Origin of the sequence: Cryobacterium sp. Y57, from assembly GCF_002929505.1 — a bacterium.
In the GTDB taxonomy this organism is placed as follows: domain Bacteria; phylum Actinomycetota; class Actinomycetes; order Actinomycetales; family Microbacteriaceae; genus Cryobacterium.
In genome coordinates, this window is record NZ_PJJL01000070.1 from 224,968 (window position 1) to 269,376 (window position 44,409).

Below are 44,409 nucleotides of genomic sequence, written 5' to 3' on the forward strand. Positions count from 1 at the left end.
ACCGAATGACTGCCCGACCTGGTCGAAGCGTATGGTGCTCACGCTACCGGCCGGCGACCCTTCGCGATCAGACCCGGGTAGGCCTTGTGCACCTGACGGGCGACCAGAACGGTCGCGATGACCTTGATCAGGTCTCCGGGTATGAACGCGAGGTTCAGGCCGATCGTGGTCACGAGCGGCAGGCCGAGGTTGAGGGCCATGACGGGAATACCAACCAGGTAGACGGCGACGATGCCGCCGAAGATCGTGGCGCCGAGGGCGGGCCAGAACGGGTATTTCGGCAGCAGGCGGGCGGTGAGGTATCCGGTGACGAAGGCACCGAGCAGCCAGCCGTACAGGTAGCCGGCGGCCGGACTGACTGTGAAGACGCCGATGCCGCCGCGAGCGCCGGCGAGCAAGGGGAGACCCACCGCTGTCAGAACGAGAAACAGCAGCACGGCGAGGGTTCCCTTGCGCGGGCCGAGAATCGCCCCGGCGAGCATCACGCCGAGGGTCTGCATGGTGATCGGTACCGGCCCGATGTTGAGGGGGCCCGGCAGGCCGAGCGCTGCGATGAGGGCGGCGAAGATAGCGATCTGGGCAAGATCACGGGCGGGCATAATGCGCCTTGTCGGGGCGCTCGAACGTGCGGTATCGGTCATGGTTTCAAATCTAGAATTCGGCGCCCACCCGGCGCTGAAGAATATCTACAACAAAACACCGCGAACTGTAGAGGTCGTGATCGGGATCACGAGCCAGCCGCCTCAATCGCATCCGCTGCCCGTACCAGGGCCAGGTGTGAGAGCGCTTGCGGGGTGTTGCCCATCTGGTGGCCGCTGGTCACGTCATACTCCTCGGAGAGCAGCCCGACATCGTTCACGAAGCCGAGCAACCGATCCATGAGCGCATTGGCGTCGTCACGTCGTCCCGACTTGGCGTATTGCTCGACCAGCCAGAAGGAACAAGCCAGAAACGGATGCTCACCCGGCGGCAGTCCGTCCACCGCGGCGTGGGTGCGGTAACGCAGCAGCAGCCCATCTCGCATGAGGTCTGCCTCGATCGCAGCCACGGTGCCGAGCATGCGTGGATCGGTAGGCGCACAAAAGCCGACCTGGGGGAGTACGAGGAGTGAGGCATCCACTTCGGTGCTGCCGTAGTACTGCACATAGCTATTTCGAGCCGCGTCAAAAGCGCGAGTCTCGATATCGGTGCGCACCTCGTCGCGCAGGGTCCCCCAACGGTCGAGCGGGCCGTCGAGGCCGTACTCTTCGATGCCGCGCACAGCGCGGTCGAAGGCGGCCCAGACCATTACCCGCGAATGCGTGAATTCGCGGGCTTGGCCGCGTACTTCCCAGATGCCCTGGTCGGCGCGGCGCCAGTTCTTCTCGAGAAAGCTCATGAGGGCGCGCTGCAACGGCCAAGAGAACTCGTTCTCGCGCACACCCGCAGCGCGGGCTGCGTGCAGGGCCACCATGACTTCGCCGATCACGTCGGACTGGAACTGGTCGACCGCGCCGTTACCCGCGCGCGCGGGGGAGGAACCTTTGTAGCCGGGTAGGGCGGTCAGCTCGTGCTCGGGCAGGTAGCGCTCGCCGGAGAGCCCGTACATGATCTGCACGTCGCCCGGGTCGCCGGCAATGGCGCGAAGCAGCCAGGCCCGCCAGCCGTCGGCCTCCACCTCGTAGCCGTGGCTGAGTAAAACCTCGAGCGTGAGCGAGGCGTCGCGGAGCCAGACATAGCGATAGTCCCAGTTGCGGGTGCCCCCGATCTGCTCAGGCAGCGAGGTAGTCGCGGCCGCCACAATGCCGCCGGTTCGCTCATGCGTCAGCGCACGCAGCACGAGTAGGGAACGAACCACCTGGGCCCGTAAAGGGCCCTCATGGCTGCAACACGACGCCCATTTCTGCCACCAGGCGCAGGTCGCGGCATGGGCGGCATCGATGTCGATGGCGGGTGGAGTATCGCGGTGTGAGGGATACCAGGTCAGATGGGCGTCGACCGTGTCGCCAGCGGTGACATCGAAATGGGACACGTGGCGGTGGTCGGAGGCGCGCAGGGCAGGGCCGCGCACCACGATGGCGTCGGGCCCGGCGATCGCCACGAGGCCGCGCACCGACTCGCCCTTGAGCTGGCGCACCCATGGGATCGTCGTGGCATAGCCAAAGCGGATGCGCAGATCCTGGGTCATGTGCACCGTGCCGTTGATGCCGCGCACCCGGCGCACCAGATCGGCCCGGCCGTTACCGTGCGGCATGAAGTCGAGTACCTCGACCTGGCCCGTTTTCGTGGTCCACACCGTCAACAGCACGAAGGTGTCACCCTGATAGCTGCGGGTGGCGGTGGCTTCTGCGTCGGCCGGTGCCAGCAGCCACCGGCCGTGGTTCTCGTTACCGAGTAGGGCTCCGAACATCGCAGCGGAATCGTAGCGTGGCAGGCAGAGCCAGTCGATGCTGCCGTCCCGACCGACAAGAGCCGCCGAATGGCAATCGCCGATGAGCGCGTAGTCCTCGATATTGAGTGCCATCAGGCCATCCTGTCAGTTACAGGGTGAGAATTCACCGACGATCTGGCATCATCGGTTGTGGCCGATGCGGTTAGACGACGAGGCGGGCCGACGCGAGCGTTGCGGAGGCCTTGTCAATCCAGGCGGCGGAGGCCGCAGCCAGGTCGTCGTCGCTCAGTTCAATCGACGTGGACTCGGCGAGTAGGGCGTCCACCGAGGCAGTGTTGGCCAGGGCAGCCCTGATTGGTGCAGCGTCCTGTGCGGGGACTTGGATCGCGGCCGCTTCGCTCCAGGTCGTGATTGGCGCGGGGGACCAGGTCAGAGCGGTCGGCTCCCCGCTGCTCTCGCCACGCAGAGCGGATTGCTGGGTGGTGATCGCGTCGGTCAGCTCGGTCGCGATCTCCCTGGCTTTCAACCCGTGAAAAATGACCTCAGTGTCGTGCGCGCTGCGCGCCACCAGCGTCCAGGCGCCGTGCTCACCGACCAAGGCCGCGAGCTTGTCGTGCAGCAGTTCGAAAATTTCTTCGTCGCGCAGAACCGGGATGGAGGCGACGCTCAGCGCAGCACTTGCGGCCAAACGTCGGCGTCGACGACCGAACATGACAAGCCCCTTTCCGGTGCACGTGTGCAGCTGAAATAAGCCGCTCTATATTTTGGGTGAAAAGTCATCAATTCACCGGGGGACACGCCGCCGAACACGCCGATTGGGAGCTGAGTTCAGCTCTCAACCTGACGTTTATTCGCGTCTTCGATGACTGTGCCGATGGCGACGGCGGCGCTCAGGCCCCAGCCGAGCCACAGCATCACGAGGCGCCAGTCCCGCGGGCCGTGCCGCGTAGCTTGGACGGTGTTCCAACCACCGGCGATAACGCCGATCATTGCGCTGCTGAATAAGAATTTTCGCATGTGTTCCTCCGGCATCAGGTTACCCGGGAATAGGCGTGGTCCGACTGGTAACCTTAGAGCTGCAACAAAGGTGTGCACCTCCGGTGTGCCCGGAACGGATGATCCATTACAACTTCAGCCGAGCCCACACGGTCACTGGTCGACCCGCCCGCCGTAGCATCCGCGCCTGCCCCCGCCGGCACGTACACTTTCGTCGTCGTCTCCAACCGGCTGCCGGTGGATTACGAAGAGGCCGAGGATGGCGCCGTCACCTGGCGTACCTCGCCCGGCGGGCTGGTCACCGCGCTTGAACCGCTGATGCGTTCCTCGCATGGAGCCTGGGTCGGCTGGCCGGGTGTCGCCGCCCGCGATTTTGAACCGTTCGAAAATGACGGGATCTCGCTCGTGCCGGTGCGGCTCGATGAAGCCGACATCGAGGATTACTACGAGGGTTTCTCCAACGACACGCTCTGGCCGCTCTATCACGACGTTATCGCTCCGCCGAGCTTTCACCGCGAAACGTGGGAAGCGTACATCACCGTCAACCGCCGATTCGCAGCGGCTGCTGCTGCAGTCGCTGCCCCGGGCGCAACGGTCTGGGTGCACGACTACCAGCTGCAGCTTGTGCCGCGCATGCTGCGCGAAGCCCGCCCCGACCTCGTCATCGGTTTCTTCAATCACATTCCCTTTCCGCCATATGGAATATATGCGCAGTTGCCGTGGCGCAAACAGATTTTGCACGGGTTGCTCGGCGCGGACGTGATCGGCTTCCAGCGCAGTGCCGACGCCGGTAACTTCTCCCAGGCGGTACGTCGTCTTTACGGCTACCCCACCCGCGGCGTCGTCATCGACGTGCCGACCAGTGAGAGCGGCCACAATGGAGACTTCCGCCGCGTCGTCGCCAAACACTTTCCCATCTCGATCGACTCGGCCGGCTACGAAGAACTAGCCCGGCGCCCCGACATTCAAGCCCGGGCTCGCCAAATTCGCGAAGACCTCGGCAATCCCAAAACACTGATGCTCGGCGTCGACCGGCTCGATTACACCAAGGGCATCGGCCACCGCATCAAGGCCTTCGGTGAGCTGCTCGCCGACGGCCGGTTGAGCGTTGAAGACGTCACCCTGGTGCAGGTTGCCAGCCCGTCACGCGAACGCGTCAGTACCTATATGGCCCTGCGCGACGAGATCGAGCTCGCCGTCGGCCGGCTCAACGGCGATTTCTCCACTATCAGTCACACTGCCATCAGCTACCACCACCACAGTTATCCGCGCGAAGAGATGGTCGCGATGTACCTCGCCGCCGATGTCATGCTCGTCACCGCCTTGCGCGACGGCATGAACCTGGTCGCCAAAGAGTATGTGGCCGCGCGCTTCGACGTTGACGGAGTGCTTGTGTTGAGCGAGTTCGCCGGCGCCGCCGATGAACTCAAACAGGCGATTCTCATCAATCCGCACGACATTGACGGTACTAAGGATGCCATCGTGCGGGCGATCGAGATGCCACAACGGGAGCGGACGCGCCGCATGCGGTCGTTGCGACGCAAAGTCGCCGAAAACGATGTCGCCGTCTGGTCGGCTTCCTTTTTAAGAGCGCTTACCGGCGCCGCCGCCGTGCCCGCCGGAATTTCCGACGACCTCGACCTGGCCCTGCAGGGCATTGCCAGCGCCGAGAACCTGCTCATCGCCCTCGACTTCGACGGCACCCTGGCGCCCCATGTCGACCATCCCGAAGACGCCCGTGCCATCGCCGGCAACCGGGAAGCCGTGCAGGCCCTGCTTGACCTGCCGGGCGTGCGAGTCGCGCTCGTCTCCGGACGGGCCCTGGTGAGCCTGCAACACGTCGCCCAGCCGCAGAGTTCGGTGCTGCTCACCGGCTCGCACGGCATCGAGGTGCAGCTGGACACTCCCGGGATCGAGCTCAACCTGCTTTCCACCGAGCTCGAGCAACTCGATACCCTCGCCCGAGTGCTCGAGAGCATCTCCGGCGGGATCGCCGGCACCACAATCGAGCGCAAACCCGCTGGCCTGGCCCTGCACACTCGCCTCGCAACCGAGGAAGACGGCGAGAGGGCCGAACGCCAGGCGCGCGAGCAACTGGGCGATCAGCTGCCCGGGCTGACCGTTCGAGAAGGTAAGAACGTGCTCGAATTCTCGGTGCGGTCGAGCACCAAGGGCGACGCCCTGAAGAAGCTGCGCGACTACACCGGTGCCGACCGCGTGTTCTACGCCGGTGACGACGTGACCGACGAGGATGCCTTCGGGGTTTTGCGGGACGACGACCTTGGGCTCAAAATCGGGCAGGGTGCCACTCTCGCGAGTTACCGGGTGCGCAGCCCGCACGAGGTAACCCAGGTGCTGGTGCGTATCGCGGAGCTCCGCGCTGCCCAGGCGCGTTGACCCGGCTCGGCAAGGTTCTAGACTCGGAAGCATGCCTGAGATCGATGTGAAACCCCGTAGCCGCGACGTGACCGATGGAATCGAGGCCACCACATCTCGTGGAATGCTCCGTGCAGTCGGTATGGGCGATGCGGACTGGGACAAGCCCCAGATCGGTATTGCGAGCTCGTGGAACGAGATCACACCGTGCAACCTGTCGCTCGACCGCCTCGCGCAGGCGGCGAAGGAGGGCGTGCACTCCGGCGGCGGCTACCCGCTGCAATTCGGTACCATCTCGGTCTCCGACGGCATATCGATGGGTCACGAAGGTATGCATTTCTCCCTCGTCTCCCGGGAAGTCATCGCTGACTCGGTCGAGGTCGTCATGCAGGCCGAACGGCTCGATGGCAGCGTGCTGCTCGCCGGCTGCGACAAGTCGCTGCCAGGCATGCTCATGGCCGCCGCTCGACTCGACCTTGCGAGCGTGTTCCTCTACGCCGGATCGATTGCGCCGGGCTGGGTCAAACTCTCCGACGGCACCGAAAAAGACATCACCATCATCGACTCGTTTGAAGCGGTCGGCGCGGTCAAGGCCGGCCGGATGAGCGAAGCGGATGCCAAGCGCATCGAGTGTGCGTTTGCTCCCGGCGAGGGTGCCTGTGGTGGCATGTATACCGCGAACACCATGGCCAGCGTCGCGGAAGCCCTCGGAATGAGCCTGCCCGGCTCGGCGAGCCCGGCATCCGCTGACCGTCGCCGTGACTATTTCGCCCGACGCTCGGGCGAAGCCGTCGTCAACATGCTGCGCCTTGGCATCACCGCCCGCGACATTCTCACCCGCAAGGCGTTTGAGAACGCCATTGCCGTGGCCATGGCCTTCGGTGGCTCGACCAACGTCGTGCTGCACCTGCTCGCCATCGCGCGTGAGGCCGAGGTCGAGCTCACCCTCGACGACTTCAACCGTATCGGCGACCAGGTTCCGCACATTGGCGACCTGAAGCCCTTCGGCAAGTACGTCATGAACGACGTCGACCGCCAGGGCGGCGTTCCCGTCGTCATGCGCGCGCTGCTGGAGGCCGGCCTCATTCACGGTGATGCTCTCACCGTGACCGGCAAGACCGTGGCCGAGAACCTCGCCGAGATCGACCCGCCCGACCTCGATGGGGAGGTGTTGCGAACGCTCGACAACCCCATTCACAAGAGCGGTGGCATCACCATCCTCAAGGGCACTTTTGCCCCCGAGGGTGCCGTCGTGAAGACCGCTGGATTCGACGCCGCCGTCTTCGAGGGACCGGCACGGGTCTTCGAGCGAGAACGTGCGGCGATGGATGCCCTGACCGAAGGCAAGATCTACGAGGGTGACGTTGTCATCATCCGCTATGAAGGCCCCAAGGGCGGGCCGGGAATGCGCGAGATGCTCTCGATCACTGCCGCCATCAAGGGCGCAGGGCTCGGCTCCGATGTACTACTATTAACGGACGGTCGATTCTCAGGCGGCACAACCGGACTGTGCATCGGCCACATAGCACCCGAAGCGGTGGACGCAGGTCCAATCGCCTTCGTGCGCGATGGGGATCTGATACGGGTCGATATCGCAGCTCGCACGCTTGACCTACTGGTCGCACCTGCTGAGTTGGCCGCCCGCCGAGAAGGCTGGGCGCCGCTTCCCCCGCGTTATACCCGTGGCGTCCTCGCCAAGTACGCCAAGCTCGTGCACTCAGCCGCCGAAGGCGCCATCACTGGGTGATCTCGCGCACGGGTAAGCCCAAACCCATCGATTCGAAGTAGGGACTCAACGACCATGACCACGGAAACCACTCCCGTGCCTTCAGCTCCGGCGTCTGCCGAGCCGGAGATGCTCACCGGCTCGGGTGCAATCATTCGCACTCTCGAGCTGCTCGGCGTCACCGACGTCTTCGGCATCCCCGGAGGCGCCGTCATTCCGCTCTACGACGAGCTCATGACGCAGACCAAGATTCGTCATATTCTGGTCCGCCACGAACAGGGTGCCGGCCACGCGGCTGAGGGCTACGCCTCTGCGACCGGGCGCGTCGGCGTCGCAATCGCCACCAGCGGCCCGGGTGCGACCAACCTCGTCACCGCCATAGCAGACGCCTACATGGACTCGGTGCCGTTGCTCGCGATCACCGGCCAGGTATTCTCCACTTCGATGGGAACGGACGCCTTCCAGGAAGCCGACATCATCGGTATCACCATGCCGATCACCAAGCATTCCTTTCTCGCTCGCCGCGCCGAAGAGATTCCGGCCGCGATCGCGTCGGCGTACCACATCGCTTCCACCGGCCGGCCAGGCCCGGTGCTCGTTGACATCACCAAGGATGCCCAGCAGAACCTGGCGCCGTTCATCTGGCCGCCCAAGCTCGACCTGCCCGGCTACCGGCCGATCGTCAAGGCCCATGGTAAGCAGGTGCAGGCGGCAGCGCAGCTGCTGCTGGCTGCGAAGAAGCCCGTGCTATACGTGGGCGGCGGTGTTATTCGCGCCCACGCATCCGCTGAACTGCTGGCCCTGGCCGAGGCGACCGGTGCGCCCGTCGTGACCACGCTCATGGCCCGCGGAGCCTTTCCCGACTCGCACCCCCAGCACCTCGGTATGCCGGGCATGCACGGCACGGTTCCGGCCGTTCTCGCGCTGCAGGAGAGCGACCTCATCATTTCGCTCGGAGCTCGTTTCGACGACCGGGTGACCGGAAAAATCAGCGAATTCGCCCCGAGCGCGAAGATCGTGCACGTTGACGTCGACCCGGCTGAGATTTCCAAGATTCGCTTCGCCGACGTACCCATCGTCGGTGACGCCAAGGACGTCATCGCCGATCTGATCATCGCCTGGGCGGAAGTTCTCCAGGGCGGCGCGTCCGACACGGCCGAGTGGTGGACCTACCTGCACGGACTGAAGGACGAGTTTCCGCTCGGTTTCACCGAGCCGACCGATGGGCTGCTCGCTCCGCAGTATGTGATCCAGCGCATCGGTGAACTCACCGGACCCGAGGCGGTCTATGCGGCCGGCGTCGGCCAGCACCAGATGTGGGCGGCGCAGTTCATCAAGTACGAACGCCCGAACTCGTGGCTCAACTCCGGTGGCGCCGGCACCATGGGCTACTCCGTTCCGGCCGCCATGGGCGCCAAGGTGGCCGAGCCTGACCGGGTCGTCTGGTCGATCGACGGCGACGGGTGCTTCCAGATGACCAATCAAGAACTCGCCACCTGCACGATCAACAAGATCCCGATCAAGGTCGCGATCATCAACAACTCCTCGCTCGGCATGGTGCGCCAGTGGCAGTCGCTGTTCTACGACGGACGGCACTCGTTTACCGATCTCAATACCGGTCACGGTACGGCCATGGTTCCCGACTTCGTCAAGATGGCGGATGCCTATGGCGCGCTCGGAATTCGGGTCACCAGCAAAGATCAAGTGGATGACGCCATCAAACTGGCCCTCGCCACCAACGACCGCCCGGTCGTGATCGACTTCATCGTGAGCCCCGGCGCCATGGTCTGGCCGATGGTTCCGCAGGGAGTCAGCAACAGTTTCGTTCAATACGCCAAAGACCACGCACCAACCTGGGGAGACGAATAACCGTGACGAGCCACGTTCTGAGTCTGCTTGTCGAAGACAAGCCCGGCCTGCTCACGCGCGTCGCCGGCCTGTTCGCGCGTCGCGGGTTCAACATTGAAAGCCTCGCCGTGGGCCACAGCGAGATCCCCAGCCTGTCCCGCATCACAATCCGGGTCGATGTCGACGACGTACCGCTCGAGCAGGTGACCAAACAGCTCAACAAGCTCATCAACGTCATCAAGATCGTCGAGCTCGACGTGTCGCAGTCGGTGCAGCGCGAACACCTGCTGATCAAGGTCAAGGTCGACGCCACGACCCGCTCGCAGGTGCTCGAAGCGGTCAACCTGTTCCGGGCCCGCGTCGTCGACGTGGCCACCGACGCCGTCGTGATCGAAGTCACCGGCGACAACGGCAAGACCCAGGCGCTGCTGCGGGTGCTCGAACCGTTCGGCATTCGGGAACTTGCCCAGTCGGGTCTGCTGGCCATCGGCCGCGGATCGAAGTCGATCACCGAGCGCGTCTTCAGAAACTAACGTTTTCAGTTTTCCAACCATCAATTCATGAGGAGAGAAACATATTGTCTGAGATTTTCTACGACAAAGACGCCGACCTGACGATCATCCAGGGCAAGAAGGTGGCCGTCATCGGCTACGGCTCGCAGGGTCACGCCCATGCGCAGAACCTGCGCGACTCCGGAGTTGAGGTCAAGATCGGCCTGAAAGAAGGCTCCAAGAGCACGGCCAAGGCCGAAGAAGCCGGCTTCACCGTACTGTCCACAGCGGATGCCGCGGCCTGGGCCGACGTCATCGTCATCCTCGCTCCCGACCAAGTGCAGCGTCACCTGTATAAGGACGACGTGCTGCCGAACCTCGCCGCCGGCAAGGTCCTCGTCTTTGGACACGGCTTCAACATCCGCTTCGGCTACATCACCGCTCCGGACGGCGTCGACGTCGTCATGGTCGCTCCCAAGGGACCCGGCCACACCGTGCGCCGCGAATTCGAAGCCGGCCGTGGCGTTCCCGTGATCGTCGCCGTTGAGAAGGACGCCTCGGGTAACGCGTGGCCGATCACGCTCAGCTATGCCAAGGCGATCGGTGGCCTGCGTGCCGCCGGCATCAAGACCACCTTCACCGAAGAGACCGAAACCGACCTGTTCGGTGAGCAGGCCGTGCTCTGCGGTGGTACCTCGCAGCTGATCCAGTACGGCTTCGAGGTTCTCACCGAGGCCGGCTACCAGCCGCAGGTCGCCTACTTCGAGGTGCTGCACGAGCTCAAGCTCATCGTCGACCTCATGTGGGAGGGCGGCATCGCCAAGCAGCGTTGGAGCGTCTCCGACACCGCGGAGTACGGCGACTACGTCTCGGGTCCGCGCGTGATCGACCCGAGTGTCAAGGAGAACATGAAGGCCGTTCTCGCCGACATCCAGAGCGGGGCGTTCGCCGAGCGCTTCATCGCCGACCAGGACAACGGCGGAGTCGAGTTCCTCGCCCTGCGCAAGAAGGGCGAAGAACACCCGATCGAAGCCACCGGCCGCAGCCTGCGCAAGCTCTTCGCGTGGAACGCATCGACCGACGACGACTACACCGATGGATCGGTCTCGCGCTAAGCATCCGCTGCAGGCGATTCGCTTGACCGGAGGGGCCCTCGTTCGCGAGGGTCCCTCCGGTGCTGTACCTGAAAGACCGGTGAGTATGGCTGTCAACGGCATGAGCGCACGCGCCCTAGGTGTCTGGCGGCGCCGCAGCGCGACGGCCGCCATGGCCGGCGTGCTGCTCTACGTTCTCGTCGACGTGGTGCTGCAGTTTCTGCCGCCGCACTACAGCGCGATCAGCGGCGCCGAGAGCAATCTCGCTGTCGGTCCCTACGGCTGGGTGATGAACCTCAATTTTCTGGGCCGGGCGGTCACGTCGGGTGCCGCCGTCGGAGCACTTTTCGCTACGGCCCGCACGAATCATCCGGGCGCCCGAGTGCCCTCGCCTCGCCTCCTGAGTGCGGGCCTGGCACTGTTTGCGCTCGGCGGCGTCTGCTCGGGTGTGCTCGCCTTCTTCCCGACCGATGTGGTGACTGCGGAAAACGACGTAGCTGCGGTCGCGGCCGATCACGGCGTGGTGGCCGTGACAACGGCCGGTACCGTCCACCTCGTCGTGGCCACTGTGGGCTTTGTCGTCGCCCTGGTGGCGCTGGTGCTGCTCACCGCCTGGCTCTATCAGAGCGGACAGCTGCCCGCGGCCCGGGGCCTGGCCCTCGCCTTCACCACCCTCGCCATGCTGGGCCTGCTCTTTCTCGGGCTCAGTCTCACTGTGCAGCCCGCGCTGTTGGGGCTCGCCGAGCGTGTCTGTCTCCTCGGCATCCTGGGCTGGACATATTCGGTTGCCGCCGGCATCCGGCGTCTCCATCTGCCCAGCACGGAAAAAACCCGCGACCGACGATGAGTCGTGCCGGCGATCGTGGTACACGATCACCGCACGTTCGCGCTGCTGAGCGCGCGGAAACGGCAGTACGAGCCCCGACAGCCCGCTTCGGCTGAACCACGACACTCCATCGGCGTCGAACGGCGCTCCCTGACCCAACACGTAGACTTTCATCACGTTGGAGGCGAGAACATCGCTTTTTTTCAGGTCCTGTGCCCGGATGCACAGCTGTGCCGCAGCGTGGGGGCGTCTGTCAGCAGATGTGCCACGCGCTGGGGGGCCATCCGCTTCACTCGCGTAAGGTCGGCACTACCATGACCTCAGGCAAATCCACCGACGACGACAAGCTGGTCGCACCAGCAGCGCCCGGCGATGGTCCACTACCCAAGTGGAAGATCGTCGGCCCCGGCCTCGTCGTGGCCGCCACCGGTGTGGGAGCGGCCGATATGGTCGCTACCCTCGTGGCCGGCTCGCGCTACGGCTACGCCCTGCTCTGGGCGGTTATTCTCGGCGTGATCCTCAAGATCGTGCTGGTCGAGGGTGCCGGCCGATACACCCTCGCCACCGGCAAGACCATCTTTGAGGGCTGGCGGTCCCTCGGCACATGGACCACCTGGTATTTCGGGCCATACATCATATTGTGGGGCTTCGTCTACGGGGCTACGGCCATGTCCTCGGCCGCCCTGCCCCTCGCGGCACTGTTCCCGGCCTTTCCGTTGCCGGTCTGGGCCGTTCTCATGGGCCTCGCCGGTCTCACCATGGTCTGGTTCGGCCGCTACGCCTTCTTCGAGAAGATCACCGCCGTGCTCGTGGGCATCATGTTCATCACGGTCGTCGGTCTCGCCGTCATCGCCGTGCCCAACGTTCCCGCCATGCTCGCCGGCCTCGTGCCGATCATTCCCGAGGGCGGCGTGCTCTACACCCTCGCCCTGGCCGGCGGTGTCGGCGGTACCATCACCCTTGCCGCTTACGGTTACTGGCTGCGCGAAAAAGGCTGGTCCACGCCGCGCTGGATGAAAGTCATGCGCATCGACAACCGCATGGCCTACGTCATGACCGGCCTCTTCGTCGTCGCCATGCTCGTCGTCGGCGCCGAGGTGGTCGCCGCTGCCGGCATCACCCTGAGCGCGGGAGACAAGGGATTGCTCGACCTCTCCACGGTGCTCAACGAGAAGTACGGCGTCGTCGTCGGAACCGGGTTTTTGGTGGGCTTTTGGGCGGCATCCTTCTCATCGATCATCGGTGTGTGGAACGGTGTGAGCCTCATGTTCGCCGACTTCTGGGGCAACATGCGCGGCAAGAAGTCTGGCCACCCCGACACCCTCGTCGGTGGCAAGTACTTCAAGTTCTACCTGTTGTGGCTCACCTTTCCTCCCATGATCCTGTTCCTGCTCGGCTCACCGATCGGTCTCATTCTGGCCTATGGCGTGCTCGGCGCACTGTTCATGCCGTTTCTCGCCGTCACCCTCCTGGGACTGTTGAACGGCAAGCGCGTCCCACGGGATTGGCGCAATAAGTGGTTCACGAATGTGGCGCTCGGAATCTGCGCGCTGCTGTTCATCGTGCTCGGAGTGCAGCAGCTGATCACGGCCCTTGCTCCGCTGTTCGGCTAGGTGGCAACCGGATACTCTGTAGGAATGAACGCCACACGCGACGACGATGCGCTGAACTGGGCCGGTGACGATGATCCAACCCTGGCGACGGGAGACAACGGCAAGGCAGCGCCGAACACGACCGCCCTGCCCGAGGGGTGGACCCTCCCGCACCAGACGGTTTCGGCCAACCGACCGGGCGCAACCGGCCAGACGACGGATGCCGACACCACTGCAGCTGACACCGCCGCAGCCGACATCACTGCAGCTGACATCACTGCAGCCGACACCACTGCAGCCGACATCACTGCAGCCGACACCGCCGCAGCCGACATCACTGCAGCCGACACCGCCGCAGCTGACGGCGCGGCAGCCGACACCGCCGCAGCTGACGGCGCGGCACTGAGCTCCGCCGCTCTGGTCGGCATGGGTGTCCTGGCCGGCATGTACCTGCTGTATACGATCGGCTGGTTCATCGGTGTCGCGCGCATCGAAAATTCCGTCACCGACCCGGTCACCGAATTCATGTTCTCGCTCGGTGCCTGGCTGGCGGTAGGCGCGCCACTCGCGTGGTTCGGTGCGACCTATTGGCTCACCATGAGCCGACCGCGTGCCCGGCTGATCTGGCTGCTGATCGGCGTCATCGTGCTCGCCCCCTTGCCCTTCATCAGCGGTTCGGGAGCGGGCTCATGAGCGTCGCAGATGGCAATGTCTCGGACGACACCACCGCCACCCGTCGACAGCCACCACGGTGGGCGTTGCTGAGCATTGCAATATTCTTCGGATTGTTCTATGCCTACGACGTGTGGGAAGCCGTCGGCAACCTGGTCGGACTGAACCTGCAGGCGCAGGCACTGGCCACCCAGCTGAGCGGCTTCGGCTGGGCCGTGCTCATCTTCGGGGTGTTCCTGCCGGTGCTGGTCTACGCCCTCGCTTACTGGCTCGGACGCAACCGGGCATTCGGAGTGCAGGCCCTGACCCTTCTCGTGGGGCTGTGTGCGGTGGCCGCCGTAACGCTCGACATTGCCGCTGTGTTCAGCCTGGGCCGATTGATCGTCTAGCTAGAGCACCGAGACAATAATGACGGCCATCAATACGAGCTGGGCGATGAGCCGGGGAACCACGGGAATCGCCACCCGCCCAAACCGCTTCGGGTGTCGCGCAGCATAGGCATTGGCCGGAAATACCGCCGCCAGAAACAGCGCGAGCGCCACGGCTGCGACCACCATGGTCGGTGGATAAAGCAATCCCAGCCCGCCAGCGATCTCGCAGACCCCGGTGAACAACACCAGGTTGACCGGGTTGGCCAGACCGCTCCGCCGCAGCCGCGGCGGAATCATCGCCGCCATCGTGCGCTGCACCGCTGGCCGAAAATGAATGATCCCGGCGCCAATGAAAACCAGAGCCAGAAGCACGCGCAGAACCAGTTGGAGACCGTCTATTACGTCGCTGCTCATTCGTCTATTGTGCAGCCGGTAGGGTTGGAATTCGAGTAGCGCCCCTTGTCGCGCCACCGACACATGCAATCTAAGGATCCGATTTTATTGTCGAAGCCCGTCGTCCTGATCGCCGAAGAACTTTCCCCCGCCACCGTCGATGCCCTCGGGCCCGACTTTGACATTCACCACGTCGACGGCACGGATCGCTCCGCCCTGTTCGCTGAGCTCGCCACGGCGCAGGCCGTCCTGGTGCGGTCCGCCACCAAAATGGATGCCGAAGCCATCAAGGCCGCGCCGCTGTTGAAGGTCATCGCCCGTGCAGGCGTTGGCCTGGACAACGTCGACATCAAGGCCGCCACCGCGGCCGGAGTCATGGTCGTCAACGCCCCCACCTCCAACATCATCTCGGCCGCCGAGCTGACCGTTGGGCACATCCTGAGCCTGGCCCGTCATATTCCGGCCGCCTCCGGAGCCCTCGCCGACGGGCAGTGGAAACGCTCCAAGTACACCGGCGTCGAGCTGTACGAGAAGACCATCGGCATCATCGGCCTCGGCCGGATCGGCGCGCTCATCACCGCCCGCATGCAGGCGTTCGGTACCAACGTCATCGCTTACGACCCCTACATCACGTCGGCCCGCGCACAGCAGCTCGGCGTGACCCCGGTCACCCTCGACGAACTGCTCGCGCAGTCCGACTTCGTCACTATTCACATGCCGAAGACCCCGGAGACTACCGGCATGATCGGCGCAGCCCAACTGAAGCTGATGAAGCCGACCGCGTTCGTCGTGAACGTCGCCCGCGGCGGACTCATTGACGAAGAGGCGCTGCACGAGGCCCTCCTCGCCGGTACCATCGCCGGGGCCGGCCTCGACGTGTTCGTCAGCGAACCGCCCACCGGCTCTCCGTTGCTCGGACTCGACAACATCATCACCACCCCGCACCTCGGCGCCTCGACCGACGAAGCCCAGGAAAAAGCGGGTGTCTCCGTTGCCAAGTCCGTGCGCCTCGCGCTTTCCGGCGAGCTCGTGCCCGACGCGGTCAACGTGGCCGGCGGTGTCATCGATCCCTACGTGCGCCCCGGCATCCCGCTGGTTGAGAAGCTCGGCCAGGTATTCTCCGGTCTTGCCGCGCACAGCCCGCTCACCAGTGTGGATATCGAGGTGCGCGGTGAACTCGTCGAATACGACGTCAGCGTGCTCAAACTTGCCGCGCTCAAGGGCATCTTCACCAACGTGGTCAGCGAAACCGTCTCCTACGTCAACGCGCCGCTGTTGGCCGAGCAGCGTGGTGTCACCGTGCGCCTGCTCAGTGACGCCGAATCGCCCGAGTACCGCAACGTCATCACCCTGCGCGGCGCCCTCGCCGATGGTTCGCAGGTCTCCGTCTCGGGCACCCTCACCGGCACCAAGCAGATCGAGAAGATCGTCGAAATCAACGGCTATGACGTTGAAGTTCCGTTCGCCAAGAACCTCATTGTGATGCTTTACGCCGACCGCCCCGGAATCGTGGCCGTCTACGGCCGCGAATTCGGCGAGGCCAACGTCAACATCGCGGGCATGCAGATCGCCCGGCACGTAGCCGGCGGTAAGGCGCTGAGCGTACTGACGGTCGACTCCGAGGTTCCGGCCGGGCTGCTTACCGCGGTGCGAACGGCGATCGACGCCGAGATCATGGTGGAGATCGACCTCACCGAGTAGCACCCTTCGCCCGTGAATGAGGGCGGTAGAACGGATGCGAGTGGGCGCCTGACCGGCAGGCGCCCACCTTCTGTCCCGCCGCTTCGGCTTGGCGGGTATCCGGCCTGGATTACTACGTGGAGCGCGGCAGTAGTCGGCCGATCAGGGTGATCAGCCGCGTCATGGATTCGTCTGTGTGGCTCGGTGGTGTGAGTTCGTGCGCGGCGAGCGACGAGTTGACGTAGAGTCCGTCGCTGATCAGCATGATCGCTTGGGCCGTATCCGGGTCATGTACGGCGTCTTCAATGACTGAGAGCCACCGGCGACGAATCTCGTTGAGCACCTGCATAGCCCGGGGATCCCGGCCTTGGGCCAGCCGGGAACCGGCGATGTAAGCGCGGTCAAGCGGACTACCGGTGTGCACCGAGGTGCGAATGAGGTAGTCGACGGGTCCGGCTGGGGCGGTGCGGATATTATCGGCGTCCTCGCGCGCGAGCGCGTCGAGGCGGGCCAAGAGGCCGTCGACGAGGGCGTCCTTCGAGGCGAAGTGATAGAGCAAGCCACCCTTGGACACCGCGGCTGCCGCCGCCACAGAGTCGAGTGTTGCGGAGCGTTCGCCGCCCTCGACCAGTAGCTCCTCAAAGGCGTCGAGCAGTCGATCCCGCGTGGGAGCGGACGGCGCGGGGGCATTTTTCGACATAGGGGCCATGGTAACGAACACGCAGACTGTCGGTTGGACACGAGTAACGAACTAGACAACTATACCGTCTAGCCGGTACAGTCGATTGTGATGTTCCGCCGATAGCGGTCGAAAAAGTACCCAGAAAGTGAACGAGATCGTGTCTGCCCCCGCTGGTCCCACCAATCCCACCGTGCTGCCCACCGTGCTGCCCACCGCGGCCCGCATCGCCGAGACTCGTGCTGTTGAGAACAGCACTGTCGAGGCCAGCGTGTCCCGAACCCGTGACGCCGATGACACAGCCCTCACAGTCAGCGCCGGGGCCCCCGGGGGAGCGGCATCCGCTCTGCCCGTGCGGCACGACCGTCGCCGCTGGTGGGCGCTGGCCGTGCTGATGTTGCCGGTGCTGCTCGTGTCGATCGACAACACCGTGCTGAATTTTGCGTTGCCGGCGATCTCCACGGCCACGCTGCCGACCGGTGTGCAGCTGCTCTGGATGGTCGATATCTACCCGCTCGTGCTCGCCGGGCTGCTCGTGGCCATGGGGAGCCTGGGTGACCGCATCGGGCGGCGTCGCTTGCTGCTCATCGGCTCAGCCGGGTTTGGCGTGGTCTCGGTGTTCGCGGCGTTCGCCCCGAGCATCGAAGGCCTGATCATTGCCCGGGCAGCGCTCGGATTCTTCGGCGCGATGCTCATGCCCTCAACCCTGTCCCTGCTGCGAAGCACCTTTGTGGACCGTGACCAACGCCGCCTCGCCATCGCCATCTGGGCTACGGGCTTCGCGGCCGGTAGCGCGCTCGGTCCGGTCATCGGTGGCATCCTGCTCGAGCACTTCGCCTGGGGATCAGTGTTCTTGATCGCCGTTCCCGTGCTGCTGCCGCTGTTCGTGCTGGCACCGATCCTGGTGACCGAATCGCGCGACCCGAACCCCGGGCGCATCGATTTTCTCAGCATCACCCTGTCGCTTGGCACCATGCTGCCGATCGTTTATGGCATCAAAACCATCGCCGAGCACGGGGCGACCTGGTTCACGTTCGCTCCGATTGCGCTCGGACTATTGCTCGGCGTGTGGTTCGTGCGTCGCCAGTTGCGCCTGCCGAACCCCATGCTCGACATGGGCCTGTTTCGGCGCGGCGCGTTCAGCGGCGCCGTCGGCGTCAACCTGCTCAGCGTCACAGCGCTCGTCGGCTGCCTGTTCTTCATCTCGCAGCACCTGCAACTCGTGCTCGGACTCTCACCGCTCTCGGCCGGCCTTGTGCTGGTGCCCGGCCTGGCCGCGATGATCGTGGCTGGACTGCTGATCGTGCCGATCGCCCGCCGGGTACGCCCGTCGCGAGTGGTGCCGGTGGCACTGCTGGTGTCGGTCGCCGGGTTCGCGTCGATCGCGTTGCGTGGCGGGCAGATTGATGCTTTCTCCATCGGCGTGGCTTTCGTGCTGCTCGGCATCGGAATCGGAGCGGCCGAGACCGTGTCGAACGAGCTGATCGTGGCCACGGCGCCGGCCGATAAAGCGGGGGCGGCATCCGCCGTGTCCGAAACCGCCTACGAGCTGGGAGCGGTGCTCGGCACAGCGGTGCTCGGCACCATTCTGACCGTGTCGTATCGCGCGGCAGTGCTGTTGCCCGAAGGCCTGAGTGCGGCTGAACGGGTTGCCGCCGGCGAAACGCTTGGCGGAGCCGTGGCCGTGGCCGGGCAGCTACCCGCCGGGGTGGCGCAGCAGCTGCTCGATTCAGCTCGGCACGCTTTCGACAGCGGTGTCGGCCTCACCGCCTGGATCGGTGTTGCGCTCGTGCTCGGTGCGGCCGTCGTCGCGCTTGTCGCGCTGCGCAGGGCGCGCTAGCTATAGATCGTCGATCGAGTTCTCGCGGCGTGTGACCTGCTCGCCGTTCGCCGGGTCGGCGATGGTTCGGGTGGTGCTCACGCTGTTGCGGCGACGCGTCATCAGCACGATGCCGAGGATCGTCACGAGCACGCCGGCCGCGAGCAAAATGTAGCCGACAAGCTGCAGGTCGATTCCGGTGACGGTCACGTCGAGGGCCCACACCAGTATGGCGCCGACGACCAGCAGAAAAATTCCTAGTCCGATACTCATGATTACCCACTTTCAATTGGTAGTGCGCTTCGCTCCAGCCTAGGCACTTCGGCGAGAAAGGTAAGGTTTGACTAGAAGCAATTCAGGTGAACGTTGACCGGTTCGGAGCCGCATGTCTCGTACTATCAAACTCGCTGTCATTCCTGGAGACGGGATTGGACCGGAAGTTGTCGCCGAGGCCGTCAAGGTGCTCGGCGCTGTCACCGCCCGCGACGACGTCACGATTGACACGAGCATGTTCCACCTGGGCGCAGCGCGGTTCCTCGAAACCGGTGATGTGCTCACCGACGCCGACCTCGCATCCATCCAGGAGCACGACGCCATTCTTCTCGGCGCGGTCGGCGGCGTTCCCGGTGACCCGCGCCTGAAAGATGCCAATATCGAGCGCGGACTGCTGCTCGGCCTGCGCTTTGCCCTCGACCACTATGTCAACCTGAGGCCCTGCACGATCTACCCCGGCGTCACAAGCCCGCTCACCGCCCCCGGCGTGGTCGACTTCGTTGTTGTGCGCGAGGGCACCGAGGGCCCCTATGTCGGCAACGGGGGCGCGATCCGCCGCGGCACAGCGCAGGAGGTCGCCAACGAGGTCTCCGTGAACACCGCCTACGGGGTTGAACGCGTCGTGCGGTACGCCTTCGAAGTGGCCGAGAGCCGCGAGCGCAAGCACCTCACCCTCGTGCACAAGACCAACGTGCTCGTCTTCGCCGGCAGCTTATGGCAGCGCATCGTGAACGAGGTGGCCGTCGAGTACCCCCGCGTTGCGGTCGATTATCTGCACGTCGACGCGGCGACGATCTTCTTCGTCACGAATCCGAGTAGATTTGATGTGCTCGTCACCGACAACCTCTTTGGCGATATCCTCACCGACCTGGCAGCGGCAATCAGCGGCGGCATCGGCCTGGCAGCTTCCGGCAATATCAACCCGACGGGCCGCTTTCCCAGCATGTTCGAGCCGGTCCACGGCTCGGCTCCCGATATCGCCGGCCAACAACTCGCCGACCCGACCGCAGCCATCCTGTCGGTAGCGCTTCTGCTCGACCACCTCGGTCTACCGGATGCCGCGGCTCGCGTGAACGAGGCAGTGGCCGACGACCTATGGCGGCGCAACACGCTGGAGCGACGCAGCACCGCTGAGGTGGGAGATGCCATCGTGACCCTTTTGACAGACAAGGTACTTAAATGAGCAAGACCGCAATCCTTCCCATGATTTTCGCCCTCACGCCGTCGACGAATGCGCGCCCCGAGGCCGAGCGCGAAGAGATTCTTGCCGATCCGGGCTTCGGCAAACACTTCACCGACCACATGGTCACCATCGATTGGTCGATCGAGGCCGGCTGGCACGACGCCCGCGTCACACCCTATGGTCCGTTGCTGCTCGATCCCGCCTCGTCGGTGCTGCACTACGGCCAGGAGATCTTCGAGGGCCTCAAGGCTTACCGGCACGCCGACAACTCGATCTGGACCTTCCGGCCCGAGAAGAACGCCGAGCGGCTGCAACGCTCGGCGCAGCGCCTCGCGCTGCCCGAACTCTCGACCCCGGACTTCATCGAGTCGGTCAGGCAGATGATTGCGATCGACGGCGACTGGGTGCCGTCCGCGCCCGAGACCAGCCTGTACCTGCGCCCGTTCATGATCGCCAACGAGAGCTTTCTCGGGGTGCGCGCCGCCCACAAGGTAAGTTTCTACGTGATCGCCAGCCCCGCCGGTGCCTATTTTGCCGACGGCGTGGCCCCGGTGAAGATCTGGCTGTCGACCGAGTATTCCCGCGCCGGTCGCGGCGGTACCGGCGCCGCCAAGTGCGGCGGCAACTATGCCGCGTCGCTGCTGCCCCAGATGGAGGCGTACGAGAATGGCTGCGCCCAGGTGCTCTTTCTCGACGGGGAGACCGGAACGAACGTCGATGAACTCGGCGGCATGAACGTGTTCTTCGTGCACGGCACCGACACGATTGTCACGCCTCGCCTGACCGGATCCATTCTCGAAGGCGTCACCCGCGACAGCATCATGCAGCTTGCCCGCGACCGCGGTATGACCGTGGAAGAGCGCGCGGTGACGCTGGCGGAGTGGCGCGACGGCGTCGCATCCGGTGCCATCACCGAGGTTTTCGCCTGTGGAACCGCCGCCGTCGTCACCCCGATCGGCCAGCTCAAAGCCAAGGACTTCACGATCGGCGAAGCGGATGCCCCGGCTGGCGAGGTCACCCTGTCGCTGCGTCAGGAACTCACCGACATTCAGTATGGGCGCGTGCCTGACCGTCACGGCTGGCTCACCCGCCTCGACTAAACTGAACCTTTTGAGCGGAAACGAGACACGTGAAGATCGCACGCTACAGCTACCAGGGTGCCATCGCGTTCGGTATCGTTGACGACGACGAATTGGTCGTGCTCACGAGCGACCCGATGTTCGCCGGATTCGACACGACCGGCGATCGGGTGGCCCTGGCCGACGTGAAGCTGCTCGCGCCGGTGATTCCGCGCTCGAAGATCGTCGCGGTGGTGTCTTCCGAGGCGTTCGTGCTGCGGCCGAACACCGCTGTCGTGGGCCCCGGCGACGCTATCGTGTTGCCCGCAGCCTCCGATCGGGTTGAGGTCGACGGCCAGCTGGCCATCATCATTGGCAAGATTGCCAAGAACGTCTCCGTGGCGGATGCCCCCGGCCGCGTTTTCGGCTACACCGTAGCGACGGTCGTCACCGCGGCCGACCTTACAGACGTGTCGCCCTCCCGCGCCGGGGCTTTCGACACGTTCCTCCCGCTCGGACCGATCATTGAGACGGAATTCGACGAGGCAGCCACGCCGCTGCGCGGATTGATCAATGACGAGGAGTTTCAAGCAGTCGACCTCGGTGACGACGATCGGACCACCGAGGAGTCCGTATCTGCGCTCGTGGCATTCGCCTCGAGCGTGTTCACGCTGCTGCCCGGCGACGTGATTCTGGCCGGCCCGCTTGACACGCCGGCGGCCGTTGTCGATGGCGAGACGGTCACGGTGTCAATCGAGGGCATCGGAGCGCTCGTGAACCCCGTGGTGCGCCCGGCCTGACGTTTTGCGCTTGGCGACGGCGTCGCCCCGGTTGAGTTGCGCGCCCTCGCCGACGAGAACTGGGTGGCCGGCTGCCCGCGCTGCAGGAGTGTCGGCCCTGGCTGCCACGCTGCGCGCGTTCGCCGCCATTTCTTCGCCCGGGCCCACCCAACGAACACAGGCCCGGTTGAAAAACTGGGCCGATGTCCCGGGCCCGGGCTCGACGTGAGGCAGTAGGGCTCGCGCAACTAGAATCATGAGTAATGTCTGACACCACTGCACACCCGTTTTCTACCGCCACCGGAACCGACGTTCGCGTGCGGTTCTGTCCCTCGCCAACCGGAACACCCCACGTGGGCCTGGTTCGCACCGCCATGTTCAACTGGGCCTACGCGCGGCACACCGGCGGAAAAATGATCTTCCGCATCGAAGACACCGACGCTGCCCGCGACAGTGAAGAGAGCTTTCTTCAGCTCGTCGAGGCCATGCGCTGGCTCAAGCTGGACTGGGACGAAGGCGTCGACGTCGGCGGACCCCAGGCGCCGTATCGTCAAAGCGAGCGCTACGACATCTACCGCGAAGTCATCGAGCAGCTGAAAACGAGCGGTCACATCTACGAGAGCTTCGTCACCGGCGAAGAAATCGAAGCGCGTAACCGCGACCTCGGCCGCGACCCGAAAATGGGCTACGACAACTTCGAGCGTGACTTAACCTCGGAGCAGAAGGCTGCGTATCGTGCCGAGGGCCGGTCGCCGGCGTTGCGACTGCGCGTGCCAGACACCGAGCTCTCCTTTGACGACCTCGTGCGGGGCGAGATCACGTTCCCGGCCGGCTCATTCAGCGACTTTGTCGTGGTGCGCCCCAACGGACATCCGCTCTACCCCTTCGTGAACCCGGTCGATGACGCGCTCATGGGCGTCACCCACGTGCTGCGCGGCGAAGACCTGCTCTCGTCGACGCCCCGCCAGATCGCGCTCTATCATGCGCTCATCGACATTGGCGTGACCACCTTCGTGCCCCGTTTCGGCCACCTGCCCTACGTCATGGGAGACAAGAACAAGAAGCTCTCCAAACGCGACGCCGAAGCGAACCTGTTTCTGCACCGCGACCGCGGATTCATTCCCGAGGGCCTGCTCAACTACCTCGCGCTTCTTGGCTGGTCGCTCACCCACGACCGCGATGTGTTCTCGATCGACGAGTTCACGGCCGCGTTCGACGTTGTGAACGTCAACCCGAACCCGGCCAGGTTCGACTTGAAGAAGGCCGAGTCGATCAACGGCGACCACATTCGTCAGCTCGATGCTGCCGACTTCGCCGCCCGGCTGGTGCCCTACCTGGTGACCGCTGGCGTGCTCGGTGACACCGCGAGCGCGGCCGACCTAGCCCTGCTTGCCCAAGGGGCGCCCCTCATTCAGGAGCGCATCGCGCTGCTCGGCGAAGCCCCAGCGATGCTCGGTTTTCTGTTTGTTTCCGGCTCCGACCTGATCCTCGAAGCGGACGCCCTCGCCTCGCTCCCGCAGAACGCCGCCGACATTCTCGGCGCGTCTCGCACCGCGCTGCATAGTATTCCTTCAGCAGAATGGACCACCGAGCGGGTGCATGAACTGCTCGCCGAAACTCTTATCGAGGGGCTGGGCCTCAAGCCGCGCGTGGCCTTCGGACCGCTGCGCGTCGCGCTATCGGGCCGCAAGATCTCGCCGCCGCTGTTCGAATCGATGGAAATCCTCGGTCAGGCGGAAACACTCGGACGCCTAGATCGGGCCCTCACGGTGACGACGACGGCCTGACCCCGAGCTGGCGAGGCTTCGACGCGCCGGGGGACACCCCGGTTTGGCCTCTCCAGCCCGAGTGGGCTAGGCTACTACTCGGCCCGGTCTTCGGATTAGGCATTGGGGTATGGTGTAATTGGCAACACGGATGATTCTGGTTCATTTGTTCTTGGTTCGAGTCCAGGTACCCCAGCACTAACAGGCGCAGGATTCCGCGGCGAAATCACTTATCGCCCACCCTGTCGAGTCGGCCCAAAACGGGTCAAATTACCACAAACTACACCACAAACCCCCTCGGGGGTTGTTTGGGCGTTGTTGTGCCCGGCCCCGTACGGCCCTATCCCGGCCTGATCGGGTTGCTCACGGCTTCCCGGGTGCACCTATTGCGTATGGACGCGACGACGCAAATCCCACCCACGTTTCTCACCCAGCGCGAACTCGCGGAGCTGCTCCGAATGCCCGAGCGTACGCTCGAGGACTGGCGTCTGATGCAGACGGGGCCGCCCTATATTAAGCTCGGCCGACTCGTGCGTTACGACGTGCAGGACGTGCTCACCTGGGTTCACGAACACCGCCATGGTTAGGCCACAGATCGCGGCTGGCGAAATGGGCTCAATCGACGTGCAACAGTTGGCGAGCGGCCGATACCGCGCCCGCGGCACCAGCCGTGACGACAGCGGGGCACGGCATCGCCACGCCGTGACGGCTGATACTCGCGACGAAGCTATTGCCGAGATTCATCGACAGGCGAGGGCTATGGCTACCGGCGGCGCCGGGGCGCTTTCGCCCTCGAGCACCATCGCCGACACGGTCGAGCTCTGGTTGTCGCAGATTCTCACCCGTGCCAAGGCTGGCAGCTTGTCGTACTCGACGTACGAATCGTACGAAACAACGGCCCGTGTGATCATCCTGCCGCGGTGTGGGGGAGTGCGGCTCGACCACCTGACCGTCGGGCGCTGCGACCGCATCCTGCAGCGGATTCTGGAGGAAGAGACGATCTCGAAAGCCCGGCGTGCGCGGGCGGTGCTTAGTCTCGTGTGTGGCTATGCCGTGCGCGACGACGCTCTGGTGCAGAACCCGGTGCGTGGTGTGCAACGCCTGCCGATGTCACCGCGCAAGGAATCCGCCCTGACACCGGCGCAGATCACCGCCATCCGTGGGCGCATGCAGGTGTGGCGGCTCGCCCGTGAGGACGGGCCACGGCCCAATTACCGTGCCCTGATCGACGGTATGGATATTATGATCGGTACCTCGCTGCGCGTCGGCGAATGTATCGGTTTGCGTCGCTGCGATGTGGACATGACAACACTGCCGCCGACCCTCATCGTGAACGGCACCATCGTCAGCACCAAGGCGCAAGGAACTCACCGCAAGAACTCTCCGAAGCGGTCAAGGCAGCGCCGGGGCATTGCGCTGCCGTCGATGGCTGCGGCTGCGGTGCGGCGCCGGCTGGCGCTTGCCGAGCAGGATCCGGAAGCTTTCCTGTTTCCGACCAAGACGGGCCGCTCGCTTAGCGTAAGCAACTATGAGCGACTGCTGCGCGCATTCGTCGAGGATGAGCGCATGCAGCTGGTCAAGATGGGCGTCGATGTCGATGAGTACACGACGCACATTTACCGGCGCACGGCTGCGACGCTGATCGAGCGGGCGGCCGGGATCACGCTGGCCTCGCGACTTCTCGGCCACGCAAACGAGCAGACCACGCGAAACAGCTATGTGGTCACGGCCGACATGGTCGACCCGGTGACGGCGGAGATCCTCGATGAGGTGCTGGGTGGTTGACTTGCATCGGTGATTCGACCATATGCGGCGCAAGCCATTCTCTTCGAACGCTGAAGATGGGGATTGCAGCCGAAAGGCGTGAACGGATCTCGAAGTCTTGGAATCTCGGCGCCCCGAGGCGGCTAAGGCGCAAGAAACCGGTCTCGGGATACCCTCCCTACCTAATCGGTAAGCCAGCCCACGGCGTCTGGCCGACCAGCATGCATTGCTGATTCAACGATGGCCTTTAGTTGATTCACCGATATGTAGGTTCTTAAGGCCTGAACATACTCATGGAGAACGTAGAAGGTTTGTCGTCGATCTCCGCTGTTGCTCTCATGCGCTCTGTGAGGCTTGAGGCAATAGCGCCTGCGAGACCTTCCCGACCAAGGTCCTCGTCTTGCTCCGGCGCAGTGGGAAGGGAAGCCGCGCTAAGGGGGCAGGTACTACTTGAAGGGCAGCGAGGGCCGCTACGGTTTGGTCACCCGCGTGCAAGGCCAGGTTGCTTCAAGCGGCAGCTTCGTCTGTGCTGAGTCTGCGCGGGATCCCGCTTACGTGCGGATGATGGCTGATGTGAGCCACGACGTCGATGAAGAAGAATTGTCGCCCTCTCCGCCGTCGTCCAAGAGCCAGGCGGCCTTCTCAAGTACGGCTCGAAGTGGCTATCTCAACTCAGGCTTCTCCGTGTCGGTGATTCGGGTTGACAATCGACGGAACTATTATCCCTGCCTTCAAGTTCCATTCGGTACATCAAACGTCGACCGTGGTCCTTCACTGCTCCGTTACAGTCATTGGAGAAAACGTGACTCCGTAAATTCGTCGGTGCCAACCGCACCGGCGACAGGCCAACGAGTCCAATGGCAGGGTGCTATTTAGCTCGCACGACTGGACGACAGACTACGCAGTTCCTTACGCAGTACGATCGATTCATGAAAAAGTACGAGGAATCGCTCTCAGACAGCCGATATGGCATTGATGCGACGCGAATCGTCGCCTGGGACGATCTGCTTGCAGTGTTTGGGCTACTAAGTATTCTTGAAAGGGCTCTCGAAGAGTCCGAGATAACGATGGCCGGTGTAAGCCGACTAAGCGGATCGATGGGTGCATCCGCGCGTGTTGAATACAAGATTGGCCCCCATGAAGAGACGCTGACGGGTGATGCTCTCGCTGAGAAGCTCCGTGCCATGATTACTTCATTACGAACTTCGCTTGAAGACCCGCGCGGCGCGGCGGGCGATTGATATTGCTATTGGTCGATTGTCCGCCGGACGTCCGATGGGCGCGAATTCTTTGGAAATCAGAGAAAAATCTGAATATGTCCCCCGAGTTCGCCACCGCGCTCCTGTTATGGACTCGAATGGTTTCATGAACCAGTTGCACTCTTTGGATTGAACTTATTGAACCCGTTGCCGGCGCTAGGATTCCCTTAACGAGTGAGGTCGGGCTCAGACAGTGGCGGCGCGGGCACAGAACTAGATTTCTGCCTCGCGCCGCCTAGCAACATCCTCGACGACGAATTGCACGAAGTCCTCATCGCGGTCGCCGATAACCACGTCATCGACTGCGTCGGCCGGAGGCTCACCCGGCCAAGCCGTCTGCCGGGTCGGCCGGTCGTGCTCCAGCCGCGTCCCGGAAACTGCCACCCAGTCTCGCAGGCGCTGGCGGGCATCCGCGAAGTCACGGTGCCAGCCGAGCGGGGCGGAGCCGTGCTGGTCGGAATCGTAGGCGCCGAGCCAATGCAGATGCCGCGCGGAGAGTTCCCAGACGAGCTCGGGGTGCCGATGCCAGAAGGGCGGCACAACGGCTGCCGGCAAACCGTAGGTGCGTCGCAGCCAGTTCACCCACCGGTTGAGTTCGATCCATTCGGCCTCGGCGTCGTCGGCGCTGAGCAGGTTCCAATTGATTGGATGCGGCGGCTCGGCCGTGAGAGGGCCGTCGAGGTCGTCCGACGAGCTCGCTCCGAAAGCGTCGTCGTGATCGCCGGATGCCCATTCGACGAGTGACTCGGCCATTGCCAGTTCACCGCCTCGAGCCGGTGTGTTCCGATTCCGCCTCGTGCCCGACCTCGATGTCGGCACTTGTGCGATGGGTACGGTCGACCTGGTAGTTGGTGCGGGCGAGGTCGTGGCCGATTTTCTTGACGACGAATTCTTCGCGTTGGATAGCTTCGCCGTCGCGCTCGACCTGGAAAGTGCGCACATACCCTTCGGCGACAAAGCTGTCACCTTTGGCGAGTCGGTTAAGTGCCCGTTCGGCGGTGGCTCGGTAGGCGACGAGGTCGTGGAACGTCGGCTCGAGCGCGGTGAAGCTGCCGCTGTAGTCGTGACGGAAGTGCGGCTGGCCGACGCGCACGCAGAACCGAGTGTCGCCGTTCTCAGTGACCGAGCGCTGCGGGTCGGATGCGATGAAGCCGGACAGTGATTGCTGGGTGTGAAGTGCCATGGGACTTGACCTCCTGTGATTGGGACGGACCATCGTGGGCCGGGCTCACTGAGAGGTACGCCATCCGCACCATGGCGTTTGCGCCGGTACCGCAGAGCGTCCGAAAAGCCCCAATCCAGCGCGCCTCATAAGCACGGTTGCACGCAGCGCGGGCCGCAGCCGCTCTGTAGGTTGTGCGGTCGCGACGGCAATTGGGAAGGAAAAGCAATCAATAGTGTGCCAAATGAGTATTGGATAGATCTAAGTGGATCTGGGAGAGTGTGTGGAAGTACAAGGAAGTTTTTCACTCTTGCGCGTCTAAGCGTTCAAAGGTGATGGACGCAGAGCGGGAGGAAGACCATGGCGTTTGTTGTGCGAGAAGAGCGCGGTCAAACGCTCGTGCTGACCTTGAATGATCTTCGCTCCCGAAATGCCGTGGGCACATCGATGCGGGATGACCTGATTACGGCTCTCGAGGCTGCCAACGCAGACGCTGATATCCGTGTCATTGTTGTCAAAGGCGCCGACAACACTTTCTGCTCAGGTGGAGACCTTGCGGCCATGCCTCCCTCGGACAAGGCTGAAGCCGTGACGCGACTAGAACGCGTCGAGATGATGATCCGGCTGCTGGCGGAATCATCGAAAGCGACCATCGCGGTCGTCGACGGGTCCGCGGTGGGGTTGGGAGCCAGTCTGGCCTGCGCATGTGACTATGTATTTGTGACAGAGGAAGCTCGATTCATCTTCCCCTTTACGCGTCTTGGACTTATGCCCGACGGTGGAATCGTCCACACTCTTGCGGCACGAACTGGCCACGTCAAGGCCAGACAGGTGTTGCTTGAAGGGCGAACGATCGCCGCACAGGAAGCACTGCGCATCGGCCTCGCGGACGTCGTAGTGGCGCGGGGCGACATCAACGGCGCTGTTTTTGAGAAAGCAGACTTGCTGGCCGAGCGCGCGCCCTTGGCGATTTCGGCGCTGAAGTCGGCGTGCGCAGACGGATTAACTGATCTGGACCACGCGTTCAGCGCTGAACAACGAGCGCAGCCTGTTCTCTACTTCTCTGACGACTTCGCGGAGGGGAAAGCCGCCTCCACAGAACGGCGCGCCCCCGTCTTCACCGCGAGCTAGACCCGCAAGTTCAGCCGGAATCCCGCCGGAAACATTTGTGAGCCGGCTCAGAGTACCAAATTTCTTCCCGTGTTTGGCTCGTCCAAAGTCCGGTTGCGTGACTGGCACTGTTCTGGAACTTACTGAAGGAAGGCCCATATCAAATGACATCCCCCAGCCAGCCCATCTGCGGCTCCCCGCCAATTCATGACGCCGCTGCACCCAGCTTCCAGTGCGTGATCCCGATCCGATGGTCCGACCAGGATGTCAACGGACACGTTAACAACGCCCGGGTTGTGACCTTGATGGAGGAGGCGCGGATCCGCTGGCTCAACGAACACGCCGTCGTTGAGGGAGTGGAGAATTTCACGGCCCCAAAGGTGATTGCCTCACTCAACGTCGAGTACCTCAAGCCCATAGTTCACGGTCTGGAACTCACGGTGGAGATGGCAATAAGCCGCATCGGCTTCCGTTCATTCACCATTTCATACACGGCCTCGCAGGGATCTCACACAGTGTTCCAGGGAAGTACCGTGGTCGTTCCGTTCGACTCCAACGCAGGGAAAGCCCGCCTTCTTGCCCCGTCGGAAACGAACTATCTCAACAAATATCTCACCAGCCCACACATGGACGACCGTTCCTAAGGCGTGGTGGACGTCCGAGATTTTCGTCGCGGACCGCGTCCTTGCTCTCGTACCCCGTTTCGCCGTGCCGAAGCCGGCCCGTGCGGCCGAAAAATGAATCACTAGAGAAACCCGTGGAGGGAAGCATGACCGATTCAACCGACTTCTACCTGCTCGAAGGTGCATTGAACGATGAACAACGCACCGTGCAGAACCGTGTTCGCGAGTTCGCTAATCGGGAGGTTCTTCCGATAATCAACGACTATTGGGACCGTGCCGAGTTCCCTTTCGAACTGGTGCCTAAGATTGCTCAGCTGGGAATCATCGGCACAACAATTGAAGGATACGGCTGCCCAGGGATGAGCTGGCTGGCTTCAGCCCTGGTATCAATGGAGATGTCACGAGTCGACGGTAGCGTCAACACGTTCTTAAGCGTTCAGTCCGGATTAACCATGGGCTCGATTGCCCTGCTGGGCAGTGAGGAACAGAAGAATCGATGGCTGCCCGCCATGGCGTCCCTCGATAAAATCGGTGCCTTCGCATTGACGGAACCGAATCATGGCTCCGATTCCGTGGCATTGGAGACGACCGCCCGGAGGGAGGGAGACCAGTGGATACTCAACGGGAGCAAACGGTGGATTGGCAATGCTAACTTCGCAGACGTTGTTGTTATCTGGGCACGCGATGAGGCAGATCAGAAGGTCAAGGGCTTCGTACTGGAGAAGAATCCCGACGGCACGTATCCTGACGGCTATAGCACCGAGTTGATCACAGGCAAGATCGGCAAGCGCGCCATCATGCAACCGGATGTCGACATCAAAAACCTGCGGATACCTGCCGATAATCGACTTGCCGAATCTTCAGGCTTTAAGGATGTCGGGCGGGTGCTCATGGCGACGCGCGGAAACGCGTCGTGGGAGTCACTGGGCCACGCGATGGCAGCCTACGAGGCAGCAGCGAGCTATGCCAAGGAAAGAATCCAGTTCGGTAAGCCCATCGCCAGTTACCAGCTTGTCCAGAACAAGCTCGCGAATATGCTGTCTGAACTCACGGCAATGCAGCTCATTTGCTTCCGCATCACGGAATTGCAAGAACGAGGCCAGCTCACTGGGCCCATGTCCTCGATGGCCAAGATGCATACCGCTCAGAAAGGCAGATGGATATGTGCCGAAGCCAGAGACATTCTCGGGGGGAACGGCCTATTGCTGGAGTATCAGGTCGCCCGCCATCTCACGGACATGGAAGTTGTCCACACTTATGAAGGTACCGATTCAATTCAGTCCCTGATCGTGGGACGAGAGATCACCGGCATATCAGCCTTTAGCGGTTAGCCACCATCGAATGAAGCTCCAAGACGTATCCCAGGGCTAGTCTCGGCATTAGCGCTCTTCGAAATTGGCCAGAAGCGCTGACAATTTCAAGAGTTGCAGGCTCCACGAGGAGTTTGCCGTGTGCAAAGCGCTGGTGCGGCCCAGGATGAGATCTCGCCAGCGTTCCTGTCGGTGGGTCGATCTCTTCGTCCGGACAAAGTGTAATAGGGGCACGAGATCCGATATTCCCGACGTCCTCCCGCTGCACGCGACACGTGGTTGCGTGTCGGCGTAGCCACCTGTCGATGAACTTAGAGCTGAGATCGGGCTGCGCCTGCACGAAGAGTTGGGTGTCGGTGCGTTCGGTCGGTTTCCGGATGCACGTTTCGTGCTCCGAGAGCAGTCGCTTCGAGATTTGTTGCGAAGCACGGACCCCGAAATTCGACTCCGTGCTTCGCAGCTGGGGGTGCAGCGCGAGTTTCCACAGGCGCGAACGTTGGGTGCGGGAAACGGCCCGATAGCCCACCCGTGTCAGCGAGTCGCTGCGAGTGCCACGATTGCGGGATCAGGTCCCCTGAGCGCGTTGCGCCGGGCCTGCCCCCTCGGCTGCAAACGGTGTTGAAGACCGGCTCTGGGCAATCGCGTGAGCGTTGCGTTCTAGGTGATCGAGCGACAACCGCACCGCGGATCGCGGCGTGCGCGCGACCGGCACCGCCCGCTCGTTTGAGCCAGAAACAGGCGGCGGACCGCGCGATCCCCGCTTAGTACGGCGGATTTCCGAAGCTTGGTGTCCGACAAGTTACCAGGTGAAGAAGCCTTGTCCCGTCTTGCGTCCGAGTTGGCCGTTGGCGACTTTATCGCGCAAGATCTGCGGCGGAGCGAAGCGCTCACCGAGGGTGGAGGCGAGGTACTCGGCGATGCCGAGCCGGACGTCGAGTCCGACGATGTCCGTGGTTCTCAATGGACCGATCGGATGTTTGTAGCCGAGGGTCATCGCGGCGTCAATGTCTTCCGCCGAGGCGACGCCGTCATCGACCATGCGCATAGCCTCCAGCGCAATCATGACACCGAGCCGGGAAGAGGCGAATCCCGGTGCGTCATGGACGACGACGGGAGTCTTCTTCAGCGCGGCTACCCAACCCTTGGAAGCCGTCGCCAGTAGGGGAGAGGTCAGCGTCCCGAGAACAACCTCGATGAGGAGGGACGCGGGGACAGGATTGAAGAAGTGTAGCCCGCAGAACTGGCCGGGACGTTCAAGTTTCTCGGCGAGCTTGTCCACGGAAAGCGAGGAGGTGTTCGTGGCGAGGTAGGCGTCTACCGGCAGCTGTGCCTCGACCAGGGACAGGGCTTCGGCTTTGAGTGCGAAATCCTCGGGAACCGCTTCGACGACGAGTCCCATTGTGGCGAAGGACGCATAGTTCGTGGAGACCCGCACCCGCGCCCGAAGATCTTCCAGAGACTCTGTCGTCGTTCCCTTTTCCACGCTTTTGGCCAGCGACGCCTCCAAACGTTCAGTCGCGGCTTGGGCGGCAGAGTCATCCCGTTCCACCACGACGACAGCGGCGCCGGCAGTGCAGAAAGCGTGGGCGATACCCGCACCCATGCGACCGCCGCCGAGTACACCGACGCGCGCGGGAACGGAGCTTGCCGGAACCGACTGAGTCATTATTTCTTCTTCCTGTCCAGAAATTTCTGCATACGGTCGAACTTGGCCTCGGACTCGAAGAGCACGGCCTGGGCTAACTGGTCAATCATCGGGTGGGATTCGGCTGGTGCGGCGAATACCGATTTAGTAATTCTGGTCGCCAGGGGATCCTGCTTACCGATCCGGTCTGTCAGTGCATTGGCAGCATCGATGAGAACATCCGGCTCGTGGATTTCGGTGATCAAGTGCACGCCCAGTGCCTCATCGGCATTCAGGATACGTCCGGCGAGCAGGATCTCCTTGGCTACCGGCTCACCGATGAGTTCTTTGAGGCGCCAGGATGCACCGGCTGCGGCAAGGATGCCGAGTCCGGTTTCCGGGTTGCCGATCTTCACCGCAGGCGTTCCGATTCGGAAGTCCGCGGCGTAGGCGAGTTCTGCGCCGCCGCCCAGAGCGTAGCCGTCGAGAGCGGCGATGACCGGCATCGGCAGTTTCGCGATCCGGGAGAAGAGGGTGGAGTTGATGCCGGCCAACGCGTCGTCTCGGCGTCGTTCCCGCAACTGCTGGATGTCCGCGCCGGAGGCAAAGATGCCCGCTGATCCGGAAAGGATCAGTGTCTTCGGATTCGTCTCGAGCACGGCACAAATGGCGTGCAGCTCGTTGATCATAATTTGGTCGATCGCGTTGCGGACATGCGGTCTGTTGAGCTGCACATGGATTCGGTCGTGGTGCTCATTTACCAGCAGAGTCGTGAACTTGGCATCGCCGAGTGCTGTGGTGGAGGCCTGTGCCCCGCCGACGCCCACTAGACGCGTTCGATCAACATCGATGTCCCTTGGCCTACGCCAACGCACAGCGTGGCCAGGCCGATCTTGGCGTTCTCGCGCTCCATCCGGCCCAACAGCGTGATCACGATGCGCGAACCCGACGATCCCAACGGATGGCCGGTGGCTATTGCGCCGCCGTCACGATTGACGATCTCCTCATCCAATCGCAGACGGCGGATCACGCCCAATGATTGAGTCGCGAAGGCTTCGTTCAATTCGACGGCACCGAGATCGTTCACGGACAGCCCCGTGCGCGCCAGAACCTTTCTGGTAGCGGACACTGGACCCAGACCCATAACCTCAGGCGCAACCCCGGTTGACGAGCCATCGAGAATCCTCGCACGGGCCTTCAAACCGAGTCTTTCGATCGCGGCCTCGCTGGCAATGATGATCGCCGAGGCACCGTCGTTCAGGGAGCTGGCATTCCCTGCGGTGACAATGCCGCCAGGCCTCACGACCGGCCGGAGCCTGGACAATGTCTCCATCGACGTGTCCCGGCGCGGGCCTTCATCGACGTCGACCAGGCCCTTCTTCGTTTCTACGCCAACGATCTCCGGCGCTAGCCGTCCGGTGTCGATGGCGTCGATGGCGCGTTGGTGGGAGCGCAGGGCGAATGCATCGGCATCTTCGCGGGTGATCCCCTCGACCCTGGCAACTTCCTCAGCGGTCTCCGGCATCGTAAACGTGGTCTTGTCCTGAGACTTGAAGACCGGGTTGATGAAACGCCAGCCGATCGAAGTATCGAAGATCTCCCCGGGCTTCGCGAAGGCCTTCTCCGGCTTCGCCATCACCCACGGGGCACGGCTCATCGACTCGACACCGCCAGCGACGACGATATCGGCAGCACCGGACTTCACCATGTGCGAGGCCATGATGATGGCCGACAGGCCCGAGGCGCAGAGCCGGTTGACCGTAATGCCTGGAATGGAATCCGGGAACGCCGCCAGCAATGTGGCCATCCGCGCCACATTGCGGTTCTCCTCGCCGGCACCATTGGCATTGCCAAGGATAATTTCCTCGATCAGCTCCGGGTCGACACCAGCCCGCGAGATGGTCTCCTTGAGAACCAGCGCCGCCAAATCGTCGGGCCGCACACCCGACAATGCTCCGCCGTAGCGACCAACCGGGGTACGAACCCCTCCCACCAAAAAGGCCTCAGTCATGCGAATTCTCCTTTACTCTGTTTGTCCCTTATCGAGACGGTAATGTGCGGGACGGGCTCGTGCTCGCCCTCAATGAGTCCCGAGTTGACGACCGCCGTCGATTATCAAATTCGTTCCCGTGACGTAGGCGGCGTAGTCACTGAGTAGATACGCACACGCGTTGGCAATTTCTGTCTTCTCGGCGAGCCTGCCCAGTGGGATGGCTTTCAGATGCCCGGCTAGTTCTTCGGCCGAACCGTACAAGGCATCAACCCCACCGGTATTTTTGGTGAGCCCGGGGGAGACGATGTTCAAGCGGATGCCGTGGCAGGCCCACGCGGCAGCGAGGGACTTGGTCATCGTTATTACACCGCTTTTTGCGCTGGCCGAATGCACAGTGCTTGCACTGCCGGTAGCGGCCGCGGTCGTTCCGATATTGACCACCGATAGTGGCCCGCCGGATTCAATGGCCACACGAGCGACTGCCTGGGTGACGTTCCACGTTCCCGTGAGTACGATTTCGACAACGCTCCGCCATCCGTTAGGGCTTAGTTCCAGCGGGTCCACTCGGAAGTTGCCGGCGGCATTATTGACCAGCAAGTTTATCTGCCCGAGGTCTTCGCCGATTTTTTCGACGGTGGATTGGATTTCGGCGTTGTCGCGCACATCCACGCTATAACCGCTGACGTTGTGGCCGAGCGCGGAGAGCGTTTCAACGGCTGCGTCTAAGCGCTCCTGGTTTCGCCCAAGGATGGCGACTTTGGCCCCCGTTTCCGCGAGGCAGAGGGCGATGGACAGTCCGATGCCGCTGCTACCGCCAGTTACGAGAGCGGTTTGGCCTTGAAAAGTCTTCGGGTTAAACATTGTCGAAATAATGACAGTTGCTCCTGATGTGGTTAGCGTAAATACACTCTGGTCGGGTCGATATCTTCACGAAGGAGACGAAGTTCCTCTGCGGTCGGAGCTTTTGTCACCGTGATCTGGTCCATTAACTTGAGTGGCCACCCAGTTGCTGCCTGAACTTGTTCAACGGTTACTCCTTCGTGCACTGATGACAGGCATAGTTCACCCGTGTCATCCGCTGTGAGCACGCCGAGATCGGTAATGACGGTCGAGACGCCCAGACCCCGCGTCGGTACTTTCGGCGCGGCCAGCCGTGCTGCTCGGAGTGAGGGGCTGGTACAGAAATCGAGTTCATTTACAAAGGAAGTGCGGTTATGCCGGCGCAACACGACAAAGACTTCGTGAGAATTGGACATGACTTCCACGGCCCCTCCGGATCCAGGCAGCCGGACAATCGGTTCCTCCCATGGTCCGATCACGCTGGTATTGAGACTTCCAAAACGGTCGATTTGTGCTGCGCCCAAGAATCCGACGTCTATCCATCCCCCCTGCAATACGTAGCCGAAGAGAACGGGCATGGTGAGTATTGCTTCGGCGCCCGTGGCCAACGAGGCGTCGGCGATGGTTTCGGGAAGCCGTGGGGGATGAGCTCCACACACACCCGACTCATATACCTGCTCGATGTCGGGAGACGATGATTTCTGTGCCAGAGCGACGGCAAGCGTCGGCAGCCCGATGCCGGCGAAAACTCTACGCTTCCCCTGAAGGAGACGGCAGCTAACCACAGTCAGTAGTTCGCTCGCGGTGAAGGTGGCTTGCGTCGAGGTGGGCGTATCGTCGGTTTGTGTGGCGGAGATCATCGAACGCTTCCATAGTTTACGGGAGTGGACATATGTGGGAGAGGAGTCAATGGCTCAAAGTAACCCTTGCCCAGCTTCTCTAGATATCCCGCGTGTTCTTCGGTGTCATGTATCCATTCCTGGATCCACTGCTTAAGTGCTTCGGGGTCGCGACTGATCGCCGACCATGAACGATAGAAGTCGTTATCGCGATCGTAATAACCCTGAGCAAATGAAGGGTGGGCACCATACTTGCTCTCGACGACGGCATCCACGACAAAGCCGGGGACGATTGTTCTATTCGGATCTGAGCGAATGACATCATCGTCGACGATTTCCTCGACTATGGCGATTGTCTTTCTCGCGGCAAACGCCACTTCTTGTTGCGGTCCAAGAATTCCCCAACTTTGAATGTTGCCACTGCGATCCGCCCTTTGGGCATGGATGATGGCGACATCAGGGTTAAGCGGGGGGACAACGTAGATTTCACTCTCGTCATCAAAGGGAGAAGGGATCTTCTTGATATTCGGATTGATATCCGCAAGGGCGCTGCCAGCATACGAGCGGATGGGCATAAATGGGATCCCCGAGGCTCCGGCCTGGTATCGGGCCAACAGACCGTAGTGGCTGTACTCCTCGATTTCGATGGGGGACCCGCTGCCGGCTTCGATCGCCCGGCGTACTGCGTACAACGATCCGACCGAGCTGTTACCCATGAAAGCGAAGATGAGTTTGCTTACGCAACCCGCACCCACAAGCTGGTCGGCGATGATATCCGGCGTCATTCGCACCAACGTCAGTTCGCGCTTGTGCTGGCGAATGATTTCATGACCGGCCGCGAAAGGTATCAGATGTGTGAACCCCTCCAAGGCGACGACATCGCCATCTACGACGAACTCAGCAATCGCGTCGTGCAGAGTGGCCTCTTTGCTGGTCATTGGTATGAAGCCTTCCTCATCATTGAACACGATTCACTTCATGGTGACACCGTGGATCTATAAGTGTCCAATACGTAATGTAGACTTCTGTGATAGTTATTCGTTATAAGTCAAGTGGTCCCTGGAGGACGTTTTGGAGTTCAAACATCTCGTTGGGTTCCTTGCTATCGCCGAGGAACTTCATTTCGGTCGGGCCGCTGCACGCCTGCATATGGCGCAACCGGCTCTGAGTCAGCAGATTCGGCAACTGGAAAAACAGTTGGGGGTGGAGCTGTTTCATCGGAACACCCGCTCGGTAACGTTGAGTGAAGCCGGACATGCGCTCCTCCAACCAGCCCGACAGGTCTTGGCCGATGTCGACATCGCCATACGCGCTGCGGTCTTGGGAGAGTCGGAAATCGTCGGCCGGGTGGTCATCGGTTTCGCCGGGGCGAGCAGTCACAATGCCTTGCCTAAACTCGCCCGCGCAGTCCGTGCCGAGCAGCCGGGCATTGACATGATCCTTCAGGGGCAGACCTATTCTGGAGCGGCGCTGACTGCTATTAACGGAAGGCACATAGACATCGGTTTTTGCCGATTGCCGGTCATGGACACGGCTATAGCTACCCGGACTTATGGGTACGAACGACTTCTAGTGGCGTTGCCCTCGGACCATCGGCTCGCGGAGCGATCCATCATCGACGTCGCAGATTTGGCTCTCGAGCCGTTCGTGACTTTTCCCGGCACGCAGGGGTCGGCCGTGAGGGATGCGCTTATGCGCGTCACGATGGACGCCGGTTTCAACCCGAGAATCATCCAGGAGGCTCCTGATTCATATACGATATTGGGTCTCGTCGCGGCGGGCGTAGGAGTCACGATCACTGTCTCGTCGGTTCAGCATATTGACACGTTTGGAGTGGTGTTTCGGGAACTGAGCGGGGACCTTGCAGAACTGGTGGCAGTACTTGCCTGGCGCAAAGACAATGTGTCTCCGGCTGTGATGGCTGTGCTTGAAATCGCCGAGCGAGTGCTTCCCGCTCCCAAGACGTTCCGATCTCCAGCACCTGATTGATAGTAATTATCAATGACTATCGTTCCAATTGAGTATTGGACTGTATTGGTGTGCGAGTGACAGTCTGAGGACGGGAACACCCCGGCGCGAGGCTCATCATGCGTTCTGGAACCATCCGATACGAGTCAGTTATACGTCCATTCACGAAGACGCGCTTCTCGGTCTGGGGTGGTGTCACAAAAACTCAAAGGAGAGATTATGCGAAAAATGCTGCGTACCGTTGCTCTCGGTTTGGCCGTTGGGCTGAGCCTGACTGCCTGTGCATCGGCCGGTGGAGGCGAAGAAGCCGATGGTATGCCCCAGCAACTGGTCTGGACCACTTACGGCCTGGGCACTTCGACCTATGCAGATGTCGCCGCTGTCAGTGAAGCCATAACGAGGAGCACAAGCCATACTGCACGGATAATCACAGCGGACACTGCCATCGGACGCATGGGTCCTTTGAAGCAAGGAAAGGCCAACATGGCCCGGACTGGCAATGAATACATCTACGCCTTCGAGGCAGACTACGAATTCGCCAGTGAAGAGTGGGGACCACAAGACGTTCGATTGGCATGGGCACCTGTTGCCCCTCATGGACTGATGGTTCGAGACTCCTCGGAGATCAAGTCGTACGAAGATTTGAAGGGCGCAAAATTCCCGCGAATTACGGCAAATCCTTCGGTGAACAACAGCCTCACTGCGATGCTTGCATATGGTGGGCTCACTTGGGATGATGTTGAGCCTGTCGAGATTTCTTATAGCGAGCAAACTGATGCCGTCAAATCGGGTCAGCTCGATGTACTTTTTCAGCAAGCTTACGGAGCTTCCCTCTACGAGCTTGAGAGTGCCTTCCCCGTCCGTTGGCTCAGTATGGATGACGACTCACCGGAAAAGGTAGCGGCCGTTAAAGAAAATGCACCGTACGCCGAGATCGGTGATTTTGCTGGCGCAGCCGGCCAGAAGGAAGGCGAATCGGCACGTGGGTTGATTTACACTCTTCCGCTGATTACCTACGCGGATGCCAGCGAATCTGGCGTATATGAGACGGCGCAAGCCATCCACGACAACTACGACAAGTTCAAGGATGCAACTGCAACAACCGAGAACTGGGGCCTTGAGCAGGCAAACACCGTCCCAACCACAGTCCCTTTCCACGCCGGGACAGTCAAATTCCTCAAGGAAAACAATGCCTGGAGCGATGAAGCTGCCCAAAAGAACGAGGCGCTCATCGAACGTGGGGAAAAGCTGCGCTCGGGTTGGGAAGGCTTCATCGATTCTGCGCACAAGGATAACCTCGCCGAAGAATGGTCGACCTGGAAGAAAGCAAATCTAAGCACCATGTGATCGGACTGCGATCTCGCGAGTCCCGTTGGTCTCATCATGAAGCGGTGAAGCGGTGAAGCGGTGAAGCCGTGAAGCCGTGAAGCCGTGCCGCCCAGCGCCGGTTGCGGTGCCACCCGCTCCGCGCTCCCCGCTGAACCTGTGAGGATAAAAACTTGAATGATCGACTAAACACATATTGGAAATGCGTAATAGCCGGGTTTACCGTCGTCGGGGTCCTTGTGGCCATGAACCAGGCGTTCTTCTGGAATCCATTTGGATTCTCGCTGATTCGCAATGGCTATCTCTACTACATACTGGCGTGCTTCCTCCCGCTCGTCTTCTTGACTCTGCCAGCCCATAAGAAGGCGAAGCAAAAGCGGCCTGCTTGGTACGACGTCACTTTGTTCCTTCTGACTACAGTCGTTTGCGTGTATTTCGGAATCAACGCTGAGAACATCGTGAACCTTGGTTGGGATTTCATGGCGCCCTTCGCGGCTCAGGTCTCTAGCCTTATTCTCTGGGTCGTCGTGCTTGAGGCTTTGCGCAGAGCTGCAGGGCTGGTCGTAACGATTATTGCCTTGGCTTTTTCGGTCTATCCGATGTTTGCGGGGAATTCTCCCGTGGGGTTCCTGCGGGGAATTCAAAGCGACTTCATGTCAACAGCGCAACAGCATGCAATGGGCCTGGACAGTATTCTTGGGCTCCCGTTGCAGGCAGCCGCTGGCATCCTTATTGGGTTCCTGCTGTTTGGCGTGGTGCTTCAGAAGACTGGGGGTGCGACGTTCTTCTATGACATGGCGCAGTCCCTCTTCGGTCGCCGCCGTGGTGGTTCGGCAAAGGTGTCCATGGTCAGCTCAGCTGCGCTTGGAATGCTTAGCGGAAGCGCGCTTTCCAACGTCTTGACGACCGGGCCGTTGACAATTCCTGCCATGAAAAAGGCGGGCTTTAGCGCAAAATATGCTGGCGGAGTTGAGGCAACTGCGTCGTCGGGCGGCTCGATTACTCCTCCGATCATGGGTGCTGCAGCATTCTTGATGGTTTCATTTGTTGGGGTGCCGTATGCGCAAATTGCACTGGCTGCTGCGATCCCAGCTTTTCTTTACTTCCTTGGCATCTTCCTGCAAATAGATGGATACTCGGCCAAGAAAGGGCTAAGAGGATTGCCAAAGTCTGAGCTTCCCCGGCTCGGCGCTGTGCTGGCCGTGGGTTGGCCGTACCTAGGCGCGCTTATCGGGCTCGTTCTCCTCCTCGTCGTTCAGAAGAACGAATCCCAAGCGCCATATTGGGTAATTGCTTTCCTGTTGCTCGTCAGTGCTCTGAAGAAGACAGATCGTCTCACTCCTCGCAAATTCTTCGGTCTTCTGGTGAGCGGCGGAAAGACGCTTTCCGAGATTTTTGGCATCATCGCTGGCGTCGGCCTGATCATTGGCGGCCTGTCGATGACCGGCGTTTCTCTTTCGCTGGCCGGAGAGTTGGTCACGCTCGTTGGGGATAACGTCATTCTCATCTTGATAGCCGGTGCTGTCACTTCATTCGTGCTTGGGATGGGTATGACGATCTCGGCAGTGTACGTTTTGCTGGCGATAGTAATGGCCCCGGCTTTGACCGCACTGGGTGTCAATGTGATCGCCGCCCACCTGTTCGTAATTTATTGGGCCTCCGTGTCATACATCACGCCGCCTGTTGCGCTGGCATCATTTGCGGCAGCGAGCATTGCAAAAGCGCCGCCAATGGCGACCAGCTTTAGCGCAATGAAACTTGGCGCCGTCAAATACATAATTCCGTTCTGCTTTGCCCTCAATCCGGCGCTCGTCGCCCAAGCGCCGCTACCGCAGATTGTGCTTGCCTTATTAGGGAGCGTCATTGGCGTATATATTCTGGCATGTGCCTTTGAAGGCTGGTTGATTGGGTTTGAGAAACGGATGCCCATCATCACTCGCCTTATCGGCGGCGTTGCAGGTGTGTCGTTGATGCTGCCAGGAATCACCAGTACCTCCACCGGAGCGGGCCTGCTCGTTGTGAGTATCGCGTTGTGCTACCTGATAAAATCTCCCTGGATCGTGCCCACGTTGAGTGGAGACCTCGCCCGTGACGATGTTGAAGTTGGTGGTCGGCGTCGGTAAGGCGGTCGCCAATGTGGTCCATGACCTCGCCATCAACGTTGCCGGTTTCCGGCCGATCCTGGAGGACTAGTCCGTGCGCGAGATTCAGGGGGTGGACGAATTGGTCACCCTCGTGGACACCGAGCTTGGGGTCAGCAACTGGCATCGAGTGGAGCAGCAACAAGTGCAGGAATTCGCCGACGCCACGGGTGATCAGCAATGGATTCACGTCGATCCAGACCGGGCCGCGGCGGGTCCGTTCGGCGGCCCGGTTGCCCACGGCTACCTCACCTTGTCGATGATCCCGTTCTTTGCGGGACAGGTCTACCGGGTCGTCGGCGTCAAGATGGTCGTCAACTATGGCCTGAACAAGGTGCGCTTTCCGAGCCCGGTTCCCGTCGACTCCAGGGTACGCAACAGGATCACTCTCCTCTCAGTGACCCCAACGGCCCGGGGTAGCCAGGTAGTCATCCGGCATCAGATCGAAGTGGAGGAATCGCCGCGACTGGCATGCATCGCCGACACGGTCTCACTTTTTGTGGAATAGGTCAGTACGGGATCTGGCTCAGTAGCCTGCGTGATTGCGCTCGACAACCTGGACGACCTGGACGACGCAGTCGACGCGCGCTGGAATGGACTTGCCCATCCCAGCGCGGTTGGAGAGCGCGGGGTTCAGTGCCGTCGGCATTCCAATCGTCTAATCCTTGTTTGTCAACGTGGATGACCAGCCGCTTGTGTAGTCAGTCGTACGGCATCTCAAGGCGACTACCAATGTGGCATCCGCCGTCGCCCTCGAGGCAGGGGCGACGCCATGAGGCGCAGTCAACGAGGCCGGTGCAGCGGCGTTCCTTTCCCCACAAAGTCCGGTCGCTCGCTGAGCGTCAGCGACTACGAACGCCTCCTGCGCGATACTGGTCGGTTGAGGGCCGGCGGCGTTACGCGGAAGTAAACCGGCCCTCCGTTGAAGCTAGATGTCACTCCGGCTCGTTGACCGGATCCCGTGCGGGTACGTTCCGAGTCGGCTCCTGCATAAACCCCTCGATCTCCTCTCGATTCGCGCGCAGGGCTTTGGCATCCGAGCGGGCAGTCCACATCTGCAGGCTCGCGATGATCGGTGGAGCAGCGCGCAGCATGATCAGGCCCGTACCAAAGGGCAGAGTGCGGATCGTGTCGGGCGGCATGATCGGCACTCGTCGGATCGAGCGCTGAGATGACCGTGAACCGTGGTCGCCAATGGTCGTCGAGTCGGTCGTTTCGTCGCGGTCGCCGATGAGGGTCGAGAGGTCATGCAGGTCCCGGGAGTTGGATCCTCCGCCGAGAACGATCTTGACGATCGAGGAGTCCCAGATGGTGCCAGCGGCGTTGTCGCTCCACTTCGTGCGGGCCTGGGCGAGCGACTGCAGCACCGGCATCGTCGTGATGCCGGTGCCGCCGCCCTCGGCCATAAGTGTGGGTAGCGACGGGAGAGGCGCCAAGTTGCCGATCTCGTCGAGTGCGAGCAACAGCGGCGGGTCGAGCCGCGCGCCAGCGCTGCGGGCGGCGATACGGCGGGCGGTCTCCACGAGGTCCTCTACGAACGCCGACACGAGCGACGCCGAGTTGTTTGATCCCGCGCCGGTGGCCAGCAGGTAGAGGGTGCCGTTGCTGCGCAGAAACGCTTCGGGGTTGAACTCCTCGCCCTCCGGCGGGGAGACAGAATTCAAGACGCGCGGGTCGGCCAAAGCACCCAGCGATAGTGAGACTCCCTGCCAGATCGAGTCGCGCGTGCGCGGGTCTGCCTCGAGCGTCGCGCGGAGGGAGTCGCCCCAGCCGGTGGCCGCGGCCGGGGCGCTCAGCAGGATGGACACGGCGTCATGGGCGGCAGCCGGGTCGAGAGTCCACCGAAAAAGGTCGGCCGGCGAGCAATGGTCGAGCGCGGCAGCGTGCAGCATCGACTGCAGGGCCGTTCGGGTCTTGGCCTCCCAAAATCCGCCGCCATCGACGCCGCCCGCGGCCAGTCCGGTTCCGGCGGCGAGCCCGGCCGCTCGAATCATGGCCGTGAGGGGATCCTCGCACCCGCGAATCGGCGACCAGCGCAGGCCTACCGGAACGCCCGCGGCAAGTTGCTGCGGATCAAACACCGCCACAGGCCCCAGCCGTTGCCGAGCGCGCAGCGTCGTAGTGAGATTGTCGGGGCGCGTCGACGTGGTCACGACCGGTCCCGGGGCGTCGAGGATGGCGTTGATCACGATGTGCGCTCCCTTGCCGGAGCGCGGCGGCCCGATCACCAGGATCGAGTCCTCGACGCTCGCCCACACCGCAGCACCTCGTGATCGCCCGATTCGATAGCCGACATCGCTCGGGCTCGCCTTCGCCAGCGACGGTCGAAGGTGCGTCGCGCGCTTCATGATGGCCGAATGCGAGGCGGCGCGCGAAACTGACCTGCCGCGGATATCTCGGACAGCGGGCCCTCTTAAAATGAGGGATCACTGAAAGTAGAGATCAGCATGACCGCAG

42 protein-coding genes and 1 tRNA gene (1 of these 43 only partly in view) are annotated in these 44,409 nt (G+C 62.3%); 26 read left to right on the top strand and 17 right to left on the bottom strand.

Features of this window, described 5'->3' with window-relative positions; all coding sequences use genetic code 11:
- From CXY72_RS13935 to CXY72_RS13955, 5 genes are all read right to left on the bottom strand, one after another.
- Positions 1–42, bottom strand: the beginning of a protein-coding gene (locus tag CXY72_RS13935) for an ABC transporter ATP-binding protein (RefSeq protein ID WP_104128262.1). The gene continues 639 nt to the left of window position 1, outside the view; 42 of the gene's 681 nt are visible here — the first part of the coding sequence; the start codon lies at positions 40–42; its stop codon lies off the left edge, out of view.
- Entirely contained in the window at positions 39–641 is a 603-nt protein-coding gene (locus tag CXY72_RS13940) for a biotin transporter BioY (protein ID WP_104128263.1), read from the bottom strand. Before CXY72_RS13940 ends, CXY72_RS13935 begins: the two co-directional genes overlap by 4 nt.
- A gap of 86 nt (positions 642–727) precedes the next feature.
- On the bottom strand, positions 728–2,503 hold the full coding sequence (locus CXY72_RS13945; protein WP_104128264.1) for a glycoside hydrolase family 15 protein: 1,776 nt from the start codon (positions 2,501–2,503) through the stop codon (positions 728–730).
- Between the two features lie 70 nt (positions 2,504–2,573).
- Entirely contained in the window at positions 2,574–3,083 is a 510-nt protein-coding gene (locus CXY72_RS13950) for a hypothetical protein (protein WP_104128265.1), read from the bottom strand.
- A gap of 116 nt (positions 3,084–3,199) precedes the next feature.
- Complete coding sequence (locus tag CXY72_RS13955; protein WP_104128266.1) at positions 3,200–3,388, bottom strand: hypothetical protein; 189 nt, start codon at positions 3,386–3,388, stop codon at positions 3,200–3,202.
- A gap of 105 nt (positions 3,389–3,493) precedes the next feature.
- Between CXY72_RS13955 and CXY72_RS13960 the strand changes: the two genes are divergently transcribed.
- From CXY72_RS13960 to CXY72_RS14000, 9 genes are all read left to right on the top strand, one after another.
- Positions 3,494–5,764 (top strand): bifunctional alpha,alpha-trehalose-phosphate synthase (UDP-forming)/trehalose-phosphatase, encoded by a 2,271-nt coding sequence (locus tag CXY72_RS13960; RefSeq protein WP_104128267.1) that lies wholly within the window; start codon positions 3,494–3,496, stop codon positions 5,762–5,764.
- Between the two features lie 31 nt (positions 5,765–5,795).
- On the top strand, positions 5,796–7,490 hold the full coding sequence (gene ilvD / locus CXY72_RS13965; RefSeq protein ID WP_104128268.1) for a dihydroxy-acid dehydratase: 1,695 nt from the start codon (positions 5,796–5,798) through the stop codon (positions 7,488–7,490).
- Between the two features lie 54 nt (positions 7,491–7,544).
- A complete protein-coding gene (locus CXY72_RS13970) occupies positions 7,545–9,338 on the top strand; it encodes an acetolactate synthase large subunit (protein WP_104128269.1) in 1,794 nt (597 codons plus the stop codon).
- A 2-nt stretch (positions 9,339–9,340) separates the two neighbouring features.
- Positions 9,341–9,850 carry an acetolactate synthase small subunit gene (gene ilvN / locus CXY72_RS13975; RefSeq protein ID WP_199184046.1) on the top strand — a complete coding sequence of 170 codons (510 nt, stop codon included), beginning with the start codon at positions 9,341–9,343 and terminating at the stop codon, positions 9,848–9,850.
- Positions 9,851–9,894: 44 nt separating this feature from the next.
- Positions 9,895–10,923 carry a ketol-acid reductoisomerase gene (ilvC, locus tag CXY72_RS13980; RefSeq protein WP_104128271.1) on the top strand — a complete coding sequence of 343 codons (1,029 nt, stop codon included), beginning with the start codon at positions 9,895–9,897 and terminating at the stop codon, positions 10,921–10,923.
- Positions 10,924–11,008: 85 nt separating this feature from the next.
- Complete coding sequence (locus CXY72_RS13985) at positions 11,009–11,749, top strand: DUF998 domain-containing protein (protein WP_158252582.1); 741 nt, start codon at positions 11,009–11,011, stop codon at positions 11,747–11,749.
- A 293-nt stretch (positions 11,750–12,042) separates the two neighbouring features.
- Positions 12,043–13,341, top strand: a complete 1,299-nt coding sequence (locus CXY72_RS13990) for an Nramp family divalent metal transporter (protein ID WP_104128273.1) — start codon at positions 12,043–12,045, stop codon at positions 13,339–13,341.
- Between the two features lie 24 nt (positions 13,342–13,365).
- Positions 13,366–14,013, top strand: coding sequence for a hypothetical protein (locus CXY72_RS13995; RefSeq protein WP_104128274.1), 648 nt, complete (start codon positions 13,366–13,368; stop codon positions 14,011–14,013).
- Entirely contained in the window at positions 14,010–14,381 is a 372-nt protein-coding gene (locus CXY72_RS14000) for a hypothetical protein (protein WP_104128275.1), read from the top strand. The genes CXY72_RS13995 and CXY72_RS14000 overlap by 4 nt, the downstream gene beginning before the upstream one ends.
- On the opposite strand, the gene CXY72_RS14005 is transcribed toward CXY72_RS14000, so the two are convergent.
- On the bottom strand, positions 14,382–14,777 hold the full coding sequence (locus CXY72_RS14005; RefSeq protein ID WP_104128276.1) for a DoxX family protein: 396 nt from the start codon (positions 14,775–14,777) through the stop codon (positions 14,382–14,384). It abuts the gene before it with no gap.
- An 87-nt stretch (positions 14,778–14,864) separates the two neighbouring features.
- On the opposite strand from CXY72_RS14005, the gene serA reads away from it, so the two are divergent.
- Complete coding sequence (gene serA / locus CXY72_RS14010; protein ID WP_104128323.1) at positions 14,865–16,457, top strand: phosphoglycerate dehydrogenase; 1,593 nt, start codon at positions 14,865–14,867, stop codon at positions 16,455–16,457.
- Between the two features lie 112 nt (positions 16,458–16,569).
- Here serA and CXY72_RS20430 read toward each other — a convergent pair whose 3' ends face one another.
- Positions 16,570–17,136 (bottom strand): TetR/AcrR family transcriptional regulator, encoded by a 567-nt coding sequence (locus CXY72_RS20430; RefSeq protein WP_146071188.1) that lies wholly within the window; start codon positions 17,134–17,136, stop codon positions 16,570–16,572.
- Positions 17,137–17,467: 331 nt separating this feature from the next.
- Between CXY72_RS20430 and CXY72_RS14020 the strand changes: the two genes are divergently transcribed.
- Entirely contained in the window at positions 17,468–18,955 is a 1,488-nt protein-coding gene (locus CXY72_RS14020; protein ID WP_233197850.1) for an MFS transporter, read from the top strand.
- Here CXY72_RS14020 and CXY72_RS14025 read toward each other — a convergent pair whose 3' ends face one another.
- Positions 18,956–19,207 carry a DUF6458 family protein gene (locus tag CXY72_RS14025; protein WP_104128277.1) on the bottom strand — a complete coding sequence of 84 codons (252 nt, stop codon included), beginning with the start codon at positions 19,205–19,207 and terminating at the stop codon, positions 18,956–18,958.
- A gap of 112 nt (positions 19,208–19,319) precedes the next feature.
- On the opposite strand from CXY72_RS14025, the gene CXY72_RS14030 reads away from it, so the two are divergent.
- From CXY72_RS14030 to CXY72_RS14065, 8 genes are all read left to right on the top strand, one after another.
- The gene (locus CXY72_RS14030) at positions 19,320–20,390 is read left to right on the top strand and encodes a 3-isopropylmalate dehydrogenase (RefSeq protein WP_104128278.1); all 1,071 of its coding nucleotides are present in this window, start codon (positions 19,320–19,322) and stop codon (positions 20,388–20,390) included.
- Complete coding sequence (locus CXY72_RS14035; protein WP_199184047.1) at positions 20,387–21,490, top strand: branched-chain amino acid aminotransferase; 1,104 nt, start codon at positions 20,387–20,389, stop codon at positions 21,488–21,490. The genes CXY72_RS14030 and CXY72_RS14035 overlap by 4 nt, the downstream gene beginning before the upstream one ends.
- Positions 21,491–21,519: 29 nt before the next feature.
- Complete coding sequence (locus tag CXY72_RS14040; protein WP_104128279.1) at positions 21,520–22,248, top strand: fumarylacetoacetate hydrolase family protein; 729 nt, start codon at positions 21,520–21,522, stop codon at positions 22,246–22,248.
- 242 nt (positions 22,249–22,490) lie between these two features.
- A complete protein-coding gene (gene gltX / locus CXY72_RS14045) occupies positions 22,491–24,014 on the top strand; it encodes a glutamate--tRNA ligase (protein ID WP_104128280.1) in 1,524 nt (507 codons plus the stop codon).
- A 103-nt stretch (positions 24,015–24,117) separates the two neighbouring features.
- Positions 24,118–24,189 (top strand) — tRNA-Gln (locus tag CXY72_RS14050).
- A 124-nt stretch (positions 24,190–24,313) separates the two neighbouring features.
- Complete coding sequence (locus CXY72_RS14055; protein WP_233197839.1) at positions 24,314–24,580, top strand: AlpA family transcriptional regulator; 267 nt, start codon at positions 24,314–24,316, stop codon at positions 24,578–24,580.
- Entirely contained in the window at positions 24,573–25,778 is a 1,206-nt protein-coding gene (locus tag CXY72_RS14060) for a site-specific integrase (RefSeq protein WP_104128281.1), read from the top strand. The genes CXY72_RS14055 and CXY72_RS14060 overlap by 8 nt, the downstream gene beginning before the upstream one ends.
- A gap of 908 nt (positions 25,779–26,686) precedes the next feature.
- Positions 26,687–26,998, top strand: coding sequence for a hypothetical protein (locus tag CXY72_RS14065; protein ID WP_146071189.1), 312 nt, complete (start codon positions 26,687–26,689; stop codon positions 26,996–26,998).
- A gap of 231 nt (positions 26,999–27,229) precedes the next feature.
- Here CXY72_RS14065 and CXY72_RS14070 read toward each other — a convergent pair whose 3' ends face one another.
- Both CXY72_RS14070 and CXY72_RS14075 read right to left on the bottom strand, forming a co-directional pair.
- Complete coding sequence (locus CXY72_RS14070; RefSeq protein ID WP_233197840.1) at positions 27,230–27,769, bottom strand: hypothetical protein; 540 nt, start codon at positions 27,767–27,769, stop codon at positions 27,230–27,232.
- Positions 27,770–27,776: 7 nt separating this feature from the next.
- The gene (locus tag CXY72_RS14075) at positions 27,777–28,199 is read right to left on the bottom strand and encodes a single-stranded DNA-binding protein (RefSeq protein ID WP_104128283.1); all 423 of its coding nucleotides are present in this window, start codon (positions 28,197–28,199) and stop codon (positions 27,777–27,779) included.
- Positions 28,200–28,538: 339 nt separating this feature from the next.
- Between CXY72_RS14075 and CXY72_RS14080 the strand changes: the two genes are divergently transcribed.
- From CXY72_RS14080 to CXY72_RS14090, 3 genes are all read left to right on the top strand, one after another.
- Positions 28,539–29,309, top strand: a complete 771-nt coding sequence (locus CXY72_RS14080; protein WP_104128284.1) for an enoyl-CoA hydratase/isomerase family protein — start codon at positions 28,539–28,541, stop codon at positions 29,307–29,309.
- 215 nt (positions 29,310–29,524) lie between these two features.
- Positions 29,525–29,932 (top strand): thioesterase family protein, encoded by a 408-nt coding sequence (locus CXY72_RS14085; protein ID WP_158252583.1) that lies wholly within the window; start codon positions 29,525–29,527, stop codon positions 29,930–29,932.
- 125 nt (positions 29,933–30,057) lie between these two features.
- Positions 30,058–31,242 (top strand): acyl-CoA dehydrogenase family protein, encoded by a 1,185-nt coding sequence (locus CXY72_RS14090; RefSeq protein ID WP_104128286.1) that lies wholly within the window; start codon positions 30,058–30,060, stop codon positions 31,240–31,242.
- A gap of 778 nt (positions 31,243–32,020) precedes the next feature.
- On the opposite strand, the gene CXY72_RS14095 is transcribed toward CXY72_RS14090, so the two are convergent.
- From CXY72_RS14095 to CXY72_RS14120, 6 genes are all read right to left on the bottom strand, one after another.
- Complete coding sequence (locus CXY72_RS14095; protein WP_104128287.1) at positions 32,021–32,887, bottom strand: 3-hydroxyacyl-CoA dehydrogenase family protein; 867 nt, start codon at positions 32,885–32,887, stop codon at positions 32,021–32,023.
- The gene (locus CXY72_RS14100; protein ID WP_104128288.1) at positions 32,887–33,672 is read right to left on the bottom strand and encodes an enoyl-CoA hydratase/isomerase family protein; all 786 of its coding nucleotides are present in this window, start codon (positions 33,670–33,672) and stop codon (positions 32,887–32,889) included. Before CXY72_RS14100 ends, CXY72_RS14095 begins: the two co-directional genes overlap by 1 nt.
- Entirely contained in the window at positions 33,672–34,856 is a 1,185-nt protein-coding gene (locus tag CXY72_RS14105; RefSeq protein ID WP_104128289.1) for an acetyl-CoA C-acyltransferase, read from the bottom strand. The genes CXY72_RS14100 and CXY72_RS14105 overlap by 1 nt, the downstream gene beginning before the upstream one ends.
- A 69-nt stretch (positions 34,857–34,925) precedes the next feature.
- Positions 34,926–35,699, bottom strand: coding sequence for an SDR family oxidoreductase (locus CXY72_RS14110; protein ID WP_104128290.1), 774 nt, complete (start codon positions 35,697–35,699; stop codon positions 34,926–34,928).
- 32 nt (positions 35,700–35,731) lie between these two features.
- Positions 35,732–36,538 (bottom strand): CoA-transferase subunit beta, encoded by an 807-nt coding sequence (locus CXY72_RS14115; RefSeq protein ID WP_104128291.1) that lies wholly within the window; start codon positions 36,536–36,538, stop codon positions 35,732–35,734.
- Positions 36,535–37,485 carry a CoA transferase subunit A gene (locus CXY72_RS14120; protein ID WP_233197841.1) on the bottom strand — a complete coding sequence of 317 codons (951 nt, stop codon included), beginning with the start codon at positions 37,483–37,485 and terminating at the stop codon, positions 36,535–36,537. The genes CXY72_RS14115 and CXY72_RS14120 overlap by 4 nt, the downstream gene beginning before the upstream one ends.
- Before the next feature lie 103 nt (positions 37,486–37,588).
- Between CXY72_RS14120 and CXY72_RS14125 the strand changes: the two genes are divergently transcribed.
- The 4 genes from CXY72_RS14125 to CXY72_RS14140 all read left to right on the top strand — a co-directional run bounded on the left by CXY72_RS14125 (position 37,589) and on the right by CXY72_RS14140 (position 42,460).
- The gene (locus tag CXY72_RS14125) at positions 37,589–38,506 is read left to right on the top strand and encodes a LysR substrate-binding domain-containing protein (protein WP_104128292.1); all 918 of its coding nucleotides are present in this window, start codon (positions 37,589–37,591) and stop codon (positions 38,504–38,506) included.
- A gap of 198 nt (positions 38,507–38,704) precedes the next feature.
- Positions 38,705–39,832 carry a TAXI family TRAP transporter solute-binding subunit gene (locus tag CXY72_RS14130; RefSeq protein WP_104128293.1) on the top strand — a complete coding sequence of 376 codons (1,128 nt, stop codon included), beginning with the start codon at positions 38,705–38,707 and terminating at the stop codon, positions 39,830–39,832.
- Positions 39,833–39,984: 152 nt separating this feature from the next.
- Positions 39,985–41,934 (top strand): TRAP transporter permease, encoded by a 1,950-nt coding sequence (locus CXY72_RS14135; protein ID WP_104128294.1) that lies wholly within the window; start codon positions 39,985–39,987, stop codon positions 41,932–41,934.
- A 73-nt stretch (positions 41,935–42,007) separates the two neighbouring features.
- Entirely contained in the window at positions 42,008–42,460 is a 453-nt protein-coding gene (locus CXY72_RS14140) for a MaoC family dehydratase (protein WP_104128295.1), read from the top strand.
- 427 nt (positions 42,461–42,887) lie between these two features.
- On the opposite strand, the gene CXY72_RS14145 is transcribed toward CXY72_RS14140, so the two are convergent.
- The gene (locus CXY72_RS14145) at positions 42,888–44,300 is read right to left on the bottom strand and encodes a type IV secretory system conjugative DNA transfer family protein (RefSeq protein WP_370446261.1); all 1,413 of its coding nucleotides are present in this window, start codon (positions 44,298–44,300) and stop codon (positions 42,888–42,890) included.
- Positions 44,301–44,409: the final 109 nt, after the last annotated feature.

Excerpts from the sequence above, each read along its gene's own strand:
- CXY72_RS13995 (WP_104128274.1), top strand. The coding sequence starts at position 13,366 with ATGAACGCCACACGCGACGACGATGCGCTGAACTGGGCCGGTGACGAT.
- CXY72_RS14065 (WP_146071189.1), top strand. The coding sequence starts at position 26,687 with ATGAAAAAGTACGAGGAATCGCTCTCAGACAGCCGATATGGCATTGAT.
- CXY72_RS13985 (WP_158252582.1), top strand. The coding sequence starts at position 11,009 with ATGGCTGTCAACGGCATGAGCGCACGCGCCCTAGGTGTCTGGCGGCGC.
- CXY72_RS13990 (WP_104128273.1), top strand. The coding sequence starts at position 12,043 with ATGACCTCAGGCAAATCCACCGACGACGACAAGCTGGTCGCACCAGCA.
- CXY72_RS13955 (WP_104128266.1), bottom strand. The coding sequence starts at position 3,388 with ATGCGAAAATTCTTATTCAGCAGCGCAATGATCGGCGTTATCGCCGGT.
- CXY72_RS14070 (WP_233197840.1), bottom strand. The coding sequence starts at position 27,769 with ATGGCCGAGTCACTCGTCGAATGGGCATCCGGCGATCACGACGACGCT.
- CXY72_RS14030 (WP_104128278.1), top strand. The coding sequence starts at position 19,320 with ATGTCTCGTACTATCAAACTCGCTGTCATTCCTGGAGACGGGATTGGA.
- CXY72_RS14090 (WP_104128286.1), top strand. The coding sequence starts at position 30,058 with ATGACCGATTCAACCGACTTCTACCTGCTCGAAGGTGCATTGAACGAT.
- CXY72_RS13945 (WP_104128264.1), bottom strand. The coding sequence starts at position 2,503 with ATGGCACTCAATATCGAGGACTACGCGCTCATCGGCGATTGCCATTCG.
- gltX (WP_104128280.1), top strand. The coding sequence starts at position 22,491 with ATGTCTGACACCACTGCACACCCGTTTTCTACCGCCACCGGAACCGAC.
- CXY72_RS13950 (WP_104128265.1), bottom strand. The coding sequence starts at position 3,083 with ATGTTCGGTCGTCGACGCCGACGTTTGGCCGCAAGTGCTGCGCTGAGC.
- CXY72_RS14000 (WP_104128275.1), top strand. The coding sequence starts at position 14,010 with ATGAGCGTCGCAGATGGCAATGTCTCGGACGACACCACCGCCACCCGT.
- CXY72_RS14145 (WP_370446261.1), bottom strand. The coding sequence starts at position 44,300 with ATGAAGCGCGCGACGCACCTTCGACCGTCGCTGGCGAAGGCGAGCCCG.
- CXY72_RS14060 (WP_104128281.1), top strand. The coding sequence starts at position 24,573 with ATGGTTAGGCCACAGATCGCGGCTGGCGAAATGGGCTCAATCGACGTG.
- CXY72_RS14025 (WP_104128277.1), bottom strand. The coding sequence starts at position 19,207 with ATGAGTATCGGACTAGGAATTTTTCTGCTGGTCGTCGGCGCCATACTG.
- CXY72_RS14130 (WP_104128293.1), top strand. The coding sequence starts at position 38,705 with ATGCGAAAAATGCTGCGTACCGTTGCTCTCGGTTTGGCCGTTGGGCTG.
- CXY72_RS14075 (WP_104128283.1), bottom strand. The coding sequence starts at position 28,199 with ATGGCACTTCACACCCAGCAATCACTGTCCGGCTTCATCGCATCCGAC.
- CXY72_RS13940 (WP_104128263.1), bottom strand. The coding sequence starts at position 641 with ATGACCGATACCGCACGTTCGAGCGCCCCGACAAGGCGCATTATGCCC.
- CXY72_RS14115 (WP_104128291.1), bottom strand. The coding sequence starts at position 36,538 with ATGATCTCCGCCACACAAACCGACGATACGCCCACCTCGACGCAAGCC.
- CXY72_RS14110 (WP_104128290.1), bottom strand. The coding sequence starts at position 35,699 with ATGTTTAACCCGAAGACTTTTCAAGGCCAAACCGCTCTCGTAACTGGC.
- CXY72_RS13970 (WP_104128269.1), top strand. The coding sequence starts at position 7,545 with ATGACCACGGAAACCACTCCCGTGCCTTCAGCTCCGGCGTCTGCCGAG.
- CXY72_RS14005 (WP_104128276.1), bottom strand. The coding sequence starts at position 14,777 with ATGAGCAGCGACGTAATAGACGGTCTCCAACTGGTTCTGCGCGTGCTT.
- ilvD (WP_104128268.1), top strand. The coding sequence starts at position 5,796 with ATGCCTGAGATCGATGTGAAACCCCGTAGCCGCGACGTGACCGATGGA.
- CXY72_RS14035 (WP_199184047.1), top strand. The coding sequence starts at position 20,387 with ATGAGCAAGACCGCAATCCTTCCCATGATTTTCGCCCTCACGCCGTCG.
- CXY72_RS20430 (WP_146071188.1), bottom strand. The coding sequence starts at position 17,136 with ATGTCGAAAAATGCCCCCGCGCCGTCCGCTCCCACGCGGGATCGACTG.
- CXY72_RS14105 (WP_104128289.1), bottom strand. The coding sequence starts at position 34,856 with ATGACTGAGGCCTTTTTGGTGGGAGGGGTTCGTACCCCGGTTGGTCGC.
- CXY72_RS14080 (WP_104128284.1), top strand. The coding sequence starts at position 28,539 with ATGGCGTTTGTTGTGCGAGAAGAGCGCGGTCAAACGCTCGTGCTGACC.
- CXY72_RS14095 (WP_104128287.1), bottom strand. The coding sequence starts at position 32,887 with ATGACTCAGTCGGTTCCGGCAAGCTCCGTTCCCGCGCGCGTCGGTGTA.